Origin of the sequence: Streptomyces sp. NPDC018693, assembly GCF_044391385.1 — a bacterium.
Taxonomy (GTDB): Bacteria; Actinomycetota; Actinomycetes; order Streptomycetales; family Streptomycetaceae; genus Streptomyces.
Genome location: NZ_JBIRZZ010000012.1, coordinates 57,672 through 110,047 on the forward strand (window position 1 = coordinate 57,672; position 52,376 = coordinate 110,047).

The window sequence follows — 52,376 nt, forward strand, 5'->3', positions numbered from 1 at the left end:
AGCTGCTGCTGATGCTGCTGCACAGCCGGTACATGCGGGTCATCACCCATCCGTTGTTCACGATCCCGATGTTCATCGCGAGCCTGTACGCGCTGTACTTCACGCCGCTGTTCGACTTCCTGATGGGGTCGAAGACCGGGCACATCGCGATGATGGTGCACTTCTTCGCGGTCGGCATGGTGTTCTTCTGGCCGATCATGGGCGTGGACCCGGGGCCGCACCGGCCCGGGTATCTGATGCGGATGCTGGAGCTGTTCGCCGGGATGCCGTTCCACGCGTTCTTCGGTATCGCGCTGATGATGGCGTCGACGACCATGGTGGACACCTTCCGGAACCCGCCCGCCTCGCTCGGCGTCGACCCGCTCTCCGACCAGAGCGTGGCCGGCGGTATCGCCTGGGCGTTCAGTGAGATTCCGTCCGTGCTCGTCCTGATCGCGCTGCTGTTCCAGTGGTATCGCTCGGAACAGCGCCAGGCCAAGCGCAAGGACCGGGCCGCCGATCGGGACGGCGACAAGGAGCTCCAGGCGTACAACGCCTATCTGGCCTCACTGAACACACGCCAGGGCTGAAAGCCTTTCCAGCCTGGCGCGCGACGATCGCGATCCCCGGCGGGAGGGTTACGACCGCTCGGACGGTATCGCGATGCGCCCCGCCCCGCCCTACCGGCCCCGGATCGCGCGGCGGCCGGACACCGGTGAGACGCGGTACACCCTGGGGTCCGGGCTGCTGGGCACCGCCGGAGGTCTGGGCCCGAGCGCACCCCGAGTCGCCCGCCCCGCCCACCAGCGGCCCAACCCAACGCAGCCAGCGCGCAGGCGACCCTGGCCACGATCCTGACGCCACGCACAAGCGACCGAGCCACTCAGGTACGGGCCGGTCGGCACCGCAGGAGAACCGGCACCCCAGCGGACCACGAATCGTCCGCTCAGCCCGCCCACCAGCGGCGCCCGGCCGGACGCGACCAGGGCGGAGGTGGCGCGGCCAGGATCCTGACGCCACACACAAGCGACCGAGCCACTCAGGTACGGGCCGGTCGGCACCGCAGGAGAACCGGCACCCCAGCAGGCCACGAATCGCCCACCCGCCCCGCCCACCAGCGGCCCAACCCAACGCAGCCAGCGCGCAGGCGACCCTGGCCACGATCCTGACGCCACACACAAGCGCCCGAGCCACTCAAGTACCGGCCGGTCGGCACCGCAGGTGAACCGGCGCCCCAGCGGGCCACGAATCGTCCGCTCACCCCGCCCACCAGCGGCGCCCGGCCGGACGCGACCAGGGCGGAGGCGGCCCGGCCAGGATCCTGACGCCACACATGGGCGACCGAGCCACTCAGGTACGGGCCGGTCGGCACCGCAGGAGAACGAGCACCCCAGCGGGCCACGAATCGTCCGCTCGCCCCGCCACCGGCGGCCCGGCCCGACGTGGACAGGGCGGAGGCGGTCCTGGCCGGGAGCGTGATGCCGCGCACAAGCGGCCGAGTCATGGGGGCGAGCCCGGTCGGAGACATGGTCGCGGTCGCCATGGAGCGGGCCGCCGCGGCCTCGGGCGGCACGGGACCGTCCGGTTTCGCCCCGCCGGGGGACACGGCGGTACGGCCCTGTTCGCACCCGCTCCGGCGGCTACAGGCTTCCGAGGGCGGTCCTCCCGGTCGGCCGGGGCGTTCCTGGGCCGGGGCCGCCTCCCTCGGTGCTCGGTTCCCGTCCGACCGCCGGGACCCGACCCGGCCGCGTCGGGTCCGGTGCCCTTCGGTTTCCCGGCTTCGGCCGGGGCGTGTGGACCGGCCAGGGTGCGGGGAAGTCCGGAACGCATCGCGTCGTCCGGACCGTGCGGAAGCAGAACAGAGGCACCATGGAGGGAACCGCACCCTGAGGAGGGTGTCCCGAGGAGGGTGTCGCGATGCCCGGTTCGACGGACGGTTCCACACGGACGATGGGGGTGCTCACCGTCGGCGGTCTGGTCGTGGTGACCGCCTACACGGTGGCGCTCGGCAGCAACGGCTGGCTGTGGTTCGGCTGGGTCGTGCTGGGGCTGGTCACACTGGCACTGGTCATGACGCGCGGTAGCTGAGCCTCCGGGCGACCGGGCTCAGTCGGCTCCGAGCCCGGTCGCCGAGTGCACGCCCGGCTGGTACTTCGGCAGCCGGGCGGTGATCTTCATGCCCGCCCCGGGGGCCGTCTCGATGACGAGGCCGTGGTCGTCGCCGTACACCTGGCGGAGCCGGTCGTCGACGTTGGACAGCCCTATGCCGCCGGATGGGCTGACCTCCCCGGCCAGGATGCGGCGCAGCAGCCCGGGGTCCATGCCGACGCCGTCGTCCTCGATGGTCACGACGGCCTCGGCACCGGCGTCCTGCGCGGTGATCTGGATGTGGCACCGGTCGGCCTTGCCCTCCAGACCGTGCTTCACGGCGTTCTCGACGAGCGGCTGGAGGCACAGGAACGGCAGCGCCACGGGGAGGACCTCGGGGGCGATCTGCAGGGTGACGGCGAGGCGGTCGCCGAAGCGGGCGCGGACCAGGGCCAAGTAGTGGTCGATGGCGTGGAGTTCGTCCGCGAGGGTGGTGAAGTCGCCGTGCCTGCGGAAGGAGTAGCGGGTGAAATCGGCGAATTCCAGGAGGAGTTCGCGGGCCCGCTCGGGGTCGGTGCGGACGAACGACGCGATCACGGCGAGCGAGTTGAAGATGAAGTGCGGGCTGATCTGGGCGCGCAGGGCCTTGATCTCAGCCTCGATGAGGCGGGTGCGGGAGTCGTCGAGGTCGGCGAGTTCCAGCTGGACCGACACCCAGCGGGCCACCTCGCCCGCGGCGCGGACCAGTACGGCGGACTCGCGGGGCGCGCAGGCGACGAGCGCGCCGTGGACGCGGTCGTCGACGGTGAGCGGGGCGACCACGGCCCAGCGGACCGGGCAGTCGGGTGTCTCGCACTCGATCCGGAACGCCTCGCCGCGGCCGGTCTCCAGGGCACCGGAGAGCCGTTCCATGATCTCGGCGCGGTGGTGGGCGCCCACACCGTCCCAGGCCAGTACGCGCTTCTCGTCGGTGAGGCACAGGGCGTCCGTGCCGAGCAGGGAGCGCAGCCTGCGGGCCGACTTGCGGGCGGTCTCCTCGGTGAGACCGGCCCGCAGCGGGGGCGCGGCGAGGGAGGCGGTGTGCAGGGTCTGGAAGGTGGCGTGCTCGACGGGCGTGCCGAGGCCCCCGAGGTTCTCGGGACGTGCGGTGCGCCGGCCGAGCCAGAACCCGGCGGCCAGCAGGGGGAGGATGGCCACGAGGAACCCGGCCAGGAAGCCGCTCATGACCGCGCCCCCATCGCCGCACGAACCGAACGCCACCTCATCGCCCCGACCTCCCGCACCCGGCCACCCGAACGCCACCTCAATGCCACGGCCTCCCGCACTCGCCCAGCCACCCGCCGCCTCATGGCCGTGGCCTGCTGTGCCCGGCCACCCGAACGCCACCCCAGGCCCCCGACCTCCCGCACTCGCCCAGCCACCCACCACCCCACAGCCACGACCTCCCCCGCCCGGCCAGCCGTCCGCCGCCTCATGCCCGTGCCTCCGTCGTCTGCGGCTCCTCCGGTGGGAGGTAGGCCGGTGTGCGGAGCGACTCGGGCAGGTGGAAGCGGGCCAGGATGGCCGCCGTGCCGGCCGGGACGCGGCCGGGGGTGGCCAGGGACACCAGGATCATGGTGAGGAAGCCCAGCGGAACCGACCACAGGGCCGGCCAGGCGAGCATGGCGTGCAGTCCGCCGGTGCCGGGGAAGCCCGCCATGGTCGCGGCGACCGCGACGAACGCCGAGCCGCCGCCGACGAGCATCCCGGCGGCCGCGCCGGGCGGGGTGAGCCGCCGCCACCAGATGCCGAGGACGAGCAGGGGGCAGAAGGAGGACGCGGACACCGCGAAGGCGAGCCCGACCGCGTCGGCGACGGGGAGTCCGCCGACCAGCAGGCTCGCGGCGAGCGGTACGACCATGGAGAGCCCGGTGCCCAGCCGGAAGTGGCGTACGCCGCGTGCGGGCAGCACGTCCTGGGTGAGCACGCCCGCGACGGCCATGGTCAGGCCGGACGCCGTGGAGAGGAACGCGGCGAAGGCGCCGCCCGCCACCAGCGCGCCGAGCAGGTCGCCGCCGAGTCCGCCGATCACCCGGTCGGGCAGCAGCAGTACGGCCGCGTCGGCGTCGCCGGTGAGGGCGAGTTCGGGGGCGTACAGGCGGCCGAGGGCGCCGTAGACGGGCGGGAGGAGGTAGAAGGCGCCGATCAGGGCCAGTACGGCGACCGTGGTGCGGCGGGCGGCGACGCCGTGCGGGCTGGTGTAGAAGCGGACGACGACGTGGGGCAGGCCCATGGTGCCGAAGAAGGTGGCGAGGATCAGTCCGTACGTCGCGTACAGCGGGCGTTCCTCGCGGCCGGCGGCGAGCGAGGTGGACATGCCGCCGTTGCTGCCGCGGTCGGCGGCGGGGACGGCACTGCCCTCGGGGAAGGTCAGCCGGGTGCCCTGGTCGACGCGGTGGGTGCCCGGGGGCAGCCGGAGCTCGCTGCCGGTGTGCCGCAGGCCGTCGACGGTGCCGGTCACCGTCACGGTCAGGGGCGCCTCCAGCTTGAGGTCGAGCGTGTCGTCGACGCGTACGGTGCGCTGTTCGCGGAAGGCGGGCGGTTCCTCGAAGGCGCGGCGGGGCGCGCCGTCGGCCTGCCAGGCGAGGACCAGGAAGAGTGCGGGGACGAGCAGGGCGGTGAGTTTCAGCCAGTACTGGAACGCCTGGACGAAGGTGATGCTGCGCATGCCGCCGGCGGCGACGGTCACGGTGACGACGACGGCGACGATCACCCCGCCGAGGGAGTCGGGCGCGCCGGTGAGGACGGTCAGGGTGAGCCCGGCGCCCTGGAGCTGCGGCAGCAGGTAGAGCCAGCCGACGCCGACGACGAAGGCCCCCGCGAGCCGCCGCACGGGCCGGGAGGCGAGGCGGGCCTCGGCGAAGTCGGGGAGGGTGTAGGCGCCGGAGCGGCGCAGCGGGGCGGCGACGAACAGCAGCAGGACGAGGTATCCGGCGGTGTAGCCGACCGGGTACCAGAGCATGTCGGGGCCCTGGACGAGGACGAGTCCGGCGATGCCGAGGAAGGAGGCGGCGGAGAGGTACTCGCCGCTGATGGCGGCCGCGTTCAGGCGGGGGCCGACGGTGCGGGAGGCGACGTAGAAGTCGGAGGTGGTGCGGGAGATGCGCAGGCCGAAGGCGCCGACGAGGACGGTGGCCACGACGACGAGCGCTACGGCGGGGACGGCGTAGGCGGAGTTCATCGGTCTTCGACCAGGTGCACGAAGTCCCGTTCGTTGCGTTCGGCGCGGCGCACGTACCAGCGGGCGAGCAGGACCAGGGGCGTGTACAGGCCGAAGCCGAGGACCGCCCACTCCAGGCGGCGGGCCTGGGGCATCGCGGCGAAGACGAGCGGCAGGGGGCCGATGAGCAGGGCGAGGACGGCGAACACGGTGAGTCCGGCGCGCAGCTGGGTGCGCATGAGGGAGCGGACGTAGGTGTGGCCGAGGGTGGTCTGCTCGTCGATCTCGGTGCGCGGGCGGTTGTGGCCGGAGGCGCGGCGGGTGCGGCGGGGCGGGCCGGTGACGACGACGCGGCGTTCGGCGGGGGCGCCGGGGTCCTGCGGCATCGTCATGTCCTCCTCATCAGCAGGTCCCGCAGTTCGCGGGCGTGGCGGCGGCTGACCTGGAGTTCCTCGCCGCCGATCAGGACGCTGACCGTACCCGCGTCCAGGCGCAGCTCGTCGATGTGGCGCAGGGCGACGAGGTGGCGGCGGTGGATGCGGACGAAGCCGCGGGCGCGCCAGCGGTCCTCCAGGGTGGACAGGGGAATGCGGACGAGGTGGCTGCCCTTGTCGGTGTGCAGCCGTGCGTAGTCGCCCTGGGCCTCGACGTGGGTGATGTCGTCGACGGCGACGAAGCGGGTCACGCCGCCCAGCTCGACGGGTATGTGGTCGGGGTCGGGCTCGTGCACGGGGATGCGCGGCGGGACGGTGCCACGTCCGGCGGCGGCGCGCAGCTCGGCGACGCGCCGCACCGCCTCGGCGAGGCGCTCCTTGCGGACGGGCTTGAGGACGTAGTCGACGGCCTTGAGGTCGAACGCCTGGACGGCGAAGTCCTCGTGGGCGGTGACGAACACGACGAGCGGCGGCTGGGCGAAGCCGGTCAGCAGCCGGGCCAGGTCGAGGCCGTCCAGGCCGGGCATCTGGATGTCGAGGAAGACCACGTCGAGGGCGTCCGGGCCGTCGGGGCCGGACGCCAGGGCGCGGTTGATGCGGCGCAGCGCCTCGGTCGCGTCGCCGGCACCCTCGACCGCGCCGATCCGCGGGTCCGCGGTCAGCAGGTAGAGGAGTTCCTCCAGCGAGGGGCGTTCGTCGTCGACGGCGAGGGCGCGCAGCATGAAGCTGGAGTGTAGGGGCGAACCGTGCGGGTGCACATGTGCGGTACGTCGCTGTTCCCGCTGGATACAGTGCCCGCATGAGCAGCAGCGCCCCCTCGTTCGACGAGCTCGATCGGAAGATCATCACGGCTCTGATGGCGAACGCCAGGACGAGCTTCGCCGAGATCGGCACGGCGATCGGACTGTCGTCGACGGCCGTGAAGCGGCGGGTGGACCGGCTGCGGGAGAACGGGGTGATCACCGGGTTCACGGCGACGGTGAAGCCGTCGGCGCTGGGCTGGCGCACGGAGGCGTACGTCGAGGTGTACTGCGAGGGCGCGGCTCCGCCCCGGCGCCTCGCGGAGGTGGTGCGCAACCATCCGGAGATCATCGCGGCGATGACGGTGACGGGCGGGGCGGACGCGTTGCTGCATGTGCGGGCGCGGGACGTGGAGCACTTCGAGGAGGTGCTGGAGCGGATCCGTGCCGAGCCGTTCATCCGGAAGACGATCAGTGTGATGGTGCTGTCGCATCTGCTGCCGGAGAGTCCGGAGGCGGGGGCCAGCCAGCCCGCACCAGACGTGCGCTGAGCGGGCTGAAGACGCAGCGTTGCTGCGCGGACACGCAGCTTTCGTTTCTTGTCGCCCGGTTCTGTCACTTTCTACCGTGGTGTCAACCCTCAGTCGACACCGCGGAAACAAGCGGAAGGACCAGCGGAGGAACCCCTCTGTGATCGACAGCCGTGTGCCGCGCCTTCGGCGCTTTCTCGTCTGTGAACCCAGACACTTCGCCGTGCAGTACGCGATCAACCCCTGGATGCAGCCCGACACCCAGGTCGACGTCGACCTGGCGCAGGAGCAGTGGCGGGCGCTGATCAGCGCCTACCGCGCCCATGGCCATGCCGTGGACACCGTGGAGCCGGTACCCGGGCTCCCGGACATGGTCTTCGCCGCGAACTCGGCGGTCGTCGTCGACGGCCGGGTCTTCGGCTCCCTCTTCCACGCGCCCGAGCGGCGCCCCGAGTCCCTGCACTACGACACCTGGTTCAAGTCCGCCGGATACGCCGTGCACCGCCCGGAGTCGGTGTGCGAGGGCGAGGGCGACCTGGTCTGGACGGGGCGCTATGTCCTGGCCGGCACGGGTTTCCGTACCACCCGGGAGGCGCACCGGGAGGCGCAGGAGTTCTTCGGGCATCCGGTGATCAGCCTGACGCTGGTGGACCCGTACTTCTACCACCTCGACACGGCGCTGTTCGTCCTCGACGACGACAACATCGCGTACTACCCGGAGGCGTTCTCGGCGGGCAGTCGCGAGGTGCTGGCCCGGCTCTACCCGGACGCGGTGCTGGCCACCCGTGAGGACGCGATGGCCTTCGGCCTGAACTCCGTCTCCGACGGCCGGCATGTCTTCATCGCGCCGCAGGCCGAGGCGCTCGCCGCGCGTGTCGCCGAGCACGGCTACGTCCCCGTCCCCGTCGACCTGTCGGAGTTCCACAAGGCAGGCGGCGGCATCAAGTGCTGCACCCAGGAGATCCGCTGATGACCGCTCTCGTCACCACCCGTTCCTCCGCCGAGCTGATCGAGGCCGAGGGGCCCGTGCTCGCGCACAACTACCATCCGCTGCCGGTCGTCGTCTCCCGTGCCGAGGGCGCCTGGGTGGAGGACGTCGAGGGCCGTCGCTACCTGGACATGCTGGCCGGTTACTCGGCCCTGAACTTCGGCCACCGCCACCCCGCGCTGATCGAGGCGGCGCACCGCCAGCTGGACCGGCTCACGCTCACCTCGCGGGCCTTCCACAACGACCAGCTCGCCCTCTTCGCGGAGCGGCTGGTGCGACTGACCGGCATGGACATGATGCTGCCGATGAACACCGGCGCGGAGGCGGTGGAGAGCGGCATCAAGGTGGCCCGCAAGTGGGCGTACGACGTGAAGGGCGTCCCCGCCGACCAGGCGACGATCGTGGTCGCCGCGGAGAACTTCCACGGCCGTACGACGACGATCGTGAGCTTCTCCACGGACGAGACGGCCCGGGCGGGCTTCGGGCCCTTCACCCCGGGCTTCCGGATCGTGCCGTACAACGACCTGGCCGCGCTGGAGGCGGCGGTCGACGAGACCACCGCGGCGGTGCTGATCGAGCCGATCCAGGGCGAGGCCGGAGTGATCATCCCGGACGAGGGCTATCTCGCCGGGGTGCGGGAGCTGACCCGCCGGGCGAACTGCCTCCTCATCGCGGACGAGATCCAGTCGGGGCTGGGCCGTACGGGCCGGACGCTGGCCGTCGAGCACGAGGGCGTGGTCCCTGACGTCGTGCTGCTCGGCAAGGCGCTGGGCGGGGGCATCGTGCCGGTGTCGGCGGTGGTGGCCCGGCGTGAGGTGCTCCAGGTGCTGCATCCGGGCGAGCACGGCTCGACGTTCGGCGGCAACCCGCTGGCGGCGGCCGTCGGCATGGCGGTGGTGGAGCTGCTGGAGAGCGGGGAGTACCAGCGCCGGGCGGCCGAGCTGGGCGTGGTGCTGCGGGGCGGACTGGCCGCGCTCGTCGGCAAGGGCGTCGTCGGCTTCCGCGCGCGCGGCCTGTGGGCGGGCGTCGACATCGACCCCGCCATCGGCACGGGCCGCGAGATCAGCGAACGCCTGATGCGCGAGGGCATCCTCGTCAAGGACACCCACGGCTCGACAATCCGCCTGGCCCCACCCCTGACCATCACCTCGGACGAGCTGGCATCCGCGCTGGACGCACTGGAGAGGGTGCTGACGGAAGGGGCGTGAGCGGGTCGCCGAGCGTCGGCGGAGGGGGCGTGAGCGGGTCCGCCCACCGCCGACGCAGGGCGACCTGAGCGGTCCGCCCCACGACGGAAGGGGCATGAACGAGTCCGCCCACCACCGCCGCAAGGCGACCTGAGCGGTCCGCCCCACGACGGAAGGGGCATGAACGAGTCCGCCCACCACCGCCGCAAGGCGACCTGAGCGGTCCGCCCCACAACGGAAGGGGCGTGAACGGGTCCGCCCACCGCCGGCGCAAGGCGACCTGAGCGGTCCGCCAAGCGCTGGAACGGCTCCCCCAGGCTTGAACCCGTGGTCACCGCCGGCAGCGGTCGCAAGCAAGGGGAGCCGGGTCCGCTACCGGTCGGCCGTCACCATGTCCGACAAGGTGAGCGGCGGAGGCTCCCTGATCCATACCGGCCCGAGCCGCCGACCGGGTCCCTCGCCCGGGTGGGCGCCTCTCGGGTACCCGCCGGTCGACACCCGAGCGACGAGCCGCCGACCGGCGGGTCGGCGGCAGACATAGGCGCCCACGCCGCCAGCCGGTAGGACGGGAACGGGCCCCCGCGCCCACGCCGCCAAACGACAGGCCGGGGCCGGACGCCGACGCCCACGCCGCCGGGCGCCGACCCGCCCACGGGTCCCACGCCCAGCACACGCCTCGCACGTACACGCCGGTCGACACCCCAGGCGCGACGCGCAGGCTGGGTAGGCCGAGGGCAAACGCCGGCGCCCACGCTGCCGGCGGCTGCCTGCCTGTCGGCCGGGTAGGCCCAGGCCAGACGCCAACGCCGACACTGCCGGGCGCCGGTCCGCCCACCGTGTGTCGCGCCCAGCCCACACTTCGCAGGTGCGTGCGGCCGCCGGTCCCCCGGGTCGGCGGGGCAATCCTGACAGGCCACACCGGGACACACCATGGCAAAATTACGCAGGACCAGCAGATGGGGCGCGGCCATGAACGACTCGGCGAACTCGGAGATCGACTACGCGGTGGTCTTCCAGGCCCTGCCCGGCATGGTCGCGCTGCTCACCCCCGACCTGGTGTACGCCGACGCCAACGAGGACTTCCAGCGGCTGTCCGGGCGCACCCGCGAACAGTTGGTGGGCCGCTACATCTTCGACGTCTTCCCCGAGAAGCCGGGCGACCCCGCCGCGACCGGAATGCGCGACGTCCAGGCGTCAATGATGCGTGTGGTGGCCACCGGTGAGCGCGACACCATGGCGCTGCAACGGTACGACGTCGAGGACTCCGAGCACCCCGGCCAGTGGAACGAGCGCTACTGGAGCCCGGTGAACGCGCCCGTCCTCGGCCCCGACGGCCGGGTGGCGCTGATCGTGCACCGGGTGGAGGAGGTCACCGAGCTGATCCGGGCCCGCCGCCAGCGGCACACCGGGCACACCGGGACCGAGGCCCAGGTGCTGGAGGCCGAGCTGTACACGCGCGCGCGTGAACTGCAGGAGCTCAACGAGCGGCTGCGCCAGGCCCACGCCCGCGAGCGGGAGGTGGCACTCGCCCTCCAGGGGGCGATGCTGCCGGCACGCCGGCAGCTGAAGCACCGGCAGGTCGCGGTGCGTTACCGGCCGGCGGTGGGCGCGCTGAACGTGTGCGGCGACTGGTACGACGTGGTCGACCTGGTCGGCGGCGACCGCATCGGTGTCTCGGTGGGCGACGTGGTGGGCCATGGCCTGGAGGCCGCCGGGGTGATGGGCCAGCTGCGCAGCGCGCTGAGCGCCGCGTCCCGGGTCGCCGCCGGGCCGGCCCAGGCGCTGGACGTCCTCGGCCGGTACGCGAACGTCGTGAACGGCGCCGAGTCGGCGACCGCCGTCACCACCTTCATCGACTTCGACCACCGCACCATCAGCTACAGCAGCGCCGGCCATCTCCCGCCGATCCTGGTCCGCCCCGACGGCCGGGTGGAGTTCCTCGACCAGGCGACCGACCCGCCGCTGGACGCCCGGCCCGACCCGATGCCCCGGCCGCAGGCGGGCGTGAAGTACGACAGCGGCGCCACCCTCGCCCTGTACACCGACGGCCTGGTGGAGCGGCGCCACGAGGACATCGACAACGGTCTGGCCCGCCTCGCCGACTCACTCGCCCGCCACCGGGGCGCGGACCCCGAGTCCCTCGCCGACGCGGTCCTGCTGGAGCTGCTGCCGCCGAGCGGCGCCACGGACGACACCGCGCTGGTGATCGTACGGCTGTGAAGACCGTCCGGCCCGTTCCCGGTCGCTGACCGGCACGCCTACACTGACAAGCGCTTGCGGCGAATGGAGGCGCGATCCCGTTGTTCTACTACCTCCTGAAGTACGTGGTGCTGGGGCCGCTGTTGAGGCTGCTCTTCCGGCCGCGTATCGAAGGTCTTGAGCATGTGCCGGAGACGGGTGCGGCGATCGTCGCGGGCAACCACCTGTCGTTCTCCGACCACTTCCTGATGCCCGCGGTCCTGCGACGGCGCATCACCTTCCTGGCCAAGGCCGAGTACTTCACCGGCCCCGGCATCAAGGGCCGGCTGACGGCGGCCTTCTTCCGCAGCGCCGGACAGATCCCCGTCGACCGCTCCGGCAAGGACGCCGGCCAGGCCGCCATCCGGGAGGGGCTCGGGGTACTGCGCAAGGGCGAGTTGCTCGGCATCTACCCGGAAGGCACCCGCTCGCACGACGGCCGCCTCTACAAGGGCAAGGTCGGGGTGGCGGTGATGGCCCTCAAGGCCCAGGTGCCCGTCGTCCCCTGCGCGATGATCGGCACCTTCGAGGCCCAGCCGCCCGGCAAGGTCATCCCGAACCTGCGCCCCGTCACCATCCGCTTCGGCAAACCCCTCGACTTCTCCCGCTACAGCGGCATGGAGAACGAGAAGGCGATCCTGCGCGCCGTCACCGACGAGATCATGTACGCCATCCTGTCGCTGTCCGACCAGGAGTACGTCGACCAGTACGCGGCCGTGGTGAAGGCGGAGGAAGCCGCCGAGGCGGCGAAGGAGCGCAAGTTCCCGCGCATGCCCCTGAGTTGACTCCCTCAGACGGGAGCGGGCGCCTCACCGGCCGCACGAGGCAGGCAGCCTCGCCGGCGGCCGGACGGCCGCGGACTCCTCAGGGGCAACTCCCCGCCTGAACCTCGCCAAGCGCGTCGCCGAACACCCGGCGCAGCCAACATCCCGTCGGCGCGACCGCGGTGACCAACGCGACGGGCCCGGCGAGCACACGTTCCCATGTACGTCACCGAGTTGCGCTTACCGGCCGCACGAGGCAGGCAGCCCCGCCGGCGGCCGGACGGCCGCGGACTCCTCAGGGGCAACTCCCCGCGTGGGCCTCGTCGAGCGCGTCGTCGAGGACTCGGCGCAGTCGTAGTCCGTCGGGCGCGACGGCGGTGATCAGCGCGGCGGGTCCGGCGAGGGGGACCAGGGTGGCGGTGTCGCCGAGCAGTCGGGCGGCGACGGGCTGCTGGTCGAACTCCGGGCGTACGACGACGACTTGGCCCACCGAGCGATGTCCGGCCAGCACCGCGGGCCCGTCCCAGCCGCCCGGCGCCCCGGGGCCGCAGGCCAGCTGCTGGTCGAGGACGAGCCGTCCGCCGATCCGCAGGACCAGACGGCTGTGGAGCCGGCCGGGCTGCTCGCCGGCGCGCCCGAGCACCTGTTCCTCACGCAGCACGAGCGTGGCGGTGGGGGCGAGATCGACGCGGGTGGTGAGGTGCAGGTCGCTGCCGCGCGCGGAGATCAGCGGCTCGGGCAGCCAGTGCAGCCGCCCGTGCTCGGCGACACGGATCCGTACGTCGTAGCGGGCGTGGTCCTCGACCTGTCCGGGAAGGGCGAGGGTGGCCGCGGCCGAGGACAGCCGCAGCCGGCCGTGCTCCGCCACCTCCGCCTCGACGGCGAACCGGTCGCCGCCGAGCGGCCCGCTCATGGCCCCGACGAGCACGGCATGCGCCTCACCGGGCTCTCCCCGGGTGCGCCGCAGGGCGAGCGGCCCGTCGCTCTCCAGCACCGGCAGGGAGGTGCCGCCCCGCCCGTCGGCCACCGCCCGGATCCGCGCGGTGGCGTGCACACCGAGCGCGGCGGCGGTGCTCACGCGGCCCACGCGGCGAGCCGCTCCCGCACCCAGGCGGCCACGTCGCGCACACCGCTCTCCCCGCGCAACGACTGGAAGACGACCGGGAGTTCGGCGCGCTGCGCCTTGGCGTCGGCGGCCATCCGGGCGAGGTCGGAGCCGACATGGGGAGCCAGGTCCGTCTTGTTCACCACCAGTAGGTCGGCGGTGGTGACACCGGGGCCGCCCTTGCGCGGGATGTCGTCTCCCCCGGCCACGTCGATCACGAAGATCTGCGCGTCCACGAGCCCCCTGGAGAACGTGGCGGTGAGATTGTCCCCGCCGGACTCCACCAGCACCAGATCGAGGGGCCCGACGGCGTCTTCAAGGTCCTCCACCGCTTCGAGGTTCGCGGAGATGTCGTCCCGGATCGCCGTGTGCGGACAGGCCCCCGTCTCGACGGCGGTGATCCGCTCGGGCGGCAGCACGGCTTCCCGGAGCAGGAACTCGGCGTCCTCGCGGGTGTAGATGTCATTGGTGACGACGGCGAGCGAGAACTCGTCGCGCAGGGCGCGGCAGAGCGCGGCGACGGTGGCGGTCTTCCCGGACCCGACGGGCCCGCCGAGCCCGATCCGCAGGGCACGGCGTGAGCCGTCGGGACGACGGGCGTCCGCGCTGACCGCGGCGGGGCCGTCGTGGGAGTGGTCGAGGTGCATGGCGGCTCCTGTTGTACGGGAGGGTGGTGGGTGGGCAGAGGTCATGAGGCGAACAGCCGTACAGGCCAGGCGGCATGCGCCTCCGCGCTGATCTCCAGCAGCGGCCCGGACGCCGCGGGCAGGGCATCGATCCCCTCGTCGAGAGCCCTGCGCGCGGCCTCCACGGCTTGGTCCACGACGCGGTCCAGCTCCGGCGCCAGCCGTGCCAGGACCCCGGTCGCGTCGAAGGGGTCGAGGCTGAGCAGCCGTACGACGGCGGTCGCCGGCCCGCTCACGCTCTCGTACGCCGCGCAGTACGCCGCGTCCTCGGGCCCGATGCCCGCCGACCTCGCGGTGACCCCCAACACCACCGGCTGATGGGCGCCCTTGGGGAACTCCCGTGCCAGAGCGTCCAGTTCGTCCGACGGCCATGTCGCCCGTGCCGCCCGCATCAACTGCCGCCCCAGCTTCCGCGCCGCAACGCGCAACGCAGGCGACGGAGTTCGTGCGTCGGCCGCGATGTCCAGCTCGGCCGGATCGCCCCCGAGCGCGGCCGCCGCGGCGAGCCCGGCGGCCACCAGTCCCGCCGTGTGCAGCCGGCCCCGGCAGAACTCCTCCAGTCCCGCCGCCCCGGTGATCCGCCCGGCCTTGACCGCCGCCTCCGCCCCGCCGGAGTGCGCATGCCCTCCGGCGGGGAAGCGGCCGTCGGCCAGGACGAGCAGTGCAGCCCTCGTCATGACACCGACGCCCCTTAGAAGAGGAAGTAGCGCTGGGCCATGGGCAGTTCGGCCGCAGGCGTCGCCTCGACCAGCTCCCCGTCGATGCGCACCGCGAAGCTGTCGGGGTCGACCTCGACCCGCGGCCGCGCGTCGTTCTCCCGCAGATCGGCCTTGGTCACGCCGCGCGTCGACTCGATGGCGACGAACCGCTTGCCCAGCCGCAACCGCTCGGGCAGCCCGTCCTCGATCGCGAGCGGCGCGACGAAGTTGACCGAGTTGGCGGCCGGCGCCCGTCCGATCGCCCCGTACATCGGCCGCGGCAGGATCGGCTGCGGCGTCGGGATGGAGGCGTTGGCGTCGCCCATCTGCGCGTACGCGATCTGCCCGCCCTTGATGACCAGGTGCGGCTTGACACCGAAGAACGCCGGGTCCCACAGGACCAGGTCGGCGAGCTTCCCGCTCTCCACCGACCCGATCTCACGGGCGAGGCCCTGGGCGAGCGCCGGGTTGATCGTGTACTTGGCGACGTACCGCCGCACGCGGTGGTTGTCCGCGCGCCCGTCCCCGGGCAGTGCGCCCCGCCGCCGCTTCATCACATGTGCCGTCTGCCAGGTCCGCAGGATGACCTCACCGACCCGGCCCATGGCCTGGGAGTCGGAGGAGATGATCGAGATGGCGCCGAGGTCGTGCAGGATGTCCTCCGCACCGATCGTCGACGGCCGGATCCGGGACTCGGCGAACGCCAGGTCCTCCGGCACCGCCGCGTTCAGGTGGTGGCACACCATCAGCATGTCGAGGTGTTCCTCGGCGGTGTTCACGGTGTAGGGCCGCGTCGGGTTGGTGGAGCTCGGCAGCACGTTGGGCTCGGAGACCACGGTCATGATGTCGGGCGCGTGCCCGCCGCCGGCGCCCTCGGTGTGGTACGCGTGGATGCCTCGGCCCGCGATCGCGGCGAGCGTGTCGCCCACGAACCCGGCCTCGTTCAGCGTGTCGGTGTGGATGGCGACCTGGATCCCGGTCCGGTCGGCGACCGTCAGGGACGCGTCGATGACGGCCGGGGTCGACCCCCAGTCCTCGTGCAGCTTCAGGCCCAGCGCGCCGCCCCGGATCTGGGAGAGCATCGCCTCCTGCGAGACGGTGTTGCCCTTGCCGAGGAAGCCGATGTTGAGCGGGTACTGCTCCATCGCCTCCAGCATCCGGGCGAGATGCCACGGGCCGGGCGTGACGGTGGTCGCCTTGGAGCCCTCGGCGGGCCCGGTGCCGCCGCCGACCAGTGTGGTCACGCCGGACGCCAGCGCCTCGTCGGCGATCTGCGGGCAGATGAAGTGGACGTGCGCGTCGATCGCCCCGGCGGTCAGGATCCGCCCGTTGCCGGCGATGACCTCGGTCTCGGGGCCGATGACCAGGTCGGGGTGGACACCGTCCATGGTGTCGGGGTTGCCCGCCTTGCCGATCCCGGTGATCCGCCCGTCGCGGATGCCGACATCGGCCTTGATCACGCCCCAGTGGTCGACGATCACGGCACCGGTGATAACGGTGTCAGGGGTGCCGTCTGCGCGCGTAGCACGCGCCTGGCCCATGGATTCGCGGATGACCTTGCCGCCGCCGAACACCGCCTCGTCACCGGCGAGTCCGGGGCCGCCGGAGCGGTCCTCCTCGATCTCGATCAGCAGATCGGTGTCGGCGAGCCGGATCCGGTCCCCGGTGGTCGGGCCGAACAGGTCGGCGTACGCGGCACGCGAGATCTCAGGCATCGAGGGCACCTCCGGTCTCCCCGCGCAGCCCGGGCACCACGCGGGCGCCGGTGAGCGGGACGAGTTCGACGTCGACGGGGATTCCCGGCTCGAAGCGCACGGCGGTGCCGGCGGCGACGTTCAGCCGCTTGCCGCGGGCGGCGGCACGGTCGAACTCCAGGCCCGGGTTGGCCTCGGCGAAGTGGTAGTGGGAGCCGACCTGGACGGGCCGGTCGGCGGCGTTGAGGACGGTCAGCCGGGTGACCTCGCGGCCCGCGTTGTAGACGATCGGGCCGTCCCCGAACAGGATCTCGCCGGGAATCATGGGCGTCATGGGCGGCCTCCTCAGACGATCGGGTCGTGGACGGTGACGAGCTTGGTGCCGTCCGGGAAGGTCGCCTCGACCTGGACGTCGTGGATCATCTCGGGGACGCCGTCCATGACGTCGTCGCGGGTGAGCAGCTTGCGCCCGGAGGCCATCAGCTCGGCGACGGTACGGCCGTCACGAGCGCCTTCGAGGATGTGCGAGGTGATGAGGGCGACGGCCTCGGGGTGGTTGAGTCTGAGGCCGCGGGCCCGGCGCTTCTCGGCGACGTCGGCCGCCACATGGATCAGCAGCCTCTCCTGCTCGTGCGGGGTCAGTTGCACGTCCCACCTCATATCCTCGCTCCGGGCCGTGCGGGGCCCGGTTGCCGCGGCCACGGGCAAAGTCCCTGGTGGCGTGGAGGGGCAGGCTAGTTGGGACGGGTTTCGAGCAAGTTAACCGAGCTGTGATCCCTCAGTCGTCGGTGCGCGGGTCGCGCAGGCTGCTCAACCCCCGCAGTCCGTCCTGGAGCACCTTGACGGGCACCGGTCCGAACAGGACCTGCTGGGCGAGGAAGCCCTGCACGGCGGCGATCATGGTGCTCGCGACGTGCAGCGGTGGTACGTCCGCCCGCATCGTCCCCGCGTCCTGGTACGCCTCGACCAGGCGCACCCAGCTCTCGCGGACGCTGCCGTAGCCCTCACGCATGGTGGTGGCGAGCGCCTTGTTCCGCAGGATCTCCCCCCACACCTGGACGATCAGCCGTGGGAAGGCGGGTTCTCCGTCGCAGGTGAGCGACGCGCGGGCGCCGAGGGTGCGGCCGAGCACCGAGCCGACGAGGAGGTCCGGCGGCGGGGGCGGGGTCAGCTCGGCGGCCTCCTCGAAGGCGGCCCGGACCTCACCGAGCACCTCTTTGACGATGGCGTCGATCAGCTCGTCCTTGCCGCTGAAGTAGCGGTAGACCGCGCCCGCGGACAGGTCGGCCTCCTTCAGGACGTCCTGCATCGAGGTGGCGTGGAAGCCGTTGCGGGCGAAGCAGAGCGCGGCGGCGTCGAGGATCTGCCGGCGGCGGGCGTCGAGGTGTGCCTGGGATACACGGGCCATACGCCAAAGCTAAAACGAACGTTCCTTCTTGACAAGGGGCCGACACGGGAGCACGGTGGAGGCAGACGAAAAACGAACGATCCTTCTTTTTAGGTCCCTCTTCCCGGAGGAAGCCCATGTCCCCCAACGCCGCCCTCCCGCACGGCCGTCGGCTGCTCGTCGCCACCCTCCTCGCCCCTGTCCTGGCGGCCCTCGCCCTGTGGGCCTTCGCCTGGCCGGCCGCCCGCACCGCACCCCATGACCTCCCGCTCGGCGTCGCCGGCCCCGCCGCCGCCACCGCCCCGCTGGAGCAGCAGCTGCGGAAGGGACACGAGGGCGCCTTCGAGGTCCACCGCTACGGCGACGAGGCCGCCGCCCGTGACGCGATCGAGGACCGGACCGTGTACGGCGCGGTGGTCGCCACCCCCGGGGGCCCGAAGCTGCTGACCGCCTCCGCCGCGAGCCCGGTCGTCGCCCAGCTGCTCCAGCAGGCGGTGGGTGAGCAGGCGGCCGCGAGCGGGACGCGGCTGACGACGGAGGACGTGGTGGCCGCACCGGCGGCCGATCCGCGCGGCGCGGCCCTGGCTTCGAGCGTGCTGCCGATGGTGCTGGCCGGGATCGCGGCCGGTGCGGCGGTGACGCTGCTCGGGCTGCGCGGCGTCCGGGCCGCGCTCGTGCTGACCGGCGCCGCCGCTCTGGTCGGGTTGACGGCCGCCGCGATCGCCGACAGCTGGCTCGGTGTGCTCACCGGGAACTGGTGGGCCGAGGCCGGGGTGTTCAGCCTGTGGATGCTGGCCGTCGGCGCCGCCGTGGCCGGGACCGCCGCGCTGCTCGGCACGGCCGGCGTCGGTCTCGTCAGCGCCCTGGTGATGTTGATCGGCAACCCGTTCTCGGGCGCGTCGTCGGCGCCGCAGCTGCTGCCCGAGCCGGTCGGCGTGATCGGCCAGTGGATGCCGCCGGGCGCGGGCGCCTCGCTGCTGCGCTCGGTGGCGTTCTTCGACGGCGCCGCGGCGGCCGGCCCCCTGCTCACGCTGGCCTGGTGGGCGGCGCTGGGCCTGGGCGCCGTCCTGCTCGGCACCAACCTGAAGTCCCGCGGGCAGAACCCGGCCCAGGATGTCGAGCGCCCGCTCGCCACGGTGAACTGACCGCCGGCTCCTTCGCAAACGGACCGTGCGTCCCCGTCGTAACGGACGGGGACGCACGGTCACACGCGTTTCTCTGCCCTGGCGTTCCGCTCTAGGAGGGGTTCGGCCGACGGTGTTCCGCCGCGATCCCGAATCGCCGGTGTTCGCGGGGAGCGGAGTCGACGTCACGCATCGTCGACACGGCGCTGATCACCTGGTCCTCGGCCGGGGCGTCGAGCGCGTCGAGTCGTGCCAGGTCGGCGGCGGAGACGAGGGCGACGAGGGGCTTGCCGTGCCGCGTCACGACGACGTGTTCGTTGCCGTACACCACCCGGTTGATGAGGTCGGCGAGCTCAGCCCTGGCTTGCGTCACCGGAATCTCGTAGACCATGCTCCTACCTTACGTCATGTACGTCCTGTACATTTTTGCCAAAGGTAGCCGGATCACACTCCGAGACCGGCGGGAAGTGAGAGAATCGATGCTGCCTCCCGAGTTGCCCCCGCTGCCCGCACTCACGCGCGCAGAGGCGGAGTTGATCGACCGTTACCTGGATGTGGTCGATCTGCTCGGCCGCATCAATCCCGCCCAGCACGGCGACACGTACCGCGGGCTGCGCGCCGCCCAGGCCCTGGTCAGCAAGGCCGTCGCGCTGCGGGAGGCCCTGACACTGATGCACCAGCGCGGAGAGAGCGAGTTGCACGCACCCACGCTGGCGCGTGCGCTGCGCGTGCTGGACGGCGACCGCCGCACGGCGCGCGTCACCCTGCCGCCGCTCTCCGACAGTTGACTCACCGCCCACCCGGTGCGACCCGTCAGCGGTGTGCGGCGAGCGTCCTGACCCCGGTTCAAACGGACCAAAAGGATTACCCCCGGATGGAGTACGGATGGCTCGTTTCTTCGACCCGTGGCAGCTTGCGCGACGCGCGTAGCATCTAGACAGAACGGGACATTTCTTTGCTGGTCCGAGGGGGTCTGGGTCTCTTGACACCTGATCGCGAATCAGGATGTCCACCCGAACGGGTGAGTGGTGACTAACCCCACAAATCCCCGATTCCATTGGGATTTTCGGACATCCGTGGGTCAAGATCCGTGTCTGACGAGCCCCCGCCACAAGCGGCGGGGCGGTCCGGGCGGACGCCGAGTCCTGCCGCCGCCTGGATGACCGGTCGACAGAAGGGTTCGGCAGGAGTGGAGGACCCAAGCACGACGGGTCGCCGGCACGGTCACGCCATGACCGGGCCGAGCAGCCCTTGGGGTGAAGCCGCGTCAGCGGCCGGGCAACTTCGCCAGCCCGAATCCGACAGGTCATCCTTCACAGGCGGCTGACGAAGGGTTGCGCATGACTGCGCTCAATCGTGTCCCGTCGCTCATGGCCCGGGCCGGCACGGCCTCGGCCTTCGCCATCGCCGCCGTGGGCGGCACGATCGTGGTGCCGGGTGTCGCCTCCGAGGCGGAGGCGGTGACTCCCGCGACGAAGGCACTCCAGGTCGCGGCCTCCAAGAAGGGTGCCCCATACAAGTACGGCGCCGTGGGCCCCAACCGGTTCGACTGCTCCGGGCTGACGCTGTACTCGTACAAGAAGGCGGGCAAGTCCCTGCCGCGGACGGCCGCCCAGCAGTACAACAAGACGCGCCATATCTCCGCGTCCAACCGCAAGGCCGGCGACCTGGTGTTCTTCCACTCGGGGTCGAACGTCTACCACGTCGGCATCTATGCCGGTAACAACAAGATCTGGCACTCACCGAAGACGGGGGACGTCGTGAAGCTCCAGAAGATCTGGACGAAGAGCGTCTGGTACGGACGGGTCAGCTGACATTCCCGGAGCGGGCGACGGCCCCTGACACGCCGCCGCCCGCTCCGGGCCACCATCCTCAACACGCCGGTCGCTCATCGACACCGGCGGGGTGACGGCGGGGCGGAGGGAGAAGCCCACCGCCGAGGAGGAGACGCGGGGAACCGCCTTCCTCCAGCCACTCCACCCCAGCACCCGCCGACTCCCCCAGCGCCCCCTGCCCGCCGTCCCACTCCTGCCGGGCACTCCCTGCTACGCCCGCCCTGCCGCCGGGCCTCCGCACAAACCCCACCGGCCCACACCTGGCCCTCCCCCGCTACCCAGCCGCTCCGGGCGCTCTCGGTGCGTCGTCGGGCCCGTCCCGGCGCGTGCCTCCGGGTGGTCCGGGGCGCTACGGCTCCTGGGGGCCCGCCGTCGTCACCGGCTCGGCCGGCACGGTCCAGGGGACCTCGATGGAGACCGTCTTGCCGCCCTCGCGGGTGGGTCGCACCCGTAGCTTGCCGCCGCACTCGGCGGACAGCCAGCGGATGATCACCATGCCGCGGCCGTTGTCCTGCTGGACGGCGGCCGGGAGTCTCCTGGGGAAGCGCGGATGGCTGTCCGTGACGCCGATCCGCAGGTTCTCGTCGTGGTCGAGGGCCAGATCCACCGTGAAGGTGGGCGACTGGCCGAAGGTGTGCTGTACGGCGTTGGTGGCGAGTTCGGAAACGATCAACCGGACGGTCTCGGCCAGGTCCGTCTCCGCCGGCAGGCCCCACTCCCCCAGGGTGCCGATGGTGAAGGCGCGGGCCGTGGCGACCGACGCGGGATCGCTCGGCAGAGTGACGGATGCTTCCAGATGGTCTGCCATGGCGACGTCGTCCCTTTCCCGCGGGACCGGAGTCCGACACGCTGCGGATGGTTCGAGTACGGTCCCGGACTGGTGCTTCTTCGTCAGCCTGCCATCACCGCACCGGTCACGGGCGGCGATCCACCAAGATATGGATATATCTGTCGCTCGAAGCGGTGAACTCTGCCACGACAGAGCGTTCTTGGGCGGCTCGTAAGGAGTAAGGAGGGGGGCCATGCAGCACGGTCCCGTGGTGCGCCGCCGGAAACTCGGCGCCGAACTGCGCGCGCTGCGCGCCCGCGCCGGTCTCACCAGCGGTGAGGCCGCCCGTCTGGTGGGCTGGCACCAGTCCAAGGTGAGCCGGATCGAGACGGGCACGAGCGGGGTGAAACCGGCCGATGTGCGGTTGCTCCTCGACGTCTACGGCGTGGTCGACCGGCAGCTGCGGGAGCTGATGCTCGTGTTGGCCGGCGCCCACCGCGGCGGCGGACGGGACCACTGGTGGCACGCCTATCGCGGCGTGCTGCCGCCCACCTACCGCGATTTCATCAGCCTGGAGTCCCAGGCCAGCGCGATGCGCACACTGGAGACGACCGTGGTCCCCGGGCTGTTGCAGACGCCCGAGTACGCCCGTGCGGTGACCCTGGCCGCCGTGGAGGGGGTCACCGAGGACCGCCTGGACACGCTGGTCGAGGTGCGGCTCGCCAGGCAGGACGTACTGCGGGCGGACCCGCCGCTGGAGCTGAGCGCGGTGCTGGACGAGGCGGTGCTGCGGCGGCAGGTGGGCGGGGCCGAGGTGATGGCGGACCAGCTGCGCCGGCTGGTGGCAGCCGCGCGGCTGCCCCAAGTGAGGCTGCAGGTCCTTCCGTTCACCGCCGGGGCGCACATCGGCGTCACCGGACCTTTCGTTGTCTTCTCATTTTCGAGCACGTCTGATCTGGATGTGGTTGTTCTCGACCACTTGACGAGTAGCCTCTATCTGGAACGGAAAGAAGACGTCGAGACCTACACCGCGGCCTTCGAGGCCCTTCAGAGCCACGCCCTTTCGCCCGAGGAAACGCTGGATTACATCGCCGCAATTGGTGACGGCGCGTAAGGAGGCACCATGACCGCACTGCCTCGGCACGTACCTTCCACGACCCGACTGACCGGCGTGCGGTGGCTGCGCAGCAGCTACAGCACCGGAGCCAACAACTGCGTCGAGACCGCCCGCCCGGCCTCCGGGCCCGGGGCCGGGCTGCTCGCCGTACGCGACTCCAAGGACCCGGCCGGCCCCGCGCTGCTCTTCTCCCCCGAGAGCTGGGCGGGCTTCACCGCCGCGTTCCGCTAGGAGCGGCCGGCAGCGGCGGCCACGGCCGTGTCACGCCGACTCATGGTCGTGTCTCGCCGATCACCTGGACAGCGCGTTCCACCTGGGCCTCGGTGAGGTCCGCACGGGCGGTCAACCGGATCCTGGAGACACCGTCGGGCACGGAAGGGGGACGGAAGCAGCCCACGGCCAGCCCCGCCGTACGGCAGTCGGCCGCCCACCGCACGGCCTCGTCCCGCGAGGGCGCGCGCACCGAGACGACCGCGGCGTCCGGACGGACCGCCGTCAGGCCCGCGGCCGTCAGGCGGGTGTGCAGCTCGCCCGCCACCGCGCGCACCCGCGCCGCCCGCTCCGGCTCGCGGCGCAGCACCCGCAGGGCGGCCAGCGCCGCGCCCGCCGCCGCGGGGGCGAGGCCCGTGTCGAAGATGAACGAGCGTGCCGTGTTGACCAGATGGCCGATCACCCGGGCCGGACCCAGCACGGCCCCGCCCTGGCTGCCGAGCGACTTGGACAGGGTGACGGTGACGACCACGTCGTCGGCGCCCGCGAGGCCCGCCGCGTACGGGGCACCGCGCCCGCCGGCGCCGAGCACCCCGAACCCGTGGGCGTCGTCGACGACCAGTCCGGCCCCGTGCTCCCGGCAGGCGGCGGCGAGCCCGGCGAGCGGGGCCTGGTCACCGTCGACGGAGAACACCGTGTCGGAGACGACGATGGCGGGCCCGTCATGCGTGCGCAGCGCCTTGCGCACCGCCTCCGGGTCGGCGTGCGCCACCACCTCGGTGCCGGCGCGGGCCAGCCGGCAGCCGTCGATGAGCGAGGCGTGGTTGTCGGCGTCGGCGACGATCAGCGAGCCGCGCGGGGTGAGCGCGGTGACCGCGGCCAGGTTCGCCGCGTATCCGGAGGAGAAGACCAGCGCCGCCTCGAAACCGCAGAAGTCGGCCAGTTCGCGCTCCAGCTCGCCGTGCAGCTCGGTCGTACCGGTCACCAGCCGGGAGCCGGTCGCGCCGCCGCCCCAGGTGCGGGCGGCCGCCGCGGCTCCCTCGACGACCTCCGGGTGCCGGGCCAGGCCCAGGTAGTCGTTGCTCGCGAGGTCCAGCAGCGGCGAGTCGGCGGGGCGGGGGCGCAGGGTCCGTACGAGTCCCACGCGGCGGCGCCGCTCCGCCTGCTCGTCGATCCAGCCGAACGCCATCGGTCCTCCGGTGCTTTTGTAGGTAGCGCACAGACCCTAGCGGTCCGGCCCGCCACCCAGGGTGTGGCAATACCCACACGTCAAACCGGGTGTGTTGTGCGATCCCTACCTTGGCCCGGGGCGGGTGAGTAGGACAGGATCGACTCCCATGGACCTGCTGAACACGCTGGTGGACAAGGGGCTTCGGCGCGAGCTGCCGACCCGCGAGGAGGCGCTGGCCGTCCTGGCCACGTCCGACGACGACCTGCTCGACGTGGTGGCCGCGGCCGGGAAGGTGCGCCGTCACTGGTTCGGGCGACGGGTGAAACTCAACTATCTCGTCAACCTGAAGTCCGGACTGTGCCCCGAGGACTGTTCCTACTGCTCCCAGCGGCTCGGTTCCAAGGCCGACATCCTGAAGTACACCTGGCTCAAGCCCGACCAGGCGTCCGAGGCGGCGGCCGCGGGCCTGGCCGGCGGCGCCAAGCGGGTCTGTCTGGTGGCGAGCGGGCGCGGTCCCACCGACCGTGACGTGGACCGCGTCTCGGAGACCATCAAGACCATCAAGGAGCAGAACGAGGGCGTCGAGGTGTGCGCCTGCCTCGGTCTGCTCTCCGAGGGCCAGGCCGAGCGGCTGCGCGAGGCCGGCGCGGACGCCTACAACCACAACCTCAACACGTCCGAGGGGACGTACGGGGACATCACGACCACGCACACCTACGCCGACCGCGTCGACACCGTGCAGAAGGCGCACGCGGCGGGCCTGTCGGCGTGCTCGGGCCTGATCGCCGGCATGGGCGAGTCGGACGAGGACCTGGTGGACGTCGTCTACTCGCTGCGCGAACTCGACCCGGACTCGGTGCCGGTCAACTTCCTGATCCCCTTCGAGGGCACCCCGCTGGCCAAGGAGTGGAACCTGACGCCGCAGCGGTGCCTGCGGATCCTCGCCATGGTCCGCTTCGTCTGCCCCGACGTGGAGGTGCGCATCGCGGGCGGCCGCGAGGTCCACCTGCGCACCATGCAGCCGCTCGCCCTGCACCTGGCCAACTCGATCTTCCTCGGCGACTACCTCACCAGCGAGGGCCAGGCCGGCAAGGCCGACCTGGAGATGATCGCGGACGCCGGCTTCGAGGTGGAGGGCGCGGACCAGGTGACGCTGCCGGAGCACCGGGCGACGGGCGGCTGCGGCTCGCACGCCGCGGCCGGGTGCGGGTCCCACGAGGGCGGCGGCGTCTGCGGTACGACGGCGGAGGCGCCGGCGTCCGGCCACGAACCCCGGCCCGACCTCGTCGCCGTACGCCGCCGAGGTGCCGGAACGGACCTCGCGCCCAATGCCTGACCTCAGCGTGCCGGAGCTGCTGGCGCTGGACCGGCGGCACGTCTGGCACCCGTACGGTCCGATGCCGGGCCGGGTCGAGCCGCTCGTCGTGGAGTCGGCGAGCGGGGTGCGGCTGCGGCTGGCCGACGGCTCCGGTGAGCTGGTCGACGGCATGTCGTCCTGGTGGTCGGCGATCCACGGCTACAACCACCCGGTGCTCAACGAGGCCGCGCGGGAGCAGCTCGGCCGGATGAGCCACGTCATGTTCGGCGGGCTCACGCACGAGCCCGCCGTACGCCTGGCGAAGCTCCTTGTCGACATGTCGCCGGACGGCCTCGAGCACGTCTTCCTCGCCGACTCCGGGTCGGTGTCGGTCGAGGTGGCGGTCAAGATGTGCCTGCAGTACTGGCGCTCGCTCGGCCGCCCCGAGAAGCGGCGGCTGCTGACCTGGCGGGGCGGCTACCACGGCGACACCTGGCAGCCGATGTCCGTGTGCGACCCCGAGGGCGGGATGCACGAGCTGTGGACCGGGGTGCTGCCCCGGCAGGTCTTCGTGGACCCGCCGCCTGCCGAGTACGAGGAGGAGTACGCCGACCAGGTGCGCTCGGCGGTCGAGCGGCACGCGCACGAACTGGCCGCGGTGATCGTCGAGCCGGTGGTGCAGGGTGCGGGCGGGATGCGGTTCCACTCCCCCGCGTATCTGAGGGTGCTGCGGGAGGCGTGCGACGCGCACGGCGTGCTGCTGGTGTTCGACGAGATCGCCACCGGCTTCGGCCGGACCGGCGCGCTGTTCGCGGCGGAGCACGCGTCGGTGACGCCGGACGTGATGTGCGTGGGCAAGGCGCTGACCGGTGGATACCTGACCATGGCGGCGACGCTGTGCACGTCCCGCGTGGCCGACGGGATCTCGCGCGGCGAGGTGCCGGTCCTCGCCCACGGGCCGACGTTCATGGGCAATCCGCTGGCCGCGTCCGTCGCGTGCGCGTCGATCGAGCTGCTGCTCGGGCAGGACTGGCTCGCGGAGGTCAAGCGGATCGAGGCGGGGCTGCGCGAAGGGCTCGGCGAGGCGGCGTCGGTGCCGGGCGTGCGGGACGTACGGGTCCTGGGCGCGATCGGGGTGGTCCAGCTCGACCACGCCGTCGACATGGCGGCGGCGACGCGGGCCGCGGTGCGTGAGGGCGTGTGGCTGCGGCCGTTCCGCGACCTGGTCTACACGATGCCGCCGTACGTCACCGGGGACGCGGACGTCGCCCGGATCGCGCGCGCGGTGTGCGCGGCGGCGCGGGAGGGATGAGGATGCCGATCCTGATCGTCACGGGGACCGGTACCGAGGTCGGCAAGACGGTCGCCACGGCGGCCGTCGCGGCGGCGGCGCTCGCGGCGGGCCGGTCGGTGGCCGTACTGAAGCCCGCGCAGACGGGCGTACGGCCGGACGAGCGCGGGGACGCCGACGAGGTCGAGCGGCTCGCCGGGCCGGTGACCACGGCCGAACTCGCCCGCTACCCCGACCCGTTGGCGCCCGCGACGGCGGCACGGCGGGCCGGTCGGGCGCCGGTGCGGCCGGTCGAGGTGGCGGAGGCCGCGCAGAAGCTGGCCGCCGAGCACGACCTGGTCCTCGTCGAGGGCGCGGGCGGCCTGCTCGTACGCTTCGACGACACGGGCGGCACCCTCGCCGACGCGGCCCAGCTGCTCCGGGCACCGGTACTGCTCGTCGCCTCGGCCGGCCTGGGCACGCTCAACACGACCGAGCTGACGGCCCGTGAACTGCGTTCTCGCGAGCTGGAGTTGCTGGGCGTGCTGATCGGCAGCTGGCCCGACTCCCCGGACCTGGCGATGCGCTGCAACGTGACGGATCTGCCGGATGTGGCCGGCGCACCGCTGCTGGGAGTACTGCCGGAGGGAGCGGGCTCACTGTCTCCGGCCGACTTCCGCACGACGGCACCGGGCTGGCTGGCAGCGAGGCTGGACGGACGGTGGCGAGCGGAGACATTCCGGGCCACTGCGACTCCCTAGGGGCGCGGGGAACTGCGCGACCAGCCACAACGGCGGCGCACCCGACCACTCACGCGTCCTCCACCTCCCCCAGCAACCGCACGAGTTCAATGCGCGAGCGGATGCCGAGCCGGGTGAAGACACCGCGCAGATGGTGGTCGATGGTGCGAGGACTGAGCGCGAGCTGCGCCGCGATCTCACGATTGGTCGCCCCGTCGGCCGCCATCCGGGCGACCCGGAGCTGCTGCGCGGTGAGCCCGGCGGCAGCCGACCGCTCGGCCCCCCGCGCCGGCGCACCCAGCGCACGCAACTCCGCGCGGGCCCGCCCCGCACAGTGCGGCGCGCCGAAGGACTCGAACGCCTCCAGCGCGCTGTGCAGCCGGTCCCGTGCCTCCGCGCGGCGGCGCAGCCGGCGCAACGCCCCGCCGAACAGCAGCTCGGTACGGGCGCGTTCGACGTCCCGGGTGCCCTGGGCGTGCAGGTCGAGGGCGGCCTGGTAGTGCTCGACGGCGTCGGCGCCGGGAGTGAGCAGGGCTCGGCAGCGGGCGCTGAGCGCAAGGTCGTCGGGGCTGCGCACGGCGCGGGCCCAGCGGTCGTAGTCGGCGTGGGCGGCGCGGGCCACCCGGGTGTCGTCGGTGCGGGCGACGGCCTCGACGTAGTGCGGGGTGGCCAGGTGGCGGATGGCGCGGTGACCGTGGCCGGGTCCGAAGCCGGCGAGGGCGCGCAGCCGGGCCGCCGCCGCGTCGTGGCGGCCGGTGTCGAGGTCGAGGACGGCGAGCGCCCACTGGGCGAGCGCGGCGGGCAGGCCGAGTCCGTGTGCCAGGGCGTGGGAGCGGGCGGTGGCGGCACGCTCACGGCACAGGTCGGCGTCGCCGGTGAGTGCGGCGAACAGGGCGAGGGCGGCCTGCAGATGGCAGGCGCCGTTGTCCTGCCCGGTGGCGTGCGCCTGGTGCAGGGCGTCCAGGGCGGCGGCCTCGGCGGCGCGGGGGCGGCCGGTCCAGAAGTCGGCGTAGGCGCGGAACTCCATCGCCTGGACGGCGGCCGCCGTCTCGCCCCGGGCGCGGGCGGCCGCGGCCGCGCGGACCGTGGCGGTGGCGGCGCGGGTGTGGTCGCCGAGCAGGAGCGCGGCGATGCCGGCGTGCAGGAGAAGGGTGGGGTCGCCGCCCGGCCCGCATCGCCCGGCGGCGGCCGCGAGCAGTTCCCGAGCGTCCTGGTAACGCCCGTCCACGGCGGCCGCGATCCCGCCCAGCACGCCCGGCGGTTCGATCCCGAGCCGCCGCGCGACTCCCATCGCCTCCTGACAGCGACGCAGGTGGCCGGTGTAGATCGCGGCTTCGGTTGCCCGGGCGAGGAGGTGACTGGCGCCACCGACGGGAGGAAACGTTCCGCCGGTATCACCGGGCACGGGCGGCGGGATCGCCGGGGCAGGACGCGGCTCGGCCTCGGAGCCCACCCGGCACCCATGCACCACACGCCCACCCGCCTCAGCCTGCGAAGCCCGACCCGCACGGGCTACGGAGTCGGACCCGAACCCCGAACGGGCCACCCGATCCGCCCCGGCCCCCGCACGCGCCACCTGATCCACCCCAACCCCCGCACACGACACCTGATCCACCCCTGCTGCTGCACCCGCGTCACCTGTTCCGCCCCGGCCCCCTGCACGGGCCACGGGGTCGGCCCCGAACCCCGAACGGGCCATCCGTTCCGCCCCGGCCCCTGCACGCGCCACCTGATCCACCCCAACCCCCGCACACGACACCTGATCCACCCCTGCTGCTGCACCCGCGTCACCTGATCCGCCCCGGCCCCCTGCACACGCCAAGCCGTCCACCCCGGACCCCTCGGGCGCCACCCGGTCCGCCGCAGACCCCGCACGACCCGCGCCGTCCGCCCCCGGCACACCGAGGGCGGTGCATCCCGCGTGCGCCTCGCCGCCGCGGTCTGCGGCACCCTCCGCACCGGTCAGGCCCGCGACGGTGGCGGCCCTGCAAGTCCCGTCCCCGCAGAGGCCCGCGACAGTGCCCCCAGCCCCGTGGAGGCCCGCTTCCGTGCCGTCCCGCCGCGCCTCGCCCGAACGCGCCGCGCCCTCGGCCCCCGACACGCCTTCAACAGCGCGCCCCGCCCGCACCCCGGACTCACCCCCGACAGCGCGCCTCGTCCGCCCCTCACGAACCGCGCCCTCAGACCGGGGAGGGCCATAGGCGGGCGGTACCGCACCGGCCGGCAGCACCTCACGCCCACCCACCGCACCCCCAGCCCCGGAAGCTTCGTCGGCGGCGGGCGGTGCCGTGCTCACCGCGCCTGCCATCAGCGCGTCGAATGCCTCTGCCGCGTCCCCCGTGCGCAGGGTCAGCAGGCCGGTCAGCGCGTCGGTGTGGGCCCGTGCCGCGAGGTGGCGGGCGCGGTCGGTGTCGCCCGTGTGCCAGGCGTCGGTGGCGGCCTGGGCGAGGAGGCGGGTCCGGGTGGCGGGGTCCGTGGCGAGCTCGGCGGCGCGTTCGGTGAGGGCGCGGGACAGGGCGGGGTCGCCGACGGCGCGGGCCTCGTCGGCGGCGGCCGTGAGTTCGGCGGCGAGCCGGGCGCTGGGGCCCAGCGCGCCCGCCGCCCGGTGCCATGAGCGGCGGGGCGCCTCGCCGGCCCCGTGCAGGACGCGGGCAAGGAGCCGGTGGACGTCCCGGCGGTCGGCCGGGGAGGCCGTCTCGTACACGACGATCCGGGTCCAGGCGTCCCGGAAGCCGACCCCGCCCGCAGTGGCGCAGGCGAGCCCGGCGGCCTCGGCGGCTTCCATGGGCCGGGTGTCGAGGCGGGCGGCGGCCACGGCGCGCGGGAAGGCGTGGGTGGCGACCGGGTACTGGTCGGCCGCCGCGAGCAGCAGGAGCAGCCGGGTGTCCGAGGGCAGCGCACGCACCTCGCGGCGGCGCTCGTGCAGCAACCTCGGGGCCAGCTCGGCGGGTTCCGTCGGCAGCGGGTCAAGACCGGCGGCCTGCCGCTCGGTGAGCCGGGCCGCGAGTTCGTCGGCGGCGCGCTGGTCGCCGTACGCCAGGCGCAGCGCCCGCACCCGGACGCCCTCGGCGAGCGCGGCGGCCGGGCGGTGCGGTGGCGAAGTGCGGTCGAGAAGTGGGGGGTTCACCGGAGTCACCACGCGATTCACGTTACTGGCGAGTTAATTGAACAGTAAAGACCGGCGATTTCACCGATGCGGCGCGCGTAGACCGCACCGGACACTCCTGGCGACCCCACCCGTCCCAGGAGGCACCATGCAGCGCCACAAGCGTCGTGCCGCCACGGCTCTCTCCGCTCTCTCGGCCGTGGTCGCATCGCTCCTTCTGTCACTGTCCCTCTCCGCCCCCGCGGCCCACGCCGCGACCCGCAACCCGGTCGTCTTCGTGCACGGCCTCAGCAGCTCGTCGAGCAGCTGGAACGACTGGGCCGCCAACTTCAGGGCGGACGGCTACAGCGCGTCCGAGCTGCACGCCTGGTCGTACAGCTGGTCGCAGTCGAACGTGACCACCGCCCGGCAGCTGGCCACGGAGATCCAGAACGTGCTCGCGCGCACCGGCGCGTCCAAGGTCGACATCGTCGCTCACTCCATGGGTGTGCTCAGCACCCGTTACTACCTGAAGAACCTCGGCGGAACAGCGTATGTCGACGACTTCGTCTCCACGGCGGGCGTCAACCACGGTACGTCGACGGCCGGTTGGTGCGCGTGGCTGTACACCTCGTGCGCCGAGATGAACACCGGCAGTTCCTTCCTGACCGCGCTGAACTCCGGTGACGAGACGCCCGGCAGCGTGTCGTACGCCAGCTACTGGTCCAACTGCGACGAGGCGCTCACGCCGGACACCACCGCGATCCTCAGCGGCGCCACCAACGTCGAGGTCGGCTGCGTCTCGCACTCCGACATGAACAACAACTACGGGGTCTACCAGCAGGTCCGGAACTTCATCGGCTGACCGCCCCGCCCCGCGAGGGGTGCGGACGGCGTCCAAGGGGGACAATCACGGTAGCGGCACCCGCCCGCAGGAGGTCCGCCATGCCGTCGTCAGTCGCCAAGGACGCCGTCCACCATCCCCTCTTCGCCCGTTTCTACGCCCGCTGCAGCGTGGCCGCCGAGCCCGCGATCGGCCCGCTGCGCACCGAGCTGCTGGCCGGACTGTCGGGGCGGGTCATCGAGGTCGGCGCGGGCAACGGGCTGAATTTCGCACGGTACCCGGGCGCGGTCGCCGAGGTGGTGGCGATCGAACCGGAGCGCGGGCTGAGGGAGTTGGCGCTGACGGCGGCGCGGCGCGCCGAGGTCCCGGTGGACGTGGTGCCGGGCGTGGCGGAGGCGCTGCCGGTCAAGAGCGAGGCGTTCGACGCCGCCGTGGTGTCGCTGGTGCTGTGCAGTGTGCGGGATGCGGAACGGGCGCTCCGGGAGATCCGGCGGGTGCTGAAGCCGGGCGGTGAGCTGCGGTTCTTCGAGCACGGGCGGGGTGGCGGCCGGGCGATGCGGCTGACCCAGCGGGTGCTGGACCGCACGGTGTGGCCGCGGCTGTTCGGCGGTTGTCATGTGGGGCGCGACCCGGTGGCCGCGATCCGGGACGCCGGTTTCGAGCTGGGCCCCTACCGGCGGCTGACGGTGCCCGACAAAGGGCCGGCCCTGCCCAGTTCGTACTGTGCGCTGGGGGCGGCGTACCGTCCCCTGGCCGACGACGAGTGAGGCTCACTCGCTCCACTGCTGCAGCTCCCGCGCGATGTCGTCCACCGACGCCTGGCCGCTCTTGACCAGTCGGGCCAGGTCGCGGACCTGCTCCGGCGAGGTGACGACCTTCAGTCCGCTGGCGACGAGGTAGGCGTAGGCGACCGCGGAGGCGAACAGCGCGTTGGAGCGCTCCAGCGCGGGGACGTGGATGAGGAGTTGGAGCAGCGACGCGGCGCGGGTCTGCGGGCTGTCGTAGACGGGGGTGTCGAGTATCTCCGCCTGGTGGCGTGCGACGGCGGCGACGAGGGCGCCCCAGTCGGTGACCTGGGGGTCTCCCGGCATCCGCTGTTCGGCGAGCATCAGCAGCCAGGCGAGATCGATCCTGAGGTCGCTCAAGGGCTCAGCGGCGACCTTCGCGGGCGCGCTCGCGCGTGCCGTCGCGTTCCGCGCCGAACTCCTCGGCGAAGACGGCCTCGTACTGCTTCATGAAGTCGGCGGCCGCCTCGACGAAGGTGTGGCCGGCTTCCCCGGTGTCCTGTCTGACCAGCTCCTCGATGTAGCGGTTGACGCTCATGCCGCGGGCGAGCGCGCGTTCGCGGGCCGCTCGGGCGGTGCCCTCGTCGACGCGTACGTTCAGCTGGGTCTTGGCCATGCCTCGACGCTAGCGCCGGGGTGCTAGCACCGGCAAGAGGGCCGGGAGGGCTCCGGATCCGACCTGCCGGATCCGACCTGAGAACGAACCCGCATCGGCCGCCGGAACGATGTCGCCGCTGGGGACGGTCGCACTAGGCTCGGCAGGAGGTCTGCGTTGTCCCCCGGAGATGCCCCGGACACGAGGAGGCAGTCTTGTCCACACCAGCTGCGGAGCACGCCCCCGGCCTGGCCCAGGCCGACGGAATCGCGGCCCGCGCCCGCGGTCTGACCAAGGCGTACGGCTCGGGTGAGACCGCCGTGCTGGCCCTGGACTCGGTGGACGTGGACATCGCGCGCGGGCGCTTCACCGCCGTCATGGGTCCCTCCGGTTCCGGGAAGTCCACGCTGATGCACTGCCTGGCGGGGCTCGACACCGTCTCGGCCGGACAGGTGTGGCTGGGCGACACCGAGATCACCGGGCTGAGGGAGCGGGAGCTGACCCGGCTGCGGCGGGACCGGGTCGGTTTCATGTTCCAGTCGTTCAACCTGATCCCCACGCTGAGCGCCGCCGAGAACATCACCCTGCCGATGGACATCGCCGGGCGGAAGCCGGACCAGAAGTGGCTGGAGGAGGTCGTCGACGCGCTCGGCCTGCGCGACCGGCTGCGGCACCGGCCGGCCCAGCTCTCCGGCGGCCAGCAGCAGCGCGTCGCCTGTGCGCGGGCGCTGGTCTCCCGGCCCGAGCTGATCTTCGCCGACGAGCCGACGGGCAACCTCGACTCACGGGCCGGCCTGGAGGTCCTCGGCTTCCTGCGCCAGGCGGTGGACGCGCTGGGACAGACGGTGGTCATGGTCACCCATGACCCGGGCGCTGCCGCCCACTCCGACCTGGTGCTCTTCCTCGCGGACGGCCGGATCGTGGACGAGATGCAACGGCCGACGGCGGAGGCGGTGCTGGAGCGGATGAAACGCTTCGACGTGATCCGCACCCAGTTCGACGAGACAGCGAACGGCACAACGGACGACACGGCGGACGACATGGCGGACGACACGACCCGAGAGGGCTGAACCGGTGCTGAAGGCCACCCTCAGAAGCTTCCTCGCGCACAAGGGGCGCCTGCTGCTCTCCGCCCTCGCCGTGCTGCTGTCCGTGGCGTTCGTGGCGGGCAGCCTGATCTTCTCCGACACGGTGACCCGGACGTTCGACCGGCTCTTCGCCTCCACCTCCGCCGACGTCACGGTGGAGCCGCGGGACGAGCTGAACTCCTCCGTGCCGACGGGCGCGGTCCAGACCGTGCCCGTCTCGCTCCTCGACCAGGTGCGCGCTGTCCCCGGGGTCGCCTCGGCCCACGCCGAGGTGGGCGTGCAGAACATCACGGTCGTCGACAGCGACAACGAGAACGTCGGCCCGACCACCGGCGCCCCCACCATCGCCGTCGACTGGTACGTCACCGACCGCAGCCCCGTCGAGCTGACCTCCGGGCGCGCCCCGCGCGGCGCGGGCGAGGCCATCCTCGACGCGGACACCGCCGACAACAAGGACGTGAAGATCGGCGACACGCTCACCGTGATGGCCCAGCCGGGCTCCTTCGAGGTCGAGATCGTCGGCATCGCCACCTTCACCACCACCAACCCCGGCGCGGCCCTGGTCTTCCTCGACCCCGAGGTCGCCGCGGCCAAGCTGCTCGGCGCGGCGGACCGCGCCACGGGCATCGCGGTGGACGCGGCGCCGGGCGTCACGGACGCCGAGCTCAAGCAGCGGGTCACGGCGGCGATCGGCGGCGCCGGGGCCTACGACGTGAAGACCGCCGACGAGCAGGCCAAGTCCGCGTCCGAGGAGCTGGGCGGATTCCTCGACGTCATCAAGTACGTGATGCTGGGCTTCGCCGGGATCGCCGTCCTGGTGGGTGTGTTCCTCATCGTCAACACCTTCTCGATGCTGATCGCCCAACGCACCCGGGAGCTCGGTCTGCTGCGCGCCCTGGGCGCCGACCGCCGCCAGGTGCGGCGTTCGGTGCTCACCGAGGCGATCCTGCTCGGTGTGGTCGGCTCGACGCTGGGCCTGGCCACCGGTATCGCGCTCGCGGCCGGGCTGATCGAGCTGATGGGCGCGTTCGGCATGAACCTCAGGACCACGGAGATGGCCATCGGCTGGGCGACTCCGGTCGCGGCGTACGCCGTCGGCGTCGGCGTCACCTTCGTCGCCGCCTACCTCCCGGCCCGCCGCGCCGCGACCGTCTCCCCGATGGCCGCCCTCTCGGACGCCGAGATCGCCGGTGTCGGGCGGCCGCTGAAGGTGCGCGCGGTGGTCGGCTCGGTCATCGGGGCGCTCGGCGCCGCAGCGCTCGCGGGCTGCGCGGCCTCCTCGGACACCGCGTCGGCCGCCTCCCTGCTGGGCCTGGGCGTGGTCCTCACCCTCGTCGCCACCGTGATCGCCGGGCCCCTGCTGGTGCGGCCGGTGATCCGGGTGCTGGGCGGTGTCTTCCCCGCCCTGTTCGGCTCCATCGGCCGGATGAGCCAGCGCAACGCCCTGCGCAATCCGCGTCGTACGGGGGCCACGGCGGCCGCGCTGATGGTGGGCCTGGCCCTGGTGGGCGGCATGTCGGTGGCCAGCGCCTCCATGGCGAAGTCCTTCGACGAGCAGATCGACGACACGCTGGGCGCCGACTTCGTCATCCAGAACGCCAACTTCACGCCGTTCTCGCGGGAGGTCACCGACGCGGTGCGGGACACCGACGGCGTCGGGCTCGTCGTACGGCAGCGGTTCGCGCCGCTCGCCGTGACGCTGCCGGACGGCAAGCGGGTCGAGACGACCGCCGCCGGATACGACGCGCAGGTCGACGACATCGCGCACATCACCTACGCCGAGGGCGACTCGGCGGCCGCGCTCGCGGACGGCCGCATCGGCATGGACGTGGACTTCGCGAAGGACCACGACGTGCGGGTGGGCAGCGTCCTGCCGGTGGAGTTCCCGGCGGGGCAGCGCACCGAGCTGACGGTCGGCGCGCTCACCGACCAGGACGCCGCCGAGGGGTTCGGCATGGAGGGCGGGATGTTCCTCGGCATCGCGGCGGTCGAGAAGTACGTCCCCGGCGGCCAGGAGTCCGTGCTCTACGTCAACGCGGCGGCCGGCACCGACGCCGGCGAGCTGCGCACCCGGCTGGAGCGGGCGCTGGACCCGTATCCGCAGGTGCAGGTGCGCGACCAGGCCGACTACAAGCAGCTGGTGCGCGACCAGATCGCGGTGCTGCTGTACCTGGTGTACGCGCTGCTGGGGCTGGCGATCATCATCGCGGTGCTCGGCGTGGTCAACACGCTCGCCCTGTCGGTGGTGGAGCGCACCCGGGAGATCGGCCTGCTGCGGGCCATCGGACTGGCCCGGCGGCAGCTGCGGCGGATGATCCGGCTGGAGTCGGTGGTGATCGCGGTGTTCGGCGCGGTGCTCGGGCTGGCGCTGGGGCTGGTGTGGGGCGTGTGCATCCAGCAGGTCCTGGCGCTCCAGGGCATGAAGGCGCTGGCGATCCCCTGGGGCACGATGGTCGCGGTGGTGATCGGCTCGGCGCTCGTGGGCGTGGTCGCGGCACTGCTCCCGGCGTTGCGTGCCTCCCGCATGAATGTGCTGGCGGCGATCGCGCACGAGTGATCGGATGGTGGCGGCCCCTGAGTCGCGCGCGGCTCGGGAGAGTTGATTCCGCGTCCGTTCCGCGTCGGAGTGGATCCGCGTACCGCGGCGGCCGGGGCCACCCAGCGGGCCGGGTGGGCACGTTCGTGCCGCCTCGCGAGGCCGTGACGACGGACGCGCCGCCCGGCGGGCGCCTGGAACCCTGGCTCGGCACCGGCCACGGGAGCGGTACGGGTTCTCGTGTCCCACCGTGCTGGAGGCGCTCGGGCCGGTGATGGCCGTGCCGCGCGGGCGGTGAGCGTCCGGATGTCGGAATTCCCGGCGCGGCCGCGCCCCGCGTGCTGGGATCCCACCATGACCGACCTGCGCATACGGGCCGCCGTGCCCGAGGATCTCGATGCCGTGCTCGCCTTCTGGAAGACCGCCGCGGAGGGCACGAGCATCAGCGACGACCGCGACGGGGTGGAGCGGCTGGTGGCCCGTGACCCGGAGGCGCTGCTGCTGGCGGAGCGCGGCGGGAAGCTGGTCGGCACGGTGATCGCCGGCTTCGACGGCTGGCGCTGCCATCTGTACCGGCTGGCGGTGCACCCGGACCACCGCCGTCAGGGCATCGGCTCGGCGCTGCTGACGGCGGCGCACGAGCGGTTCGTGCGCCTGGGCGGCCGGCGCGCGGACGCGATGGTGCTGGTCCGCAACGAGACGGCGCACCACGCGTGGAGCGCGGCGGGCTACGCGCCGCAGGAGAAGTGGCGGCGCTGGGTGAGGCCGCTGACGGACTGAGCCGACCGAGCGGCTTTGCTGATCCTTTACCATGAGTGGAGCACTCGTTCCCGTATGAAAGGTCGTGAGCGTCCGCCCATGGGCGAGCCTCCCAGTACACGCTGTCGCGCGATCCTCCGCACCCTGTCCGATCCTGGGACGGAGGTGACCCGATGACAGAAGTGCTCCTGCTGCTGGTGGCGATCCTGCTGTCGCTCGCGTGCGGCGCCTTCGTGGCCGCCGAGTTCTCGCTGACCACGGTCGAGCGCGGAGCGCTGGAGCGGGCCGCCGCCCGGGGTGAGCGCGGCGCCGCCGGCGCCCTGAAGGCCGCACGGAGTCTGACGTTCCAGCTCTCCGGCGCCCAGCTCGGCATCACCGTCACCAACCTGGTCGTCGGCATGCTCGCCGAACCGTCCATCGCCGCGCTGATCGCCGGGCCGCTGGAGTCGGCCGGTGTGTCGGAGTCCGTGTCCCACTCGGTCGCGCTGGTGCTGGGCACGGGCCTGTCGACGGTGTTCCTGATGGTCGTCGGCGAGCTGGTACCCAAGAACTGGGCGATCTCCGCCCCGCTGGCGGTGGCCCGGCGGGTGGGCACCCCGCAGCGCTGGTTCAGCACCGCGTTCCGGCCCTTCATCACCCACCTCAACAACACCGCCAACCGGGTCGTACGGCGCTTCGGCGTGGAGCCCGCCGAGGAGCTGGCCTCCGCGCGCGGCCCGCAGGAGCTGGCCGCGCTGGCCCGGCACTCGGCCAGGGCGGGCGCGCTGGAGGCGGACACCGCCGAGCTGTTCGTTCGCACGCTGAACCTGGCCGACCTGACCGCGGAGAACGTGATGACCCCGCGCGTCCAGGTCATCGCCCTCGACGCCCAGGCGACCTGCGAGGACGTCGCGAACGCGACCCGGGCCACCGGCCTGTCCCGCTTCCCCGTCCACCGCGGCGGCCTGGACTCCGTCGTCGGCACCGCGCACATCAAGGACGCGCTGGCGATCCCCGCCGAGCGCCGCGTGCGCGTGCCCGTCTCCGAGATCATGCGCGAACCCCTGCTCGTCCCCGAGTCCCTCACCGTGGACCGGCTCCTCGACCGGCTGGGCGGCAAGCGCACCATGGCCGTCGTCATCGACGAGTACGGCGGTACGGCGGGCGTGGCGACCCTGGAGGACATCGTCGAGGAGGTCGTCGGCGAGGTGCGCGACGAGCACGACCCGCACGAGACGCCCGACCTCGCCCCGGCGGGCGCGGACGACGACGGCCACGCCCTGTTCTCGGCCGACGGCGCCGCCCGCATGGACCAGCTGGCCCGGGTGGGCCTGAGGGCCCCCGAGGGGCCGTACGAGACGCTCGCGGGCCTCGTCGCCACCGAGCTGGGCCGCATACCGGCCGTCGGTGACACCGTCGAGGTCGCCGGCTGGCGACTGGACGTCGTGGACGCCACCGGCCGCCGGGCCGCGCGGGTGATGCTGCGCGCGCCGCTCGACGACGAGTCCGATCAGGAGGCCGAGAAGTGACCGCGATCCAGCTGTTGATCGGCCTGGCGACCCTGGTCCTCAACGCCTTCTTCGTCGGCGCCGAGTTCGCGCTGATCTCCGTGCGCCGCTCCCAGATCGAGCCGTACGCCGAGCAGGGCGACCGGCGCGCCCGGAGCGTGCTGTGGGGTCTTGAGCACGTGTCCGCGCTGATGGCGGCCGCGCAGCTCGGGATCACCCTGTGCACCCTGGTCCTCGGTGTGGTCGCCGAGCCCGCGATCGAGCACCTGCTGGAGCCCGTGTTCCACGCCATCGGCGTGCCGGAGGGCGCGGGGCACGCGGTGTCCTTCGTGATCGCGCTGGCGCTGGCGACGTATCTGCACATGCTGCTCGGTGAGATGGTGCCGAAGAACGTCGCGCTCGCGGAGCCGGTGCGCAGCGCGCTGTTGCTCGGACCGCCGCTGGTCACGCTGTCCAGGACGCTGCGTCCGGTGATCTTCACGATCAACGCGTTCGCCAACGCCCTGCTGAAGCTGCTGCGCGTCGAGGCCAAGGAGGAGGTCACGGCAACCTTCTCGGACGCCGAACTGGCGCAGATCGTCAAGGACGCCGGGGAGGCCGGGCTGATCGACGACCGCGCCCAGGAGCGGCTGCACGACGCGCTGGAGCTGGGCCGCCGTCCGGTGCGCGACGTCGTCCTGCCGCTGGAACGCGTCGTCTACGCGCGCGTGGGCGTCACGCCGGAGGAGCTGGAGCGGCTGTCGGCCGAGACCGGGTTCTCCCGGTTCCCCGTCGTCGACGAGGGGACCCGCATCGTCGGCTATCTGCACGTCAAGGACGCGCTGGAGACCTCGCCGCGCGACCTGCCGTTCCGGCTGCGGGACATGCGGCCCATCGCGCGCGTACGGGAGACGACGCCGCTGGACGACGTGCTCACCGCGATGCGGGGCAGCCGTACGCACCTCGCGGCCGTGCTCGGCGCGGAAGGGCGGCTGGCCGGGCTGGTGACGATGGAGGACGTGCTGCGGGAGCTGTTCGGGCAGCGCGCCTGAGCTGCCCCGGGGCGCTCGGTGGAGGCCGACCGACCGCTGGGTATGGAGACGGGTTACCATCGCTGACGCCATGACGACGAACCCCACCCACACCAGTCTGGTCGCGGTCGGCGACTCCTTCACCGAGGGCATGTCGGACCTGCTGCCCGACGGCACCTACCGGGGCTGGGCCGACCTGCTGGCCGGCCGGATGGCCGCGCGGGCGCCCGGCTTCCGGTACGCCAACCTCGCGGTGCGCGGCAAGCTCATCGGGCAGATCGTCGAGGAGCAGGTGGACGTGGCGGCCGCCATGGGCGCCGATGTGGTCACCCTCGTCGGCGGCCTGAACGACACGCTCCGCCCCAAGTGCGACATGGGCCGCGTCCGGGGGCTGCTGACCGAGGCGGTCGAGCGGCTGGCCCCCTCCTGCAAGCAACTGGTGCTGATGCGCAGCCCCGGCCGGCAGGGTCCGGTGCTGGAGCGGTTCCGCCCGCGCATGGAGGAGCTGTTCACCTGCGTCGACGAACTGGCCGAACGGCACGGCGCGGTGGTCGTCGACCTCTATGGCGCGCCCGCGCTCGGCGACCCCCGGATGTGGGACGTCGACCGGCTCCACCTGACGGCCGAGGGCCACCGCCGGGTCGCCGAGGCGGTCTGGCAGCGGCTCGGCTACCCGGCGGAGGACCCCGAGTGGCACGCCCCGATGGCCGCCACCCTGCCCCCCGGCTGGCTCGCCCGCCGTGCCGCCGACGCCCGCTTCACCCGGCAGCACCTGCTCCCCTGGATCGCCCGCCGCCTCACCGGCCGCTCCTCGGGCGACGGCCGCCCGGCCAAGCGACCGGACCTGCTGCCGTACGAGGGTCCGGCGGCGTAGGCGGAGGGGCCGGACGGCCAGTCGCTTGCCCTGGACGGGCGAACCGCACGGCGAACTGCTTGCCCTCGGCGGGCGGATCGTACGGCGGACTGCTTGCCCGTGAGCGGGGCCGGTCGGCTGCCCACCCCCGGCGTGACGCCGGTCTCGTACGTTCCGCCAAGCCGGGCCATGGCGCTGGCCTGCAGGAATCGCCAGTAGACTCTCGTCACGTGACTTCTGCGCCCGCCAAGCCCCGCATCCCGAACGTCCTCGCCGGACGGTACGCCTCCGCCGAGCTCGCCACACTCTGGTCGCCCGAGCACAAGGTGAAGCTGGAGCGTCAGCTCTGGCTCGCCGTGCTGCGCGCCCAGAAGGACCTCGGCATCGAGGTGCCGGACGCGGCGCTCGCCGACTACGAGCGTGTCCTCGACCAGGTCGACCTGGCTTCGATCGCCGAGCGCGAGAAGGTCACCCGGCATGACGTGAAGGCGCGGATCGAGGAGTTCAACGACCTCGCCGGGCACGAGCAGGTCCACAAGGGCATGACCTCCCGCGACCTCACGGAGAACGTGGAGCAGCTGCAGATCCGGCTGTCGCTGGAGCTGATGCGCGACCGCACGGTGGCCGTGCTGGCGCGCCTCGGCAAGCTGTCCGCCGAGTACGGCGAGCTGGTCATGGCCGGCCGCTCCCACAACGTGGCCGCGCAGGCCACCACCCTCGGCAAGCGTTTCGCGACCGCCGCCGACGAACTGCTCGTGGCGTACGGCCGGGTCGATGAGCTGCTCGGCCGCTACCCGCTGCGCGGCATCAAGGGCCCGGTCGGCACCGCGCAGGACATGCTGGACCTGCTCGGCGGCGACGCGGCCAAGCTCGCCCAGCTGGAGCAGCGCATCGCCGACCACCTGGGCTTCTCGCAGGCGTTCACCTCGGTCGGCCAGGTCTACCCGCGTTCCCTGGACTACGAGGTGGTGACCGCGCTGGTGCAGCTGGCGGCGGCGCCGTCCTCGCTGGCGAAGACGATCCGGCTGATGGCCGGGCACGAGCTGGTCACCGAGGGCTTCAAGCCGGGCCAGGTCGGTTCCTCGGCGATGCCGCACAAGATGAACACGCGGTCCTGCGAGCGCGTCAACGGCCTGATGGTCATCCTGCGCGGCTACGCGTCGATGACCGGCGAGCTGGCGGGCGACCAGTGGAACGAGGGCGACGTGTCCTGCTCGGTGGTGCGCCGGGTCGCGCTGCCGGACGCGTTCTTCGCGCTGGACGGCCTGCTGGAGACGTTCCTGACCGTGCTCGACGAGTTCGGCGCGTTCCCGGCGGTCGTGGCGCGCGAACTGGACCGCTATCTGCCGTTCCTGGCCACCACCAAGGTGCTGATGGGCGCGGTGCGCGCGGGCGTCGGCCGTGAGGTCGCGCACGAGGCGATCAAGGAGAACGCGGTGGCCTCCGCGCTGGCGATGCGCGAGCAGGGCGCGGAGCGCAACGAGCTGCTGGACAAGCTGGCCGCCGACGAGCGCCTTCCGCTCGACCGGGCCGAGCTGGACGCGCTGATGGCCGACAAGCTGTCCTTCACGGGTGCCGCCGCCGACCAGGTCGCCCTGCTCGTCGGCCGGATCGAGGAGATCGTCAAGCAGCGTCCCGAGGCGGCCGGCTACACCCCCGGGGCGATCCTCTGAGGCCCGGTACGCGATGACTCCCCGCTTCACCCCGGCGGAGCTGGAGGCCGCCCGCGACCGCCTCGTCCCGGACGTGGTCGCGGACGGCCTGCGCGTGCTGTTCTGCGGGATCAACCCCGGGCTGATGACGGCCGCGACCGGCCATCACTTCGCCCGCCCCGGCAACCGCTTCTGGCCGGTGCTGCTTCTCTGCACTTCACCCGATCGGGTGGGGGCGGGTATGTGATTGGGCAAGGGGACTCCATTGAGGTGGCGGTCGGGGGGCCTGCGGATTCTGGACGGTAAGCGGGTGCCAGGATCAGCGCGGAGAGGGGAACGAGTTGAGCTATGACCTCAAGGCAGTGGTCGCGGACAGCGAGCTGCTCACGGCCGTGACGGCAGAATTGCCTTCCGCCCGAATCACGCGTCTTCGTCACGGGCTGACGCTCATGCCGGTAACCGACGCTCTGTTGACCGTGCTCGGAGTGGAGTCCCAAGTCCGGCGTGTCGGTTTCTGGAATCTCACCGCAGAGCTTGATCAGCGGCTGGCGGAGTGGTCGAAGGGCGGCCCAGTGGCTTATGTCGAATCCGAGTACTTCGGCGGTGTCGGGGAAGAAAACGCGGTTGTCTGGCGTGATGGGAGTGTTGTCCTAGGGCCGCTCCACCTGCTGGAAAACGAAACGGCCCCAGTTGAAGGCACCCCTGTCTGCCGGGCTCTCCGCGAACTCGGTATCACTGCCAGTGGGGCTCAGGACGAGTTCACGATCGTGGGGCTCGGCGATCACCGTGACACCGAGGATTGGCTGTCCTGACTCTCTGTCGCCGCGTTCGGGCCGAATGGGATATCTACCGAGTCTCGTCAGGGCGCCTCCGGTGTTGGGGAAGTGTCTCGGGGTTTAGGGATGCCCAGGTCGACAGCTGGGCGCCGGGCTCGACGTTGGGTTTCTTCGCGCTTGGAGCGCAGGAAGGTGAGCGTGAGGTTGATGCCTTCGACCTCGCCGATCCAGCGCTCGTCCTGAGCCCGCCGCAGGCGGGCAAGTTCTTCGAGTCGGTCCAGCATCTTCGGGTTGATGTGCAGCATCGGGCAGCGGATGCAGGCGTGTTCGTGCTGGCAGGGGGTGCCGTAGGGGCGTCCACAGGAGCCGAGTTCGACCTTTCGGCGGTCGAAGTGCTCCTCGAACTCCCCCCATTCCTGGTCCGTCGTGTCGCGGTACTCGCCCTCGGGCCGGACTTGGCGGCGGCGGTGCAGATGCTCCTGGTAGTGGCGCACGACGTCCTCGTCGAAGACCGCGACGTAACCACGGGTGGTCTGGATGTTGAGGTGACCCAACAGGGCCGCCCCGATGTGGATCGGCAGGCCACTGTTAACGAGTTCGGTGGCGAAGATTCTTCGGAAGTCGTGAGGGGTGAACTTCAATCCGCGAAACCCCGGATGCGCTTCGGCAAGGGCCTGCCCGCGTCGACTGATCATCTCCTGGATGGTGCCCGTGCAGAAGACGGCGGGCGTGGTGCCGTTCTGCCGTTGGAAGAGGAACGGCATCGGGGCGCTCCACTCCTTGTCGTGCGGGTCGTACCGACTGACGAGGGGGATCGGGCGGCCTGTGCGGGTGTGCCGGCGGATGATGGATGCGATGACGTGGAAGAGTTCGGCGGACATCGGAATCACGCGTTCGCGGTCGGTCTTCGACGGGGCGATCACCAGCAATGCGATGACCTCTCCATTTGGCCGCTGGTATTGCCGAACGCTGAGATGGGTGAGCTCAATGAGTTCTTCCACCCGCACTCCGGAGTGCCGCAGAGTCTCGACCGCGGCCCACTCCCAGAAGGCTGTTTCTTCCTCGGTTCCGACGTGGATAATCTGGCCGCTGGACTCTTCGATGACGCGGGTGGGGACCGCGTCGCCGTGGCGGAGGAGCTTGCGGTCGGCTTCGGTGATGACGCGGCGGTAGTCGGTCCCGTCGTGAGTGAAGATTTCTCCTTCCGCTGCCTTGTTGGCCCGTTCCAGCAGGAGGCGGGCACGGTCGTAGCGCGTCTCCACGTGGTCGACCAGGACGGGCAGCAGGGGCTGGCGCTGACGGGTGCGATTGGCTGAGCGTTCGTTGATCCGGCGTCGGCGAGTCCCGAGGCCGTGGAGTTCACTGGGCGGAACAGGACAAGGGGCGACCCACGCTGCCCAGCGTTCCGGTTCCTCGGCGGCCCAGGTGTGCAGGTCGAAGTAGAAGCTTCGGACCGCGATGACGATGCTGTCCTGGCCGGCACGAGGCTTGCCGTTGTCCTTAACGTTGATCATCTGCCGCCAGGTCGCGTAGTGCTCGGGGGAGATCCGCAGATCAGCCTGGTCGGGGTTGACGCGCTCGATCTTCTCCCAGAAGTGATGGGCGACCAGCAGGACGAGGTTCTTCAGCGTGGAGTAGTCGGTGTCCGCCCGGCGACGCGTGAAGTAGTCGATCAACAGAGCCCGCACCGCCTGATTGCGGATGGGGTACTGAGCGACCATCTCCTCAACGGTGCGTTGGCCCCGCATCAGAGCGGCCCGGAGCGTGGGAGGCGTCGCGGGCGGGAAGTGCCCCATGGCATGCAGGACATTCCACATCCCCTGGCCGACCAGCCGGTTCGCCACCTTGTTCCCCGGCTGCAGGACACTGCGGGCCCGGCGGTTTTCTTGAGTGAAGTGCAGCACCGCTGCCGGAGTCACATCGCCCAGTGCCACTCCTTGGACCGCGAGGAGGGTGCACAGCTCAGACATAGCCTCGCGACGATGGACGTGCCGCATCGGCTGCGCCTGAACCTGCGCGGTGTACTTGTCCAGGAGCGGATCGCCCTGAGCGGCGACGAACATCGGCGCGAAGTTGTGCAACACGTTGCGCCGGAAGGCGACAAGGGTCGGCTGGATGACACGCAGGCAGTAGAGCGCCCGGACCCCGGGTGTGATGGCCAAGCCGGTGGAACGTCGAGTTCCGAGGGTGTTCGCGGCGACCAGCCCTTGTCCAATGGGGCTGGCGTCCCATCGTTCCTGCCATGTCTGGCCAGGGAAGTCGAGCAGGTATTCCAGGACACATTGGGCGGCCTGTGCTCGCTGGTTTCGGGTGACCCGGCACGCGTCCATCCAGACCGTGGCGGCGAGCCGACCGATGTGAGCGACGGAGGCCGTGGCGAGGTCCCCGTGAGGACGGGGCGGAACCGCAGCGACGGCCGGTTCAGGCGTGATGGCCCCTCCGACGAATCGGCTGGCGAAGTCGAGACCTTCGGCAACCGGACCGTGCCGTCGACTGGCCCCCGTGGTGGTGCTGAGACGGGATTTAGGCACCGAACACCGCCGCGATGTCGTCGGCGTCGTAGCCGCTGGGATAGCTCCGTTCGATGCGTGGAGCGTTGTAGTGCTCGGTGAGCTTGTCGAAAAGCTCCTCGACGCGCACCGTCAGGTAGCGGCTGGTGGTCTGAATGTTGGCGTGCCGCAGGATGGACTGCACCTCCGGCAGCGTGAGCTTGCCACCGTTGGCCATGCGGCTCGCGGCCGTGTGCCGCAGGTCGTGCAGCGTCCAATTGGTGCCCAGCACCTCGTTGGCGCGCTGCATGATTCGCCGCATCGCCCAGTAGGACAAGGGCCGGTCTGTCCCTCGGCGAGTCCGCCACAAGGGTTCGTCCGACGGCGGGGTGCCGACCTCGTCGAGGTAGCGGGCCAACCGCACGAACGCCTGTGGAGAGGCCGGAACAGGCTGACGCTCCCGCGACCCCTTCGAGATCACGTAGACGCGCTGGCCAGCCCAGTCCAGGTCACCGATGCCGACGCCGAGCAATTCCTCGGCGCGGGCTCCGCTGGAGACGTAGAACTCCAGCAGGGCGCGGTCGCGCTCGCACCCCATGCACTCGAACAACTCGTCCCACAGATGATCGGGGATCGACCGCGGCGGCCGGTCTGCCACCTTCTGGCGCAGCCGAGCCCGGCCCAGCACCGCCCTTGGCTCCAGCGGGCTGCGATGGGCCAGGGCCCGTCGCCGCTGCGGAGAGACCGGGACCGGGTTGGTGACCGGCCCGTTGCCCTGGTGCGCGTGGAATTCGTAGAACCCGCTCACCACCGACAAGGCATGGTTGATCGTCCGTGGCGCGTAGCCGACACGCAGGACCGGCTTCCCCGTACGCAGGTTCACCGAGCCCGGAGCCGGGCCACCAGCCGACTTGCGCTGCCGTTGAGGGTTCGGCGCTGTCCGCAGCCACCCAGCCAACACCGCGATCTCGGCCTCGGTCGCCCTCTCCCAACCGACCCCGAGCAGCCACAGCAGGCGGAACCAGCGCAGCAGCCCGTACCCGTAGCTGCGGACCGTCAGCGGACTGCTGTCATGCAGGGCCAGGTCCCGCAGGTACGCAGTGGCCGGCTCGATCTCGTCGTCGTACCCGTTGAGGACGATGTACGGAGGGTGCACCCTCCTCGCCGGGACCACCGTCCCGACACGGGGGACGTCCGCCCGCCCCTCCATCAGTTCATGCCGCAGGTCCACTCGCACTCTCCTCGTTGATCTCAGGAACCAGCACCGGGACCAACGAGGAGACGTAGTGCAGATAACTGTGCATCTGTCCGGGTTCACCCCGCGGTTGCTGCGGCCCGCGGAGCAGGGCGAGTTGCTGTCGTACGGGCTCGGCATCACCAATGTGGTGGCGCGGGCCACCGCCCGCGCCGACGAGCTGACGGCCGAGGAGTACCGGGAGGGCGGGCGGCTGCTCGCGGCGAAGGTGACGCGGCTGAGGCCGCGCTGGCTGGCGGTGGTGGGCGTGACCGCCTACCGGGCGGCTTTCGACGAGCGGTATGCCCGGGTGGGCCCGCAGGAGCGGGTGATCGGGGACGGCACGCGGGTGTGGGTGCTGCCGAATCCCAGCGGACTCAACGCGCACTGGACGGCGGCGACGATGGCGGAGGAGTTCGCGCGGCTGCGGGCGGCGGCTCGGGAGAGGGCCCGCGCCGGCTGAGGCTCAGGGCGGGTCGATCTCCGTGACGACCGCGAGGAGTTGGAAGGGCAGTTCCTTGTCCCACTGGGATATGCCGAGGGCGACCCAGCGCCCGGTGCCCGGCGTGCGCCAGAGGTGCAGGTCGGGCACGTGGTTGCTGAGGGTGTCCCAGGGCTCCGGTATCTCCTCGCCCTCCATGGAGCGGATCAGCACCCCGGCCAGGCCGATGCGGTCCGGGGGTCCCCAGCGCTCGGTCAGCCGCTCCGTCAGGCCGTCCCGGTCCGCTTCGTACTGGTCCTCCGCCGCCTCCCGTGCCGTCCCGTCGTCCTCCCAGAAGTCGTCGCTGGTCGCTAACTCCGCTATCAGGTAACCGGGGCCCGCCTCCCCCACGTCGGTCCTGCTGTGCGCCTCGGGGAAGTCGCTGGTGCACAGCAGGTCGATGGCGTCCAGGCAGCGCGCGATGTCCATGGGTCCAGTAAAGCCCCCGCCACTGACAATTGGCGGGCCGTCAGTCGCCGACGGGCTCAGGCATCCCGGCGCCGCACCCGCCACACCCCCACGGCGAGGGCCGCCGCCGTCCACGACGCGGTCTCCGCGAGGCCCGTCCACGGTCCGAGGCCGGCGTCCGGGGAGGTGTGGAGCACGGCCTGGCCTGCTCGGTCGGGCAGGTGGTCGGCGACCGTGCCCGACATGTCGCCGACCACGAAGGACACGATCAGCAGGAACGGGATGAGGACGCTCAGCGAGGCCACTCCGCTGCGCAGCACGGTGGTCAGAGCGGCGGCCAGCAGCACCATGAGCGTCAGATAGAGGCCGCAGCCGATGGCGCCGCGCAGTCCCTCGCCCCAGCCCGGTCGGTCCGCCGTGTCGCCCAGGGCCGCGGGGCCCACCAGGAGGGTGGCCAGGCCGGTGAGCAGGCCGACCGCCAGGACCGGGAGGGCGATCGCCGTCGCCTTGGCGGCGAACCACCGCGTCCGGTCGGGCACCGCGGCCAGGGTCTGCCGCAGGGCGCCGCCGTGGAACTCGGCGGAGACGGCCGTCGTGCCGAAGGCGATCGCGGCGATCTGCCCGAAGTGGACGCCGAAGAACACGGAGAACAGCGGGTCGGGGTCGACCCCCTCCGAGTCGGCGCCGGCCAGCGCGGAGAAGCCCACGGTGGTCAGCGGGATCGCGCACAGGGCGCCGGTCAGTGACCGCAGCGTGCGGATCTTGATCCACTCCGAGTGGAGCGCGGGTGCGTAGGTCATGGTCGGACCTCCTGGGGCCGTGCGGTGAACTCGGTCTCGGTGGCGGCCAGGTCGAAGTACGCCTGCTCCAAAGTGCCCTCCTCGGCGGCCAGTTCGAGGACGGGGACGCCCGCCTCGGAGGCCAGGCGGCCGATGTCGTCCACGCGCGCGTGCTCGATCGTCCACTGGCCGTCCGCCTGTTCCTCGGCCCGGTGCCCGTGCCGGGCGAGCGCGTCCCGGAACGCTTCGGGCGCGCTGGTGCGCAGCCGCACCCGGGGCCGTACGCGCGCGTCGATGAAGTCCCGCAGCGGGGTGTCCGCCAGCAGCCGGCCCCGGCCGACGACGACTAGGTGGTCGGCGTAGGACGCGGTCTCGTTCATCAGATGGCTGGAGACCAGGACCGTACGGCCTTCGTCGGCGAGCCGGCGCAGCAGTCCGCGGATCCAGACGATGCCCTCGGGATCAAGGCCGTTGGACGGCTCGTCGAGCAGGACCACCTCCGGTTCGCCGAGCAGGGCGGCGGCGATGCCGAGGCGCTGACGCATGCCCAGGGAGTACGTCTTCACCCGGCGCCGGGCGGCGGGCGCCAGCCCGGTCTCCTCCAGGACCTCGTCGGCCCTTCGGGCGGGTATGCGGTTGCTCGCGGCGAGGGCGCGCAGATGGTCGCGGCCGGTGCGGGAGCCGTGCGCGGCCTGCGCGTCGAGCAGGGCGCCGACGTGCCGCAGTGGTTCGGTCAGGGTGGTGTAGGGGCGGCCGCCGAGGGTGGCGGTGCCCGCGGTGGGCCGGTCCAGGCCGAGGACCAGCCGCATCGTGGTGGACTTCCCGGCGCCGTTGGGGCCGAGGAAGCCGGTGACCCGGCCGGGCAGGACGCGGAAGGTGAGGTGGTCCACGGCCCGGTGGGTCCCGTACTCCTTGGTGAGGTCTTGGACGTCGATGCTGGTCATGGCCCCAACTCTGGCCGTCGGGCGGGGCGGTGGCCTCCCCCGCCGGTGGGGATCGTCTCCCCCGCTCGGGGGAGAGGCGTTGACAGTGGCGGCTGGCACGATGACCCCATGGCCCGGCTGCTGTGCCCCCTGCTGCGGGGGACGACGTACACGCGCGTGGTGCACCTGTGGGTGCCCATGCTGTTCGCGGGTGCGTGGGAGCTCGTCCAGGAGTGGCTGATGTGGGCCCCTGCGCTGCTGGTGATCCCGGTCGGACTGCTGATCCCGGCGGTGCGGGTCGGTGAGGGCCTCCAGGCGCAGTGGCTGCTGACGCCCGGTCAGCCGGGCGCGGGCTTCTCACTGACCCCGTCCGCGACCTGGGCGGACCGGGTCCGCACGACGGTGTGGCTGGAGCTGCGCGTGGCGCTCGGCTGGGTCACCGGGATGGTGTGCGTCTGGCTGCCCCTGCTCACGGTCCAGCTGACCGGGCTGGCCCTCGGCCACCGGGCGACCGACCTGCCCGGTCTGCGGGACACCGCGCCGCACTGGGTGTTCGCCCTCCTCGCCCCGCTTCCCCTGCTCGTGCTCTACGGCGCCGTGGTGGGCCTCGGTGTCCTGGCCACGGCCGCCGCCCGGGCGCTGCTCGGCCCGTCCGCGGCCGAGCGGCTCGCCGCGCTGGAGGAGCGCACCGACCAGCTCCTGGAGCGCAACCGCATCGCCCGCGAGCTGCACGACTCCATCGGGCACGCGCTGACGGTGGCGGTGCTGCAGGCGGGTGCGGCCCGCGCGGCGGGCGATCCGCGCTTCACCAACCAGGCGCTGGAGGCCATCGAGGAGACCGGGCGGGCGGCGCTGGAGGATCTGGAGCGGGTGCTCGGCGTGCTCCGCGAGACGGACCGGCCGCTCAGCGACCGGCCGAGCCTCGCCGACGCCGACCGGCTGCTGGAGTCGGCGCGCGCGTCCGGCGCCGAGGTCGACGCGGAGCTCACGGGCGTCCTGGAGACGGTGCCGGGGCCGGTGTCGCGGGAGGGCTACCGGATCCTGCAGGAGGCGCTGACGAACGTACTGCGGCACGCGGGAGCCGTGCCGGTACGCGTGCGCGTGGGCGTCACGGCCGACGTGCTGCGCCTGGAGGTGCGCAATCCGCTGACCGCCGGGATACCCGGCCCCGGGCGGGGCAGCGGGCTGCGGGGCATACGGGAGCGGGCCGCGCTGCTCGGCGGGCGCGCCGCGACCGGGCCCGACGCAGGCGACTGGCAGGTGCACGCCGAGCTGCCGCTGCGCTGATCTAGGCTGGCCGGATGCCGGTCACCGTACTGCTCGTCGACGACGAACCGCTGGTCCGCGCGGGTCTGCGCGCCGTGCTGGAGGCGCAGCCCGACATCGAGGTGGTCGGGGAGGCGGCCGACGGGGCTGCGGTGATCCCGCTGGTGCGGCAGCTGCGGCCCGATGTGGTCGCCATGGACGTGCGGATGCCGCTGCTGGACGGCATCGAGGCCACACGCGCGGTGCTGCGGACGGTGGCGGATCCGCCGAAGATCGTCGTCGTGACCACCTTCGAGAACGACGAGTACGTGTACGACGCGCTGCGCGCCGGTGCCGACGGGTTCCTGCTGAAGCGGGCCCGGCCGGCCGAGATCGTGCACGCGGTACGGCTGGTCGCCGAGGGCGAGTCGCTGCTGTTCCCGGCGTCGGTGCGGCGGCTGGCCGCCGAGTACGGCGACACGGGCGGCAACCGCGCGGCCCGGGACCTGCTGGTACGGGCTCGGCTGACGGACCGGGAGGCGGAGGTGCTGCGGCTGATGGCGCGGGGGCTGTCCAACGCGGAGATCGCGGCCCGGCTGGTCGTGGGCACGGAGACGGTCAAGTCGCATGTGAGCGCGGTCCTGGCGAAGCTGGGGGCCCGGGACCGTACGCAGGCGGTGATCACGGCGTACGAGTCGGGGTTCGTGGCGCCCGGGTGAGTCCGGCGCCCGTCCGGCTCGCCCGGTGCCCGCGCTCGCCGGGGTGCGCCGCGACGAGTACGATCCGGCCAACATCGCGCACGAGCTGGGAGGACGGACGGTGGGGCGGCTGACCGGCGGGGACCCCTCGCTGCTGCGAAGGATCAACTCCGCGGTGGTGCTGCACGCGTTGCGTGCCACGGACTGCGCGACGCTGACGGAGATCACCCGGGTGACGGGGCTGTCCCGGCCGACGGTCGAGGGCGTCGTCGAGGACCTCATCGCGGCCGGGCTCGTGGTGGAGACGGCGGCGGAGGAGGGCGCGGCCCGGCGGCAGGGGCGGCCCGCGCGGCGGTTCCGGTTCCGCGCGGAGGCGGGTCATCTGCTCGGCCTTGAGATCGGCCCGCATCGCGTGGCCGCGCTCCTCGCCGACCTGGACGGGCGGGTGCTGGGCGCGCAGGCCAAGGACGTCGACGAGACGGCGCCGGCGGACGAGCGGCTGGAGCGGCTGCGCACCGCGGTCGCCGAGCTGCTGCGCCGGGCGGGCGTGCCGCGCAGCTCGCTGCGGGCCGTGGGCGCCGCCACCCCGGGGATCGTCGAGGCGGACGGCACGATCCGGCTGGGCACCGCGCTGCCGGAGTGGACGGGGCTGCCGCTCGGCGAGCGGCTGAGCCGCTCCTTCAAGTGCCCGGTGCTGGTGGAGAACGACGCCAACGCGGCGGCCGTCGCCGAGCACTGGAAGGGGGCCGCCACCGAGTCCGACGACGTGGTGTTCGTGCTGGCGGGCCTGAGCCCCGGGGCCGGTTCGCTGATCGGCGGGCGGCTGCACCGCGGGTTCGGCGGGGCGGCCGGGGAGATCGGGGCGCTGCATCTGCTGGGCCGGGGGGTCACGCCGGAGACCCTGCTGTCGACGACGGACGAGCCGCTGCATCCGCTGGACGAGCAGGCGGTCGCCGCGGTGTTCGCGCAGGCCCGCGAGGGCGACCAGCGGGCCCGGGCGGCCGTCGACCGGTTCCTCCAGCGGCTGGTGCACGACGTGGCGGCGCTGGTGCTGGCCCTGGACCCGGAGCTGGTGGTGATCGGCGGCTGGGCGGCGGGCCTGGACGGCGTCCTGGAGCCGCTGCGCCGCGAACTGGCCCGCTACTGCCTGCGTCCGCCGAAGGTCACCCTGTCCCTGCTGGGCGAGGCGGCGGTCGCGACGGGCGCGCTGCGGCTGGCCCTCGACCATGTGGAGGAGCAGCTGTTCGCGGTGGAGGGCACGGTGACGGCACGGCGGTGACACGGGCCGCCGGGCCGCCGGGCCGCCGGGCCACCGGGCCACCGGGCCACCGGGCCACCGGGCCACCGGGCCACCGGGCCACCGGGCCACCGGGCCACCGGGCCACCGGGCCACCGGGCC

General features: G+C 72.5%; 51 protein-coding genes, 1 pseudogene and 1 riboswitch (1 of these 53 only partly in view). Of the genes and pseudogenes, 30 read left to right on the forward strand and 22 right to left on the reverse strand.

Annotation, left to right across the window (positions count from 1 at the left end):
• Window positions 1-569, forward strand: partial view of a cytochrome c oxidase assembly protein gene (locus tag ACH5AC_RS27680; RefSeq protein ID WP_398864892.1) — the 3' portion only. Its footprint begins 382 nt before the window's first position; 569 of the gene's 951 nt are visible here — the last part of the coding sequence; the start codon falls outside the window, past its left edge; its stop codon occupies window positions 567-569.
• A gap of 1,327 nt (window positions 570-1,896) precedes the next feature.
• The gene (locus ACH5AC_RS27685; protein ID WP_398864893.1) at window positions 1,897-2,067 is read left to right on the forward strand and encodes a hypothetical protein; all 171 of its coding nucleotides are present in this window, start codon (window positions 1,897-1,899) and stop codon (window positions 2,065-2,067) included.
• Window positions 2,068-2,085: 18 nt separating this feature from the next.
• Here the strand turns inward: ACH5AC_RS27685 and ACH5AC_RS27690 are convergent, their stop codons facing one another.
• The 4 genes from ACH5AC_RS27690 to ACH5AC_RS27705 form a co-directional block, all read right to left on the reverse strand.
• A complete protein-coding gene (locus ACH5AC_RS27690) occupies window positions 2,086-3,291 on the reverse strand; it encodes a sensor histidine kinase (protein WP_398864894.1) in 1,206 nt (401 codons plus the stop codon).
• A gap of 247 nt (window positions 3,292-3,538) precedes the next feature.
• Window positions 3,539-5,287 carry a cation acetate symporter gene (locus ACH5AC_RS27695; RefSeq protein ID WP_398864895.1) on the reverse strand — a complete coding sequence of 583 codons (1,749 nt, stop codon included), beginning with the start codon at window positions 5,285-5,287 and terminating at the stop codon, window positions 3,539-3,541.
• Window positions 5,284-5,652, reverse strand: a complete 369-nt coding sequence (locus ACH5AC_RS27700; RefSeq protein WP_398865046.1) for a hypothetical protein — start codon at window positions 5,650-5,652, stop codon at window positions 5,284-5,286. Before ACH5AC_RS27700 ends, ACH5AC_RS27695 begins: the two co-directional genes overlap by 4 nt.
• A gap of 2 nt (window positions 5,653-5,654) precedes the next feature.
• A complete protein-coding gene (locus ACH5AC_RS27705) occupies window positions 5,655-6,422 on the reverse strand; it encodes a LytR/AlgR family response regulator transcription factor (RefSeq protein WP_398864896.1) in 768 nt (255 codons plus the stop codon).
• Window positions 6,423-6,499: 77 nt separating this feature from the next.
• Between ACH5AC_RS27705 and ACH5AC_RS27710 the strand changes: the two genes are divergently transcribed.
• The 5 genes from ACH5AC_RS27710 to ACH5AC_RS27730 all read left to right on the forward strand — a co-directional run bounded on the left by ACH5AC_RS27710 (window position 6,500) and on the right by ACH5AC_RS27730 (window position 12,168).
• Entirely contained in the window at window positions 6,500-6,991 is a 492-nt protein-coding gene (locus ACH5AC_RS27710; protein ID WP_398864897.1) for an Lrp/AsnC family transcriptional regulator, read from the forward strand.
• A gap of 139 nt (window positions 6,992-7,130) precedes the next feature.
• A complete protein-coding gene (gene ddaH / locus ACH5AC_RS27715) occupies window positions 7,131-7,940 on the forward strand; it encodes a dimethylargininase (RefSeq protein ID WP_398864898.1) in 810 nt (269 codons plus the stop codon).
• On the forward strand, window positions 7,940-9,166 hold the full coding sequence (gene rocD / locus ACH5AC_RS27720; protein ID WP_398864899.1) for an ornithine--oxo-acid transaminase: 1,227 nt from the start codon (window positions 7,940-7,942) through the stop codon (window positions 9,164-9,166). Before ddaH ends, rocD begins: the two co-directional genes overlap by 1 nt.
• Window positions 9,167-10,114: 948 nt before the next feature.
• Window positions 10,115-11,365 (forward strand): PP2C family protein-serine/threonine phosphatase, encoded by a 1,251-nt coding sequence (locus ACH5AC_RS27725; RefSeq protein ID WP_398864900.1) that lies wholly within the window; start codon window positions 10,115-10,117, stop codon window positions 11,363-11,365.
• A gap of 80 nt (window positions 11,366-11,445) precedes the next feature.
• Window positions 11,446-12,168, forward strand: coding sequence for a lysophospholipid acyltransferase family protein (locus tag ACH5AC_RS27730; protein ID WP_398864901.1), 723 nt, complete (start codon window positions 11,446-11,448; stop codon window positions 12,166-12,168).
• 274 nt (window positions 12,169-12,442) lie between these two features.
• Here the strand turns inward: ACH5AC_RS27730 and ACH5AC_RS27735 are convergent, their stop codons facing one another.
• The 7 genes from ACH5AC_RS27735 to ACH5AC_RS27765 all read right to left on the reverse strand — a co-directional run bounded on the left by ACH5AC_RS27735 (window position 12,443) and on the right by ACH5AC_RS27765 (window position 17,738).
• The gene (locus ACH5AC_RS27735) at window positions 12,443-13,225 is read right to left on the reverse strand and encodes an urease accessory protein UreD (RefSeq protein WP_398864902.1); all 783 of its coding nucleotides are present in this window, start codon (window positions 13,223-13,225) and stop codon (window positions 12,443-12,445) included.
• On the reverse strand, window positions 13,222-13,899 hold the full coding sequence (ureG, locus tag ACH5AC_RS27740) for an urease accessory protein UreG (protein ID WP_398864903.1): 678 nt from the start codon (window positions 13,897-13,899) through the stop codon (window positions 13,222-13,224). The genes ACH5AC_RS27735 and ureG overlap by 4 nt, the downstream gene beginning before the upstream one ends.
• A 41-nt stretch (window positions 13,900-13,940) precedes the next feature.
• Window positions 13,941-14,615, reverse strand: coding sequence for an urease accessory protein UreF (locus ACH5AC_RS27745; protein ID WP_398864904.1), 675 nt, complete (start codon window positions 14,613-14,615; stop codon window positions 13,941-13,943).
• Window positions 14,616-14,629: 14 nt separating this feature from the next.
• Complete coding sequence (locus tag ACH5AC_RS27750; protein ID WP_398864905.1) at window positions 14,630-16,351, reverse strand: urease subunit alpha; 1,722 nt, start codon at window positions 16,349-16,351, stop codon at window positions 14,630-14,632.
• On the reverse strand, window positions 16,344-16,655 hold the full coding sequence (locus tag ACH5AC_RS27755) for an urease subunit beta (protein WP_398865047.1): 312 nt from the start codon (window positions 16,653-16,655) through the stop codon (window positions 16,344-16,346). The genes ACH5AC_RS27750 and ACH5AC_RS27755 overlap by 8 nt, the downstream gene beginning before the upstream one ends.
• Window positions 16,656-16,675: 20 nt before the next feature.
• Entirely contained in the window at window positions 16,676-16,978 is a 303-nt protein-coding gene (locus ACH5AC_RS27760; RefSeq protein ID WP_264925921.1) for an urease subunit gamma, read from the reverse strand.
• Window positions 16,979-17,108: 130 nt separating this feature from the next.
• Complete coding sequence (locus ACH5AC_RS27765; protein ID WP_398864906.1) at window positions 17,109-17,738, reverse strand: TetR/AcrR family transcriptional regulator; 630 nt, start codon at window positions 17,736-17,738, stop codon at window positions 17,109-17,111.
• A 116-nt stretch (window positions 17,739-17,854) separates the two neighbouring features.
• Between ACH5AC_RS27765 and ACH5AC_RS27770 the strand changes: the two genes are divergently transcribed.
• Window positions 17,855-18,862 carry an ABC transporter permease gene (locus ACH5AC_RS27770; RefSeq protein ID WP_398864907.1) on the forward strand — a complete coding sequence of 336 codons (1,008 nt, stop codon included), beginning with the start codon at window positions 17,855-17,857 and terminating at the stop codon, window positions 18,860-18,862.
• Window positions 18,863-18,953: 91 nt separating this feature from the next.
• On the opposite strand, the gene ACH5AC_RS27775 is transcribed toward ACH5AC_RS27770, so the two are convergent.
• A complete protein-coding gene (locus tag ACH5AC_RS27775) occupies window positions 18,954-19,232 on the reverse strand; it encodes a type II toxin-antitoxin system Phd/YefM family antitoxin (RefSeq protein WP_398864908.1) in 279 nt (92 codons plus the stop codon).
• A gap of 88 nt (window positions 19,233-19,320) precedes the next feature.
• Between ACH5AC_RS27775 and ACH5AC_RS27780 the strand changes: the two genes are divergently transcribed.
• Window positions 19,321-19,629 (forward strand): hypothetical protein, encoded by a 309-nt coding sequence (locus tag ACH5AC_RS27780; RefSeq protein WP_398864909.1) that lies wholly within the window; start codon window positions 19,321-19,323, stop codon window positions 19,627-19,629.
• A 338-nt stretch (window positions 19,630-19,967) separates the two neighbouring features.
• A riboswitch (cyclic di-AMP (ydaO/yuaA leader) is annotated at window positions 19,968-20,178 on the forward strand.
• 3 nt (window positions 20,179-20,181) lie between these two features.
• Window positions 20,182-20,655, forward strand: coding sequence for a C40 family peptidase (locus ACH5AC_RS27785; protein WP_398864910.1), 474 nt, complete (start codon window positions 20,182-20,184; stop codon window positions 20,653-20,655).
• A 370-nt stretch (window positions 20,656-21,025) separates the two neighbouring features.
• Here ACH5AC_RS27785 and ACH5AC_RS27790 read toward each other — a convergent pair whose 3' ends face one another.
• Window positions 21,026-21,484 carry an ATP-binding protein gene (locus tag ACH5AC_RS27790; RefSeq protein ID WP_398864911.1) on the reverse strand — a complete coding sequence of 153 codons (459 nt, stop codon included), beginning with the start codon at window positions 21,482-21,484 and terminating at the stop codon, window positions 21,026-21,028.
• A gap of 214 nt (window positions 21,485-21,698) precedes the next feature.
• Between ACH5AC_RS27790 and ACH5AC_RS27795 the strand changes: the two genes are divergently transcribed.
• Window positions 21,699-22,559: a helix-turn-helix domain-containing protein gene (locus tag ACH5AC_RS27795; protein WP_398864912.1), complete on the forward strand. Its 861-nt coding sequence runs from the start codon at window positions 21,699-21,701 to the stop codon at window positions 22,557-22,559.
• A 9-nt stretch (window positions 22,560-22,568) separates the two neighbouring features.
• Entirely contained in the window at window positions 22,569-22,793 is a 225-nt protein-coding gene (locus ACH5AC_RS27800) for a DUF397 domain-containing protein (RefSeq protein ID WP_398864913.1), read from the forward strand.
• A 40-nt stretch (window positions 22,794-22,833) separates the two neighbouring features.
• Here ACH5AC_RS27800 and ACH5AC_RS27805 read toward each other — a convergent pair whose 3' ends face one another.
• Complete coding sequence (locus ACH5AC_RS27805; protein WP_398864914.1) at window positions 22,834-23,961, reverse strand: 8-amino-7-oxononanoate synthase; 1,128 nt, start codon at window positions 23,959-23,961, stop codon at window positions 22,834-22,836.
• Window positions 23,962-24,109: 148 nt separating this feature from the next.
• Between ACH5AC_RS27805 and bioB the strand changes: the two genes are divergently transcribed.
• The 3 genes from bioB to bioD are packed head-to-tail and all read left to right on the forward strand — an operon-like array spanning window position 24,110 to window position 27,271.
• Window positions 24,110-25,279 carry a biotin synthase BioB gene (bioB, locus tag ACH5AC_RS27810; protein WP_398864915.1) on the forward strand — a complete coding sequence of 390 codons (1,170 nt, stop codon included), beginning with the start codon at window positions 24,110-24,112 and terminating at the stop codon, window positions 25,277-25,279.
• The gene (locus tag ACH5AC_RS27815; RefSeq protein WP_398864916.1) at window positions 25,272-26,552 is read left to right on the forward strand and encodes an adenosylmethionine--8-amino-7-oxononanoate transaminase; all 1,281 of its coding nucleotides are present in this window, start codon (window positions 25,272-25,274) and stop codon (window positions 26,550-26,552) included. The genes bioB and ACH5AC_RS27815 overlap by 8 nt, the downstream gene beginning before the upstream one ends.
• 2 nt (window positions 26,553-26,554) lie before the next feature.
• Complete coding sequence (bioD, locus tag ACH5AC_RS27820; protein ID WP_398864917.1) at window positions 26,555-27,271, forward strand: dethiobiotin synthase; 717 nt, start codon at window positions 26,555-26,557, stop codon at window positions 27,269-27,271.
• 49 nt (window positions 27,272-27,320) lie between these two features.
• On the opposite strand, the pseudogene ACH5AC_RS27825 reads toward bioD, so the two are convergent.
• Window positions 27,321-28,613, reverse strand: a pseudogene (locus ACH5AC_RS27825) (LuxR C-terminal-related transcriptional regulator); the annotation flags it as partial.
• A gap of 1,891 nt (window positions 28,614-30,504) precedes the next feature.
• Between ACH5AC_RS27825 and ACH5AC_RS27830 the strand changes: the two are divergent.
• A complete protein-coding gene (locus ACH5AC_RS27830) occupies window positions 30,505-31,200 on the forward strand; it encodes an esterase/lipase family protein (protein WP_398864918.1) in 696 nt (231 codons plus the stop codon).
• Window positions 31,201-31,280: 80 nt separating this feature from the next.
• Window positions 31,281-31,946, forward strand: coding sequence for a class I SAM-dependent methyltransferase (locus ACH5AC_RS27835; protein ID WP_398864919.1), 666 nt, complete (start codon window positions 31,281-31,283; stop codon window positions 31,944-31,946).
• Window positions 31,947-31,949: 3 nt separating this feature from the next.
• Here ACH5AC_RS27835 and ACH5AC_RS27840 read toward each other — a convergent pair whose 3' ends face one another.
• Window positions 31,950-32,324: a fic family toxin-antitoxin system, toxin component gene (locus tag ACH5AC_RS27840; RefSeq protein WP_398864920.1), complete on the reverse strand. Its 375-nt coding sequence runs from the start codon at window positions 32,322-32,324 to the stop codon at window positions 31,950-31,952.
• A 4-nt stretch (window positions 32,325-32,328) separates the two neighbouring features.
• Window positions 32,329-32,580, reverse strand: coding sequence for a toxin-antitoxin system HicB family antitoxin (locus tag ACH5AC_RS27845; RefSeq protein WP_398864921.1), 252 nt, complete (start codon window positions 32,578-32,580; stop codon window positions 32,329-32,331).
• Window positions 32,581-32,774: 194 nt separating this feature from the next.
• On the opposite strand from ACH5AC_RS27845, the gene ACH5AC_RS27850 reads away from it, so the two are divergent.
• The 9 genes from ACH5AC_RS27850 (at window position 32,775) to ACH5AC_RS27890 (ending at window position 42,756) form a co-directional block, all read left to right on the forward strand.
• On the forward strand, window positions 32,775-33,629 hold the full coding sequence (locus ACH5AC_RS27850; RefSeq protein ID WP_398864922.1) for an ABC transporter ATP-binding protein: 855 nt from the start codon (window positions 32,775-32,777) through the stop codon (window positions 33,627-33,629).
• A gap of 4 nt (window positions 33,630-33,633) precedes the next feature.
• Window positions 33,634-36,204, forward strand: a complete 2,571-nt coding sequence (locus ACH5AC_RS27855) for an ABC transporter permease (RefSeq protein ID WP_398864923.1) — start codon at window positions 33,634-33,636, stop codon at window positions 36,202-36,204.
• A 333-nt stretch (window positions 36,205-36,537) separates the two neighbouring features.
• Window positions 36,538-36,963, forward strand: a complete 426-nt coding sequence (locus ACH5AC_RS27860) for a GNAT family N-acetyltransferase (RefSeq protein WP_398864924.1) — start codon at window positions 36,538-36,540, stop codon at window positions 36,961-36,963.
• A 152-nt stretch (window positions 36,964-37,115) separates the two neighbouring features.
• Window positions 37,116-38,450, forward strand: a complete 1,335-nt coding sequence (locus tag ACH5AC_RS27865) for a hemolysin family protein (protein WP_398864925.1) — start codon at window positions 37,116-37,118, stop codon at window positions 38,448-38,450.
• Window positions 38,447-39,460 (forward strand): hemolysin family protein, encoded by a 1,014-nt coding sequence (locus ACH5AC_RS27870; RefSeq protein ID WP_398864926.1) that lies wholly within the window; start codon window positions 38,447-38,449, stop codon window positions 39,458-39,460. Before ACH5AC_RS27865 ends, ACH5AC_RS27870 begins: the two co-directional genes overlap by 4 nt.
• A 70-nt stretch (window positions 39,461-39,530) precedes the next feature.
• Window positions 39,531-40,313 (forward strand): SGNH/GDSL hydrolase family protein, encoded by a 783-nt coding sequence (locus tag ACH5AC_RS27875; RefSeq protein WP_398864927.1) that lies wholly within the window; start codon window positions 39,531-39,533, stop codon window positions 40,311-40,313.
• A 209-nt stretch (window positions 40,314-40,522) separates the two neighbouring features.
• Complete coding sequence (gene purB, locus ACH5AC_RS27880) at window positions 40,523-41,965, forward strand: adenylosuccinate lyase (protein ID WP_398864928.1); 1,443 nt, start codon at window positions 40,523-40,525, stop codon at window positions 41,963-41,965.
• The gene (locus tag ACH5AC_RS27885) at window positions 41,865-42,191 is read left to right on the forward strand and encodes a uracil-DNA glycosylase family protein (protein ID WP_398864929.1); all 327 of its coding nucleotides are present in this window, start codon (window positions 41,865-41,867) and stop codon (window positions 42,189-42,191) included. The genes purB and ACH5AC_RS27885 overlap by 101 nt, the downstream gene beginning before the upstream one ends.
• Window positions 42,192-42,285: 94 nt before the next feature.
• Window positions 42,286-42,756 (forward strand): hypothetical protein, encoded by a 471-nt coding sequence (locus ACH5AC_RS27890; RefSeq protein WP_398864930.1) that lies wholly within the window; start codon window positions 42,286-42,288, stop codon window positions 42,754-42,756.
• Between the two features lie 47 nt (window positions 42,757-42,803).
• Here the strand turns inward: ACH5AC_RS27890 and ACH5AC_RS27895 are convergent, their stop codons facing one another.
• Together ACH5AC_RS27895 and ACH5AC_RS27900 are read right to left on the reverse strand one after the other, a co-directional pair.
• On the reverse strand, window positions 42,804-44,882 hold the full coding sequence (locus ACH5AC_RS27895) for a site-specific integrase (protein ID WP_398864931.1): 2,079 nt from the start codon (window positions 44,880-44,882) through the stop codon (window positions 42,804-42,806).
• A gap of 361 nt (window positions 44,883-45,243) precedes the next feature.
• Window positions 45,244-46,440, reverse strand: a complete 1,197-nt coding sequence (locus ACH5AC_RS27900; protein WP_398864932.1) for a tyrosine-type recombinase/integrase — start codon at window positions 46,438-46,440, stop codon at window positions 45,244-45,246.
• Between the two features lie 55 nt (window positions 46,441-46,495).
• Here ACH5AC_RS27900 and ACH5AC_RS27905 point away from each other — a divergent pair, with 55 nt between their 5' ends.
• Window positions 46,496-46,906 carry a mismatch-specific DNA-glycosylase gene (locus ACH5AC_RS27905; protein ID WP_398864933.1) on the forward strand — a complete coding sequence of 137 codons (411 nt, stop codon included), beginning with the start codon at window positions 46,496-46,498 and terminating at the stop codon, window positions 46,904-46,906.
• Window positions 46,907-46,909: 3 nt separating this feature from the next.
• On the opposite strand, the gene ACH5AC_RS27910 is transcribed toward ACH5AC_RS27905, so the two are convergent.
• The 3 genes from ACH5AC_RS27910 to ACH5AC_RS27920 are packed head-to-tail and all read right to left on the reverse strand — an operon-like array spanning window position 46,910 to window position 49,055.
• Window positions 46,910-47,353, reverse strand: coding sequence for a hypothetical protein (locus ACH5AC_RS27910; protein ID WP_398864934.1), 444 nt, complete (start codon window positions 47,351-47,353; stop codon window positions 46,910-46,912).
• Between the two features lie 56 nt (window positions 47,354-47,409).
• Window positions 47,410-48,132 carry an ABC transporter permease subunit gene (locus ACH5AC_RS27915; protein ID WP_398864935.1) on the reverse strand — a complete coding sequence of 241 codons (723 nt, stop codon included), beginning with the start codon at window positions 48,130-48,132 and terminating at the stop codon, window positions 47,410-47,412.
• On the reverse strand, window positions 48,129-49,055 hold the full coding sequence (locus ACH5AC_RS27920; protein ID WP_398864936.1) for an ABC transporter ATP-binding protein: 927 nt from the start codon (window positions 49,053-49,055) through the stop codon (window positions 48,129-48,131). The genes ACH5AC_RS27915 and ACH5AC_RS27920 overlap by 4 nt, the downstream gene beginning before the upstream one ends.
• 108 nt (window positions 49,056-49,163) lie before the next feature.
• Between ACH5AC_RS27920 and ACH5AC_RS27925 the strand changes: the two genes are divergently transcribed.
• The 3 genes from ACH5AC_RS27925 to ACH5AC_RS27935 all read left to right on the forward strand — a co-directional run bounded on the left by ACH5AC_RS27925 (window position 49,164) and on the right by ACH5AC_RS27935 (window position 52,256).
• A complete protein-coding gene (locus ACH5AC_RS27925) occupies window positions 49,164-50,321 on the forward strand; it encodes a sensor histidine kinase (protein ID WP_398864937.1) in 1,158 nt (385 codons plus the stop codon).
• Window positions 50,322-50,335: 14 nt separating this feature from the next.
• Complete coding sequence (locus ACH5AC_RS27930) at window positions 50,336-50,998, forward strand: response regulator (protein WP_398864938.1); 663 nt, start codon at window positions 50,336-50,338, stop codon at window positions 50,996-50,998.
• Window positions 50,999-51,098: 100 nt separating this feature from the next.
• On the forward strand, window positions 51,099-52,256 hold the full coding sequence (locus tag ACH5AC_RS27935; RefSeq protein WP_398865048.1) for an ROK family transcriptional regulator: 1,158 nt from the start codon (window positions 51,099-51,101) through the stop codon (window positions 52,254-52,256).
• Window positions 52,257-52,376: the final 120 nt, after the last annotated feature.

Excerpts from the sequence above, each read along its gene's own strand:
- ACH5AC_RS27685 (WP_398864893.1), top strand. The coding sequence starts at position 1,897 with ATGCCCGGTTCGACGGACGGTTCCACACGGACGATGGGGGTGCTCACC.
- ACH5AC_RS27745 (WP_398864904.1), bottom strand. The coding sequence starts at position 14,615 with ATGACGAGGGCTGCACTGCTCGTCCTGGCCGACGGCCGCTTCCCCGCC.
- ACH5AC_RS27830 (WP_398864918.1), top strand. The coding sequence starts at position 30,505 with ATGCAGCGCCACAAGCGTCGTGCCGCCACGGCTCTCTCCGCTCTCTCG.
- bioB (WP_398864915.1), top strand. The coding sequence starts at position 24,110 with ATGGACCTGCTGAACACGCTGGTGGACAAGGGGCTTCGGCGCGAGCTG.
- ACH5AC_RS27785 (WP_398864910.1), top strand. The coding sequence starts at position 20,182 with ATGACTGCGCTCAATCGTGTCCCGTCGCTCATGGCCCGGGCCGGCACG.
- ACH5AC_RS27690 (WP_398864894.1), bottom strand. The coding sequence starts at position 3,291 with ATGAGCGGCTTCCTGGCCGGGTTCCTCGTGGCCATCCTCCCCCTGCTG.
- ACH5AC_RS27780 (WP_398864909.1), top strand. The coding sequence starts at position 19,321 with ATGCTGCCTCCCGAGTTGCCCCCGCTGCCCGCACTCACGCGCGCAGAG.
- ACH5AC_RS27930 (WP_398864938.1), top strand. The coding sequence starts at position 50,336 with ATGCCGGTCACCGTACTGCTCGTCGACGACGAACCGCTGGTCCGCGCG.
- ACH5AC_RS27770 (WP_398864907.1), top strand. The coding sequence starts at position 17,855 with ATGTCCCCCAACGCCGCCCTCCCGCACGGCCGTCGGCTGCTCGTCGCC.
- ACH5AC_RS27815 (WP_398864916.1), top strand. The coding sequence starts at position 25,272 with ATGCCTGACCTCAGCGTGCCGGAGCTGCTGGCGCTGGACCGGCGGCAC.
- ACH5AC_RS27700 (WP_398865046.1), bottom strand. The coding sequence starts at position 5,652 with ATGCCGCAGGACCCCGGCGCCCCCGCCGAACGCCGCGTCGTCGTCACC.
- ACH5AC_RS27710 (WP_398864897.1), top strand. The coding sequence starts at position 6,500 with ATGAGCAGCAGCGCCCCCTCGTTCGACGAGCTCGATCGGAAGATCATC.
- ACH5AC_RS27910 (WP_398864934.1), bottom strand. The coding sequence starts at position 47,353 with ATGGACATCGCGCGCTGCCTGGACGCCATCGACCTGCTGTGCACCAGC.
- ACH5AC_RS27805 (WP_398864914.1), bottom strand. The coding sequence starts at position 23,961 with ATGGCGTTCGGCTGGATCGACGAGCAGGCGGAGCGGCGCCGCCGCGTG.
- ACH5AC_RS27705 (WP_398864896.1), bottom strand. The coding sequence starts at position 6,422 with ATGCTGCGCGCCCTCGCCGTCGACGACGAACGCCCCTCGCTGGAGGAA.
- ACH5AC_RS27695 (WP_398864895.1), bottom strand. The coding sequence starts at position 5,287 with ATGAACTCCGCCTACGCCGTCCCCGCCGTAGCGCTCGTCGTCGTGGCC.
- bioD (WP_398864917.1), top strand. The coding sequence starts at position 26,555 with ATGCCGATCCTGATCGTCACGGGGACCGGTACCGAGGTCGGCAAGACG.
- ACH5AC_RS27750 (WP_398864905.1), bottom strand. The coding sequence starts at position 16,351 with ATGCCTGAGATCTCGCGTGCCGCGTACGCCGACCTGTTCGGCCCGACC.
- ACH5AC_RS27860 (WP_398864924.1), top strand. The coding sequence starts at position 36,538 with ATGACCGACCTGCGCATACGGGCCGCCGTGCCCGAGGATCTCGATGCC.
- ACH5AC_RS27915 (WP_398864935.1), bottom strand. The coding sequence starts at position 48,132 with ATGACCTACGCACCCGCGCTCCACTCGGAGTGGATCAAGATCCGCACG.
- ACH5AC_RS27800 (WP_398864913.1), top strand. The coding sequence starts at position 22,569 with ATGACCGCACTGCCTCGGCACGTACCTTCCACGACCCGACTGACCGGC.
- ACH5AC_RS27795 (WP_398864912.1), top strand. The coding sequence starts at position 21,699 with ATGCAGCACGGTCCCGTGGTGCGCCGCCGGAAACTCGGCGCCGAACTG.
- ACH5AC_RS27920 (WP_398864936.1), bottom strand. The coding sequence starts at position 49,055 with ATGACCAGCATCGACGTCCAAGACCTCACCAAGGAGTACGGGACCCAC.
- ACH5AC_RS27765 (WP_398864906.1), bottom strand. The coding sequence starts at position 17,738 with ATGGCCCGTGTATCCCAGGCACACCTCGACGCCCGCCGCCGGCAGATC.
- ACH5AC_RS27835 (WP_398864919.1), top strand. The coding sequence starts at position 31,281 with ATGCCGTCGTCAGTCGCCAAGGACGCCGTCCACCATCCCCTCTTCGCC.
- rocD (WP_398864899.1), top strand. The coding sequence starts at position 7,940 with ATGACCGCTCTCGTCACCACCCGTTCCTCCGCCGAGCTGATCGAGGCC.
- ACH5AC_RS27865 (WP_398864925.1), top strand. The coding sequence starts at position 37,116 with ATGACAGAAGTGCTCCTGCTGCTGGTGGCGATCCTGCTGTCGCTCGCG.
- ACH5AC_RS27790 (WP_398864911.1), bottom strand. The coding sequence starts at position 21,484 with ATGGCAGACCATCTGGAAGCATCCGTCACTCTGCCGAGCGATCCCGCG.
- ureG (WP_398864903.1), bottom strand. The coding sequence starts at position 13,899 with ATGCACCTCGACCACTCCCACGACGGCCCCGCCGCGGTCAGCGCGGAC.
- ACH5AC_RS27875 (WP_398864927.1), top strand. The coding sequence starts at position 39,531 with ATGACGACGAACCCCACCCACACCAGTCTGGTCGCGGTCGGCGACTCC.
- ACH5AC_RS27775 (WP_398864908.1), bottom strand. The coding sequence starts at position 19,232 with ATGGTCTACGAGATTCCGGTGACGCAAGCCAGGGCTGAGCTCGCCGAC.
- ACH5AC_RS27925 (WP_398864937.1), top strand. The coding sequence starts at position 49,164 with ATGGCCCGGCTGCTGTGCCCCCTGCTGCGGGGGACGACGTACACGCGC.
- ACH5AC_RS27845 (WP_398864921.1), bottom strand. The coding sequence starts at position 32,580 with ATGGCCAAGACCCAGCTGAACGTACGCGTCGACGAGGGCACCGCCCGA.
- ACH5AC_RS27725 (WP_398864900.1), top strand. The coding sequence starts at position 10,115 with ATGAACGACTCGGCGAACTCGGAGATCGACTACGCGGTGGTCTTCCAG.
- ACH5AC_RS27755 (WP_398865047.1), bottom strand. The coding sequence starts at position 16,655 with ATGATTCCCGGCGAGATCCTGTTCGGGGACGGCCCGATCGTCTACAAC.